General features: G+C 73.0%; 47 protein-coding genes (2 of these 47 cut by a window edge). 19 read left to right on the forward strand and 28 right to left on the reverse strand.

The window, feature by feature from the left end:
- The 3 genes in view from ABZY45_RS01270 to ABZY45_RS01280 are tightly spaced (at most 17 nt apart) and all read right to left on the reverse strand, a layout consistent with a single transcriptional unit that may run on beyond the window.
- Positions 1 to 557, reverse strand: the 5' portion of a protein-coding gene (locus tag ABZY45_RS01270; RefSeq protein WP_356736534.1) for a hydroxymethylglutaryl-CoA lyase. It extends 373 nt beyond the left edge of the window; 557 of the gene's 930 nt are visible here — the first part of the coding sequence; the start codon lies at positions 555 to 557; the stop codon falls past the left edge of the window.
- 17 nt (positions 558 to 574) lie between these two features.
- Positions 575 to 2,626, reverse strand: a complete 2,052-nt coding sequence (locus ABZY45_RS01275) for an acetyl-CoA carboxylase biotin carboxylase subunit (protein ID WP_356734856.1) — start codon at positions 2,624 to 2,626, stop codon at positions 575 to 577.
- A gap of 13 nt (positions 2,627 to 2,639) precedes the next feature.
- On the reverse strand, positions 2,640 to 4,256 hold the full coding sequence (locus tag ABZY45_RS01280) for a carboxyl transferase domain-containing protein (protein ID WP_356734858.1): 1,617 nt from the start codon (positions 4,254 to 4,256) through the stop codon (positions 2,640 to 2,642).
- Between the two features lie 145 nt (positions 4,257 to 4,401).
- On the opposite strand from ABZY45_RS01280, the gene ABZY45_RS01285 reads away from it, so the two are divergent.
- Positions 4,402 to 5,016: a TetR/AcrR family transcriptional regulator gene (locus ABZY45_RS01285; protein ID WP_356734860.1), complete on the forward strand. Its 615-nt coding sequence runs from the start codon at positions 4,402 to 4,404 to the stop codon at positions 5,014 to 5,016.
- A 34-nt stretch (positions 5,017 to 5,050) separates the two neighbouring features.
- On the opposite strand, the gene ABZY45_RS01290 is transcribed toward ABZY45_RS01285, so the two are convergent.
- Positions 5,051 to 5,545, reverse strand: coding sequence for a MarR family transcriptional regulator (locus ABZY45_RS01290; RefSeq protein ID WP_356734862.1), 495 nt, complete (start codon positions 5,543 to 5,545; stop codon positions 5,051 to 5,053).
- Positions 5,546 to 5,639: 94 nt separating this feature from the next.
- On the opposite strand from ABZY45_RS01290, the gene ABZY45_RS01295 reads away from it, so the two are divergent.
- Both ABZY45_RS01295 and ABZY45_RS01300 read left to right on the forward strand, forming a co-directional pair.
- The gene (locus ABZY45_RS01295; RefSeq protein WP_356734864.1) at positions 5,640 to 6,041 is read left to right on the forward strand and encodes an HGxxPAAW family protein; all 402 of its coding nucleotides are present in this window, start codon (positions 5,640 to 5,642) and stop codon (positions 6,039 to 6,041) included.
- 62 nt (positions 6,042 to 6,103) lie between these two features.
- On the forward strand, positions 6,104 to 6,901 hold the full coding sequence (locus ABZY45_RS01300) for a phosphatase (protein WP_356734866.1): 798 nt from the start codon (positions 6,104 to 6,106) through the stop codon (positions 6,899 to 6,901).
- Here ABZY45_RS01300 and ABZY45_RS01305 read toward each other — a convergent pair.
- Positions 6,853 to 7,839 (reverse strand): YafY family protein, encoded by a 987-nt coding sequence (locus ABZY45_RS01305; protein ID WP_356734868.1) that lies wholly within the window; start codon positions 7,837 to 7,839, stop codon positions 6,853 to 6,855. The genes ABZY45_RS01300 and ABZY45_RS01305 overlap by 49 nt on opposite strands.
- A 106-nt stretch (positions 7,840 to 7,945) precedes the next feature.
- Here ABZY45_RS01305 and ABZY45_RS01310 point away from each other — a divergent pair, with 106 nt between their 5' ends.
- Positions 7,946 to 9,103 (forward strand): epoxide hydrolase family protein, encoded by a 1,158-nt coding sequence (locus ABZY45_RS01310; protein ID WP_356734870.1) that lies wholly within the window; start codon positions 7,946 to 7,948, stop codon positions 9,101 to 9,103.
- A 20-nt stretch (positions 9,104 to 9,123) separates the two neighbouring features.
- Here ABZY45_RS01310 and ABZY45_RS01315 read toward each other — a convergent pair whose 3' ends face one another.
- The 4 genes from ABZY45_RS01315 to ABZY45_RS01330 form a co-directional block, all read right to left on the reverse strand.
- Complete coding sequence (locus tag ABZY45_RS01315) at positions 9,124 to 10,350, reverse strand: cytochrome P450 (protein ID WP_356734872.1); 1,227 nt, start codon at positions 10,348 to 10,350, stop codon at positions 9,124 to 9,126.
- 133 nt (positions 10,351 to 10,483) lie between these two features.
- Positions 10,484 to 11,443, reverse strand: coding sequence for a cation diffusion facilitator family transporter (locus ABZY45_RS01320; protein WP_356734874.1), 960 nt, complete (start codon positions 11,441 to 11,443; stop codon positions 10,484 to 10,486).
- A 67-nt stretch (positions 11,444 to 11,510) separates the two neighbouring features.
- Positions 11,511 to 12,386 (reverse strand): acyl-CoA thioesterase II, encoded by an 876-nt coding sequence (locus ABZY45_RS01325; RefSeq protein WP_356734876.1) that lies wholly within the window; start codon positions 12,384 to 12,386, stop codon positions 11,511 to 11,513.
- 20 nt (positions 12,387 to 12,406) lie between these two features.
- On the reverse strand, positions 12,407 to 13,564 hold the full coding sequence (locus ABZY45_RS01330; protein ID WP_356734878.1) for an acyl-CoA dehydrogenase family protein: 1,158 nt from the start codon (positions 13,562 to 13,564) through the stop codon (positions 12,407 to 12,409).
- Positions 13,565 to 13,846: 282 nt separating this feature from the next.
- On the opposite strand from ABZY45_RS01330, the gene ABZY45_RS01335 reads away from it, so the two are divergent.
- Entirely contained in the window at positions 13,847 to 14,275 is a 429-nt protein-coding gene (locus ABZY45_RS01335) for an Asp23/Gls24 family envelope stress response protein (RefSeq protein WP_356734880.1), read from the forward strand.
- 61 nt (positions 14,276 to 14,336) lie between these two features.
- On the opposite strand, the gene ABZY45_RS01340 is transcribed toward ABZY45_RS01335, so the two are convergent.
- The gene (locus tag ABZY45_RS01340; RefSeq protein WP_356734882.1) at positions 14,337 to 14,738 is read right to left on the reverse strand and encodes a peptidase inhibitor family I36 protein; all 402 of its coding nucleotides are present in this window, start codon (positions 14,736 to 14,738) and stop codon (positions 14,337 to 14,339) included.
- A 244-nt stretch (positions 14,739 to 14,982) separates the two neighbouring features.
- Here ABZY45_RS01340 and ABZY45_RS01345 point away from each other — a divergent pair, with 244 nt between their 5' ends.
- Positions 14,983 to 15,324, forward strand: a complete 342-nt coding sequence (locus ABZY45_RS01345) for a DUF5713 family protein (protein ID WP_356734884.1) — start codon at positions 14,983 to 14,985, stop codon at positions 15,322 to 15,324.
- Positions 15,325 to 15,367: 43 nt separating this feature from the next.
- Here the strand turns inward: ABZY45_RS01345 and ABZY45_RS01350 are convergent, their stop codons facing one another.
- Positions 15,368 to 15,520 (reverse strand): DUF397 domain-containing protein, encoded by a 153-nt coding sequence (locus tag ABZY45_RS01350; protein ID WP_356734886.1) that lies wholly within the window; start codon positions 15,518 to 15,520, stop codon positions 15,368 to 15,370.
- A gap of 101 nt (positions 15,521 to 15,621) precedes the next feature.
- Here ABZY45_RS01350 and ABZY45_RS01355 point away from each other — a divergent pair, with 101 nt between their 5' ends.
- Positions 15,622 to 16,047: a hypothetical protein gene (locus ABZY45_RS01355; protein ID WP_356734888.1), complete on the forward strand. Its 426-nt coding sequence runs from the start codon at positions 15,622 to 15,624 to the stop codon at positions 16,045 to 16,047.
- A gap of 51 nt (positions 16,048 to 16,098) precedes the next feature.
- Here ABZY45_RS01355 and ABZY45_RS01360 read toward each other — a convergent pair whose 3' ends face one another.
- Positions 16,099 to 17,652 carry a PucR family transcriptional regulator gene (locus ABZY45_RS01360; protein ID WP_356734890.1) on the reverse strand — a complete coding sequence of 518 codons (1,554 nt, stop codon included), beginning with the start codon at positions 17,650 to 17,652 and terminating at the stop codon, positions 16,099 to 16,101.
- 121 nt (positions 17,653 to 17,773) lie between these two features.
- Here ABZY45_RS01360 and ABZY45_RS01365 point away from each other — a divergent pair, with 121 nt between their 5' ends.
- From ABZY45_RS01365 to ABZY45_RS01375, 3 genes are all read left to right on the forward strand, one after another.
- Positions 17,774 to 19,249, forward strand: a complete 1,476-nt coding sequence (locus tag ABZY45_RS01365; protein WP_356734892.1) for a sodium:solute symporter — start codon at positions 17,774 to 17,776, stop codon at positions 19,247 to 19,249.
- Positions 19,250 to 19,411: 162 nt separating this feature from the next.
- Positions 19,412 to 20,380: an agmatinase gene (speB, locus tag ABZY45_RS01370; RefSeq protein ID WP_356734894.1), complete on the forward strand. Its 969-nt coding sequence runs from the start codon at positions 19,412 to 19,414 to the stop codon at positions 20,378 to 20,380.
- Positions 20,377 to 22,059 (forward strand): thiamine pyrophosphate-binding protein, encoded by a 1,683-nt coding sequence (locus tag ABZY45_RS01375; RefSeq protein WP_356734896.1) that lies wholly within the window; start codon positions 20,377 to 20,379, stop codon positions 22,057 to 22,059. Before speB ends, ABZY45_RS01375 begins: the two co-directional genes overlap by 4 nt.
- 104 nt (positions 22,060 to 22,163) lie before the next feature.
- Here the strand turns inward: ABZY45_RS01375 and ABZY45_RS01380 are convergent, their stop codons facing one another.
- On the reverse strand, positions 22,164 to 22,520 hold the full coding sequence (locus tag ABZY45_RS01380; RefSeq protein WP_356734898.1) for a hypothetical protein: 357 nt from the start codon (positions 22,518 to 22,520) through the stop codon (positions 22,164 to 22,166).
- Positions 22,521 to 22,837: 317 nt separating this feature from the next.
- Here ABZY45_RS01380 and ABZY45_RS01385 point away from each other — a divergent pair, with 317 nt between their 5' ends.
- The 3 genes from ABZY45_RS01385 to ABZY45_RS01395 all read left to right on the forward strand — a co-directional run bounded on the left by ABZY45_RS01385 (position 22,838) and on the right by ABZY45_RS01395 (position 28,633).
- Positions 22,838 to 26,542, forward strand: a complete 3,705-nt coding sequence (locus ABZY45_RS01385; RefSeq protein ID WP_356736536.1) for an ABC transporter ATP-binding protein — start codon at positions 22,838 to 22,840, stop codon at positions 26,540 to 26,542.
- 169 nt (positions 26,543 to 26,711) lie between these two features.
- On the forward strand, positions 26,712 to 27,083 hold the full coding sequence (locus ABZY45_RS01390) for a hypothetical protein (protein WP_356734900.1): 372 nt from the start codon (positions 26,712 to 26,714) through the stop codon (positions 27,081 to 27,083).
- 77 nt (positions 27,084 to 27,160) lie between these two features.
- Positions 27,161 to 28,633 carry a S28 family serine protease gene (locus tag ABZY45_RS01395; protein ID WP_356734902.1) on the forward strand — a complete coding sequence of 491 codons (1,473 nt, stop codon included), beginning with the start codon at positions 27,161 to 27,163 and terminating at the stop codon, positions 28,631 to 28,633.
- 45 nt (positions 28,634 to 28,678) lie between these two features.
- On the opposite strand, the gene ABZY45_RS01400 is transcribed toward ABZY45_RS01395, so the two are convergent.
- From ABZY45_RS01400 to ABZY45_RS01410, 3 genes are all read right to left on the reverse strand, one after another.
- Positions 28,679 to 29,269, reverse strand: coding sequence for a hypothetical protein (locus tag ABZY45_RS01400; protein WP_356734904.1), 591 nt, complete (start codon positions 29,267 to 29,269; stop codon positions 28,679 to 28,681).
- Between the two features lie 111 nt (positions 29,270 to 29,380).
- Entirely contained in the window at positions 29,381 to 31,237 is a 1,857-nt protein-coding gene (locus ABZY45_RS01405; protein WP_356734906.1) for a glycoside hydrolase family 3 protein, read from the reverse strand.
- 98 nt (positions 31,238 to 31,335) lie between these two features.
- A complete protein-coding gene (locus ABZY45_RS01410; RefSeq protein WP_356734908.1) occupies positions 31,336 to 32,244 on the reverse strand; it encodes a LysR family transcriptional regulator in 909 nt (302 codons plus the stop codon).
- A gap of 170 nt (positions 32,245 to 32,414) precedes the next feature.
- On the opposite strand from ABZY45_RS01410, the gene ABZY45_RS01415 reads away from it, so the two are divergent.
- Positions 32,415 to 33,314, forward strand: a complete 900-nt coding sequence (locus tag ABZY45_RS01415) for an EamA family transporter (RefSeq protein WP_356734910.1) — start codon at positions 32,415 to 32,417, stop codon at positions 33,312 to 33,314.
- 1 nt (position 33,315) lies between these two features.
- On the opposite strand, the gene ABZY45_RS01420 is transcribed toward ABZY45_RS01415, so the two are convergent.
- The 7 genes from ABZY45_RS01420 to ABZY45_RS01450 all read right to left on the reverse strand — a co-directional run bounded on the left by ABZY45_RS01420 (position 33,316) and on the right by ABZY45_RS01450 (position 40,951).
- Positions 33,316 to 34,104: a sugar phosphate isomerase/epimerase family protein gene (locus ABZY45_RS01420; protein ID WP_356734912.1), complete on the reverse strand. Its 789-nt coding sequence runs from the start codon at positions 34,102 to 34,104 to the stop codon at positions 33,316 to 33,318.
- 111 nt (positions 34,105 to 34,215) lie between these two features.
- The gene (locus ABZY45_RS01425; RefSeq protein ID WP_356736538.1) at positions 34,216 to 34,788 is read right to left on the reverse strand and encodes a GAF domain-containing protein; all 573 of its coding nucleotides are present in this window, start codon (positions 34,786 to 34,788) and stop codon (positions 34,216 to 34,218) included.
- Positions 34,789 to 34,792: 4 nt separating this feature from the next.
- A complete protein-coding gene (locus tag ABZY45_RS01430) occupies positions 34,793 to 35,674 on the reverse strand; it encodes a S8 family serine peptidase (RefSeq protein ID WP_356734914.1) in 882 nt (293 codons plus the stop codon).
- A gap of 3 nt (positions 35,675 to 35,677) precedes the next feature.
- On the reverse strand, positions 35,678 to 38,806 hold the full coding sequence (locus ABZY45_RS01435; protein WP_356734916.1) for an adenylate/guanylate cyclase domain-containing protein: 3,129 nt from the start codon (positions 38,804 to 38,806) through the stop codon (positions 35,678 to 35,680).
- An 86-nt stretch (positions 38,807 to 38,892) separates the two neighbouring features.
- Positions 38,893 to 39,138 (reverse strand): aroma-sacti cluster domain-containing protein, encoded by a 246-nt coding sequence (locus ABZY45_RS01440; protein ID WP_356734918.1) that lies wholly within the window; start codon positions 39,136 to 39,138, stop codon positions 38,893 to 38,895.
- Positions 39,135 to 39,869, reverse strand: coding sequence for an iron-containing redox enzyme family protein (locus ABZY45_RS01445; RefSeq protein ID WP_356734920.1), 735 nt, complete (start codon positions 39,867 to 39,869; stop codon positions 39,135 to 39,137). The genes ABZY45_RS01440 and ABZY45_RS01445 overlap by 4 nt, the downstream gene beginning before the upstream one ends.
- On the reverse strand, positions 39,866 to 40,951 hold the full coding sequence (locus ABZY45_RS01450; RefSeq protein WP_356734922.1) for a radical SAM protein: 1,086 nt from the start codon (positions 40,949 to 40,951) through the stop codon (positions 39,866 to 39,868). Before ABZY45_RS01450 ends, ABZY45_RS01445 begins: the two co-directional genes overlap by 4 nt.
- A gap of 360 nt (positions 40,952 to 41,311) precedes the next feature.
- On the opposite strand from ABZY45_RS01450, the gene ABZY45_RS01455 reads away from it, so the two are divergent.
- The 3 genes from ABZY45_RS01455 to lanKC all read left to right on the forward strand — a co-directional run bounded on the left by ABZY45_RS01455 (position 41,312) and on the right by lanKC (position 45,677).
- Positions 41,312 to 41,470: a hypothetical protein gene (locus ABZY45_RS01455; protein WP_329037437.1), complete on the forward strand. Its 159-nt coding sequence runs from the start codon at positions 41,312 to 41,314 to the stop codon at positions 41,468 to 41,470.
- Positions 41,471 to 41,644: 174 nt separating this feature from the next.
- Positions 41,645 to 42,964, forward strand: coding sequence for an MFS transporter (locus ABZY45_RS01460; RefSeq protein WP_356734925.1), 1,320 nt, complete (start codon positions 41,645 to 41,647; stop codon positions 42,962 to 42,964).
- A gap of 73 nt (positions 42,965 to 43,037) precedes the next feature.
- The gene (gene lanKC, locus ABZY45_RS01465; protein ID WP_356734927.1) at positions 43,038 to 45,677 is read left to right on the forward strand and encodes a class III lanthionine synthetase LanKC; all 2,640 of its coding nucleotides are present in this window, start codon (positions 43,038 to 43,040) and stop codon (positions 45,675 to 45,677) included.
- Here the strand turns inward: lanKC and ABZY45_RS01470 are convergent.
- The 5 genes from ABZY45_RS01470 to ABZY45_RS01490 all read right to left on the reverse strand — a co-directional run bounded on the left by ABZY45_RS01470 (position 45,664) and on the right by ABZY45_RS01490 (position 55,410).
- Entirely contained in the window at positions 45,664 to 47,547 is a 1,884-nt protein-coding gene (locus ABZY45_RS01470) for a BTAD domain-containing putative transcriptional regulator (protein WP_356734929.1), read from the reverse strand. The genes lanKC and ABZY45_RS01470 overlap by 14 nt on opposite strands.
- A gap of 331 nt (positions 47,548 to 47,878) precedes the next feature.
- Positions 47,879 to 50,791, reverse strand: a complete 2,913-nt coding sequence (locus tag ABZY45_RS01475) for an AAA family ATPase (protein ID WP_356734931.1) — start codon at positions 50,789 to 50,791, stop codon at positions 47,879 to 47,881.
- A 78-nt stretch (positions 50,792 to 50,869) separates the two neighbouring features.
- Positions 50,870 to 51,064: a hypothetical protein gene (locus ABZY45_RS01480; protein WP_356734933.1), complete on the reverse strand. Its 195-nt coding sequence runs from the start codon at positions 51,062 to 51,064 to the stop codon at positions 50,870 to 50,872.
- On the reverse strand, positions 51,061 to 54,228 hold the full coding sequence (locus ABZY45_RS01485) for a type 2 lanthipeptide synthetase LanM family protein (RefSeq protein ID WP_356734935.1): 3,168 nt from the start codon (positions 54,226 to 54,228) through the stop codon (positions 51,061 to 51,063). Before ABZY45_RS01485 ends, ABZY45_RS01480 begins: the two co-directional genes overlap by 4 nt.
- A gap of 117 nt (positions 54,229 to 54,345) precedes the next feature.
- Positions 54,346 to 55,410: a LacI family DNA-binding transcriptional regulator gene (locus ABZY45_RS01490; RefSeq protein WP_356734937.1), complete on the reverse strand. Its 1,065-nt coding sequence runs from the start codon at positions 55,408 to 55,410 to the stop codon at positions 54,346 to 54,348.
- A 110-nt stretch (positions 55,411 to 55,520) separates the two neighbouring features.
- Here ABZY45_RS01490 and ABZY45_RS01495 point away from each other — a divergent pair, with 110 nt between their 5' ends.
- Positions 55,521 to 56,672: a Gfo/Idh/MocA family oxidoreductase gene (locus tag ABZY45_RS01495; protein WP_356734939.1), complete on the forward strand. Its 1,152-nt coding sequence runs from the start codon at positions 55,521 to 55,523 to the stop codon at positions 56,670 to 56,672.
- Positions 56,669 to 57,220 carry the 5' end (the start) of a dihydrodipicolinate synthase family protein gene (locus ABZY45_RS01500; RefSeq protein WP_356734941.1) on the forward strand. The gene runs 591 nt beyond the window's last position, so only the first 552 of its 1,143 coding nucleotides appear in the window; its start codon is at positions 56,669 to 56,671; its stop codon lies beyond the right edge, outside the window. The genes ABZY45_RS01495 and ABZY45_RS01500 overlap by 4 nt, the downstream gene beginning before the upstream one ends.

The raw sequence follows: 57,220 nt of genomic DNA on the forward strand, positions 1-57,220 counted from the left end.
TCGCCGAGGGAGAGCTCGTCGCAGCCGAGGTCCCTCAGGGCCTTCGCGATCCGGACGACCTGGGCGACGGGCACGGCACCCTCCCACGGATCGCCGAAGCACATCGACAGATAGCCCCGCACGTGCACCCCGGCCGCCTTGGCCCTGGCCACGACCGGCTCGAACATCGCGAGCGACTCGTCGACCGTGCGGTTGAGGTTGCGGGCGGCGAACGTCTCGGTCGCCGAACCGAACACGGCGATCCGGCGGGCGCCGAGCGCGAGCGCCCGGTCCAGGCCCCGCTCGTTCGGTACGAGGACGGGCAGTGCCACCTCCCCGGCGTCCGCGATGTCCGAGATCAGCGGGAAGAGCTGCTCGGCGTCGGCCAGTTGGGGCACCCACTTCGGATGTACGAAGCTGGTCGCCTCGATCGTGGACAGCCCGGCCCCGGCGAGCCGGCGGATGAACTCCGCCTTCACCTCGGTCGGTACGACGGACTTCTCGTTCTGCAGACCGTCGCGCGCGCCGACCTCGTGGATAAGGACCCGGGCCGGCAGATCCGCGGCGGGCACCCTCATGGGCAGTCCGGTGCCGGTCACGACTCCTCCTCGGGGGCCACCACGGCCAGGATCTGGTCCATCGCGACCGTGGCACCGGCGGTGACGTCCAGTCCGGTGACGGTGCCGGCGTGCGGGGCGGAGATGACGTGCTCCATCTTCATCGCCTCGACGACCAGCAGGCTCTGCCCGGCCACGACCTGGTCCCCGACGGCCACCTTCACCACCGTGACGGTCCCGGGCATGGGCGCCGCCAGGGTGTCCACACCCGAGCGGGCCGCGCCGCTGAGCGAGGCCTCCACGGGATCGTGGTCCTGGACGTGCCAGCTGTCCCCGTCCCTGCCGAGCCAGATCCCCTCGGACGAGGACGCCCTGCTGAACGCGTGGGTCACGCCGTCGAGTTCGACGACGACGCGCTTCCCGGACACCTCGACGAGCCTGGAGGTCTCCGCGCCGGGCAGCGAGGGCAGGGGGCCGCACGCGTCGGCCTGCTCCGCGCGGTCCCCGGCGTGGCCGAACGTCAGGGCCGCCGTGCCCTCCGCACCCGTACGCAGCCCCACGCGCACCGGGTCGTGGCCCGGCACCCGGAAGTGATGGAAGGTTTCGGCAGGTGTTCCGCCCAGCCGCCAGCCGCCGGGCACCGAGAACGGATCCACCCATCCGGTGGCGGACGGCCGCGGCGGTGGCTGCCGCAGCAGGGCCGCGGCGGCGTAGACCTCCTGGGGTACTCCGTCCGGAACCAGGCTGCCCGCGTCCCGCTCCACGAGCCCGGTGTCCAGCTCGCCCGCCGTCACCGCGGGGTGGGCCAGGAGCCGCCGGAGGAAGCCGGCGTTCGTCGGGACGCCCAGCACCACCGTGTCCGCGAGCGCCGCCCGCAGCCGGCGCAGCGCCGTGGCCCGGTCGGGGCCGTACGCGATGACCTTCGAGAGCATCGGGTCGTACGTGCTGCCGACCGGTACGCCCTCGCTGAGGCCCGAGTCGGTGCGCACCCCGCCGCCCTGCGGCTCGTGGAGTGCGAGCACGGTGCCGCCGGACGGCAGGAAGCCGCGTGCCGGATCCTCCGCGCAGACCCGGGCCTCGACGGCGTGCCCGGTGAGGGTGATGTCCGTCTGGGCGTACGGCAGGGGCTCGCCGGAGGCCACCCGGAGCTGCCACTCCACCAGGTCGAGCCCGGTGATCAGCTCGGTGACGGGGTGCTCGACCTGGAGACGGGTGTTCATCTCCATGAAGTAGTACGAGGAGGGGTCGCTGCCCGGGACGATGAACTCGACCGTCCCCGCCCCCACATAGCCGCAGGACCGGGCCGCCTGCACGGCCGCCTCACCCATCGCGGCCCGGGTCGTCTCGTCGAGCAGGACCGAGGGGGCCTCCTCGATGATCTTCTGGTGGCGCCGCTGGAGCGAGCACTCGCGCTCGCCGAGATGGATCACATCGCCGTGTCCGTCGGCCAGGACCTGGATCTCGATGTGGCGCGGCCGGTCGATCCACCGCTCCACGAGCAACGTGTCGTCGCCGAACGAGGCGCGAGCCTCACGCCGGGCCGCCGCGATCTCGTCGGCGAGCAGCGCCTCCTCGCGCACCAGCCGCATGCCCTTGCCGCCGCCGCCCGCCGACGGCTTCAGCAGGACCGGCATCCCGATCTCCCGGGCCGCCGCCTCCAGTCGCGCGTCGGTGAGCCCGCTCCCCGAGGAGCCGGGCACCACAGGCACCCCGGCCGCCGCGACGGTCTCCTTCGCGCGGATCTTGTCGCCCATCAGTGAGATCGCCGCGGCGGGCGGGCCGATGAAGACCAGGCCCGCCTCCGCGCACGCCTGGGCGAAGCCCGCGTTCTCGGCGAGGAAGCCGTACCCCGGATGGACGGCCTCGGCGCCCGTGCGGCGGGCGGCGTCCAGCAGCCGCTCCACCGACAGATAGCTCTCCGCGGCGGGCGCGGGCCCGATCCGTACCGCGGTGTCCGCCTCCCGGACGTGCCGGGCGTCCGCGTCGGCGTCGCTGAAGACTGCGACCGACCGCACGCCGAGCTCGCGCAGCGTCCGGATGACCCGGACGGCGATCTCGCCGCGGTTGGCGACCAGAACAGTGCTGAACATGGAAGTCCTCACATCACATCCGGAAGACGCCGAAGCTGGGCTCGCCCAGCGGGGCGTTGGCACACGCGGTCAGGGCGAGCCCCAGCACCTGGCGGGTCTCCGTCGGGTCGATCACGCCGTCGTCCCAGAGCCGGGCGGTGGCGTAGTAGGCGCTGCCCTGCTGCTCGTACTGTGCGCGGACCGGGGCCTTGAAGGCCTCTTCCTCCTCGGCGGGCCACTCCTCGCCGCGACCCTCGATCTGATCGCGCTTGACGGTCGCCAGCACCGAGGCGGCCTGCTCGCCGCCCATGACGGAGATCTTGGCGTTCGGCCACATCCACAGGAAGCGCGGGCCGTACGCCCGGCCGCACATGGAGTAGTTCCCCGCGCCGTACGATCCGCCGACCACGACCGTCAGCTTCGGGACCCTCGTGCATGCCACGGCCGTCACCATCTTGGCGCCGTGCTTGGCGATGCCCCCGGCCTCGTAGTCCCGGCCGACCATGAAGCCGGAGATGTTCTGGAGGAACACCAGGGGGATGCCGCGCTGGTCGCACAGCTCGATGAAGTGCGCGCCCTTCTGGGCGGACTCGGAGAACAGGATCCCGTTGTTGGCGACGATGCCGACGGGGTGGCCGTGGATCCGCGCGAAGCCGGTGATCAGCGTCTGGCCGTACTCCGCCTTGAACTCGGCGAAGCGCGAGCCGTCCACCACCCGGGCGATGACCTCCCGCACGTCGTAGGGCGTACGCGAGTCGACGGGCACCGCGCCGTACAGTCCGGCCGGATCGGCCTTCGGCTCCTCGACGGGCTCCACGGACCAGGGCAGCGGGGCCCGGTCAGGGAGCGTGGCGACGATGTTCCGCACGATCCGCAGCGCGTGCGCGTCGTCCTCGGCGAGGTGGTCGGTGACCCCGGAGGTGCGCGAGTGCACCTCGCCGCCGCCCAGCTCCTCGGCCGTCACGACCTCACCCGTGGCGGCCTTCACCAGGGGCGGGCCGCCCAGGAAGATCGTGCCCTGGTTCCGGACGATCACGGCCTCGTCGCTCATGGCCGGGACGTACGCCCCGCCGGCCGTGCAGGAGCCGAGGACCGCCGCGATCTGGGGGATCCCCGCGCCGGACATCCGGGCCTGGTTGTAGAAGATCCGCCCGAAGTGGTCCCGGTCGGGGAACACCTCGTCCTGCATCGGGAGGAAGGCGCCACCCGAGTCCACGAGATACAGGCACGGCAGCCTGTTCTCCAGGGCCACCTCCTGGGCGCGCAGGTGCTTCTTCACCGTCATCGGGTAGTACGTGCCGCCCTTGACGGTCGCGTCGTTGGCGACGATCACGCACTCCCGGCCGCTGACCCGCCCGATTCCGGCGATCACCCCGGCCGCCGGCGCCGCGCCCCCGTACAGCCCCTCGGCCGCGAGAGGTGCGAGCTCCAGGAAGGGCGAGCCAGGATCGAGCAGGGCGTCCACGCGTTCGCGGGGCAGCAGCTTCCCTCGCGCCACATGCCGGGCGCGGGCCTTCTCACCCCCGCCGAGCCGTGCCGTGGCGAGCCGCGTGCGCAGCTCGTCGGCGAGCGCGTGATGCGCCGCCTCGTTGGCCTGCCAGGCCTCCGAGGCGGGATCGGCCGCGCTCACCAGGACCGGTGCCTGCTGCATCCTGTCGAGCCCCCTTGCCCGTACCGCGGTAGTGGGATGAGAGTCGGGCCGGCCGCCCCCGCGTGCGCCGGCCGGGCCTTAACGAGCGTTAACGCATTTCGCTCAGGTTAACGAGCGCTAACCCGCCTGTCTAGAATGAATCCTCATGAGCACCCATGCCGCCGCCCGTGTCGCGGCCCCCACCCGCCGCGAGCAGATCCTGAGAGAGGCCGCCCGCCTCTTCGCCGAGCGCGGCTTCCACGGTGTGGGGGTCGATGAGATAGGGGCGGCGGTCGGCATCAGCGGCCCCGGCCTCTACCGTCACTTCCCCGGCAAGGACGCGATGCTCGCCGAGCTGCTCGTCGGCATCAGCGAACGCCTGCTGGCCGGCGGCAGGCTGCGCGTCACCGAGGACGACGCCGCCGGCGCCAATTCCCCCGAGGCGCTCCTGGACGCCCTCATCGAGGGTCACATCGACTTCGCGCTGGACGACCGGCCCCTGATCACCCTCCACGACCGCGAGCTGGACCGCCTGCGCGACACCGACCGCAAGCGCGTACGCCAGCTCCAGCGGCAGTACGTCGAGGTCTGGGTCGAGGTCGTGCGCGCCCTCTATCCGTCCCTCGCGGAGAGCGAGGCCCGGGTCACCGTCCACGCGGTGTTCGGTCTGCTGAACTCCACCCCCCACCTGACCCGCCCCGAAGCCCTCCCGGACCGTGCCGCCACGGCGGCGCTGCTCCACCGGCTGGCGCGCGGGGCGTTCGCCGCGGCGGCCTCGTAGACCCCGGGGCGGCGGGCCGGCCGCCGCGCGACGCTCAGGTGTCGCCCTCGGTTCCGCCCCTGATCTCCTCCAGTGATTCCTGCATGGCCGCCCGCGCGCGGCTGAACCAGTCGGTCAGTACGGCGATCTCCTCCGGCCCGTAGTCGGCGAACAGCGTGCCCAGGCGGGCGTAGAACGGGCCGTACACCGCCAGGACGCGCGCCTGGGCCGACTCCTCCATCACCACGTGCACCCGGCGCCTGTCGCCCTCGACGGGCCGGCGCCGGGCGTAGCCCGCCTTCTCCAGCCGGTTGAGCACACCGGTCACCGCGCCGGTGGTCAGCCGTGCCCGCTCGGCGAGATCGCCCGCGGTGAGCGTGGCCCCCGTCAGCGCGGCCTCCATCACGAAGCCGAGGCAGGTCAGGTCGGTGGTGTTCAGGCCGAGCCGCCCGGCGATGTCGTGCTGCCCGAACTGCGCGAGCGCGATCATCCGGTCCATCGCCCGCAGCGCCTGGTCAGCCGTCGCCTCCGGACGCTTCTTGCCGTCCACGGAAAATCCCCTTAGTCTCTAAGCTACTTAGTTCGTAAGCTATTGGCGCCGGTGCAGAGCCGGTCGCTGAACTATCACACCCTGAGGAGCCGACGTGAGCGCGCACGGTGACCACGACCTGGGCCACACCGTGGCCGGATGGACCGGTACGGCGATCGGCACCCTGGGCAGCGCGGTGCTGGGCGCCGCGGTCGTCACCGCGTCCGCCGCGCTCCTGTGGCTCGGTGTGGCGATCGTGGTGCTCGCGGCCCTGACCTGCTGGGTCCTGCATCTGGCGGGCTGGGGGAAGGCCACAGGCCCGCGTCCTCCGGGCCACCAGGGCTGGCGGACCCGTGACACCGGCGCCCGCCCCGGGCACCCCGGCTGCCTCGGATGCCGGCTGGCGGGCCGGGGCGGAGCGCGGGCCCTCCCGGCCGTACGCCGCCCGCACGGCCCCGAGGCGCGCGGGGGAGTCACACGGGTGACGCGGCGCGGGGTGGAGCCGGCGCCGCGCTGACGGGGGATTTCGCCGTACGAGACACCGGGCACACAGCGCGTCCCCGACGGCACAATGGGTGCATGCCCATACCCAGCCGCGCCGCCCTCGTCGAGCACCTCGTCCGCACGCGCATCGCGGGCGACGTCGCCACCCCCCGTGACAACAACCTCTCCCACTACCGCCAGCTCGCGAACGGCAACCGCCATTTCTGGCTGGGCCTGGAGCTCGGGAACCGGTGGAGCGACGAGCAGGACGTGCTGGCTGTCATGGCCGAGAGATGCGGTGTCAGCGACGACCCGGAGCACCGCCAGGGGCAGGACACCATCGACCCGGAGCTGACGGTCGACGCCCTCGAGCGTATGGCGGCCCGGCTGCGGAAGGCGGCGGCGGACGGGGAGCGGGTGCTGTTCGCGACCGGGCACCCGGGCGGGCTGCTGGACGTGCACCGGCAGACCGCGAACGCCCTGAGGGCCGCCGGATGCGAGATCGTACGGATCCCCGGCGGCCTGATGGCGGACGAGGGCATGGTCTTCCAGTTCGCCGACGTCGCGGTGCTGGAGCGCGGAGCCACCCTGTGGCACACCCACTCCCCGGTGCCGATGGCCGCGATCCTGGACGCCCTCGAGCGCGAGGGCCGCCCGCTGCCCGACCTGGTGGTCGCCGACCACGGCTGGGCCGGTTGCGCCGGGCAGCGCGGCATCGACTCGATCGGCTACGCGGACTGCAACGACCCCGCACTCTTCCTGGGCGAGGCGGAGGGCACCCTCCAGGTCACCGTCCCCCTGGACGACCACGTCACCGACCCCCGGTTCTACGACCCCATGACGGACTACCTGCTGGACGCGGCCGGGCTGCTCCCCTCGGTGGAGCGTGCGTAACGCGCGGCGAGCTCCCGCAGGTGCGCCACCAGTTCGGGCGGCTCGGTCACGGTGAAGTCGAAGCCCAGCATGCCCAGATGGACGGCGAGGGAGTCCAGTGAGTCGGCTCCGGTGTCCAGGACGCAGGTCTCCGCGTCGACGGTCTCCACCGACCCCACGGCGGGGTTGATCCGCTCCAGGACCGCCGCCGCGGGGGCGTGGACCGTCACCCGGGCGCGATGGCGCCAGGCCGCGGCCGAGACCTGCCCGGCGACGTACGTGGCCGCGTTCCCCTCCGGGTCCTCCCGGGGGGCGAAGCGCGGGCCGGCCGGCAGCCGCGGCGTGAGCCGGTCCACGCGGAAGGTGCGCCAGTCCTCACGGTCCACGTCCCACGCCACGAGGTACCAGCGGCGGCCCCAGTTCACGACGCGCTGGGGCTCGACCAGGCGGCGCGCCGAGGATCCCGAGTGATCGCGGTAGTCCATCCGCAGGCGCTCGTGGTCCCGGCAGGCGGCTGTCAGCGTCATGAGCAGATCGGTGTCGGCGCCGGGTGCGGGCCGGTCGGCGGGGACGGGCACGGCGTACTGCTGGAGGGCCCGTACGCGTCGGCGCAGGCGTGACGGCAGCACCTGTTCCAGTTTGGCCAGGGCGCTGACCGAGGTCTCCTCCGTCCCGGCCAGCGCGCTCCGTGCGACGTTGCGCAGGGCGACCGTGACCGCGACCGCCTCCTCGTCGTCCAGGAGCAGCGGCGGCATCGCGCTGCCCGCCGCCAGCCGGTAGCCGCCGGTCGACCCCCGGGTGGCGTCCACCGGATAGCCGAGGGTGCGGAGCCGCTCGATGTCGTTGCGTACGGTCCGGCCGCTCACGCCCAGCCGCTCGGCGAGTTCGGAGCCCGGCCACTCGCGGGGTGACTGGAGCAGGGACAGGAGCCGCAGCAGTCGTGCGGAGGTCTCCAGCATGGTGCGCGCCCCTGCCCTTACCCGGTGTCGGTCGCCGAGGCCCGGATGCCCGAGCCACCCGCCAATAGGAATGAACCGTGCCTATAGCGATCCTACGATTCCATGCATGGAGAACAGCAGCAAGACCGCAGCCGCAGCCGACGCCTCCGTCCGCCCCTTCCGGATCGACATCCCGCAGGCGGATCTCGACGACCTCCGTGACCGCCTCACCCGGACCCGCTGGAGCGTCGGCGTGCAGGGCGTCGAGGACTGGTCGCGGGGCGTCCCCGCCGGCTACCTCAAGGACCTCGCCGCCTACTGGGCGGACGGCTTCGACTGGCGCAAGGCCGAGGAGCGGCTGAACGCCTTCCCCCAGTACGTGACGGAGATCGACGGGCAGGACATCCACTTCGCACACGTCCGCTCGGACGACGCGAACGCCACGCCTCTGCTGCTGATCCACGACTGGCCGGGCTCGTTGGTCCAGTTCCTCGACGTCATCGCGCCGCTCTCGCGCGACTTCCACCTCGTCATCACGTCCACGCCGGGTGTCGGTTTCTCCGGCCCGCTCACCTCCACGGGCTGGAACACCGGACGCATCGCCAGGGCCTTCACCACGCTCATGTCCCGCCTCGGATACGGCCGTTACGGCGTGCAGGGCAACGGCGGCGGGGCCTGGATCGCGGGCGAGGCGGGCCGGATCGCCCCCGACCGGGTCATCGGCGTCCACGTCAACGGCCTGGTCACCTTCCCCTCCGACGACCCCGCCGACTTCGCCGGGCTCACCGAGGGCGAGCAGGCCCGCCTGGAGAGGCTCCAGCGTTTCCGGGACGACAAGATGGGTTTCAACGCCATCCAGTCGACCCGCCCCGAGACGGTCGCCTACGGGCTGAACGACTCGCCGGCAGGCCAACTTGCCTGGATCGTCGAGAAGTTCAAGGAGTGGACCGATCCCGCGAAGGAACTCCCCGAGGACGCGGTGGACCGCGACACCCTGCTCACCAACGTCAGCCTGTACTGGTTCACCGGCACGGCGGGATCCTCGGCGCACCTCTACTACGAGATGGCCCACGACCCGAGCGCCTGGGCGCCCAGGGAACGCGGCACCGTGCCCACGGCGGTGGCCGTCGCCCTGCCGTCCGACGTCGCGATCCGCCGCTTCGCCGAGCGCGACCACAACGTGGTCCGCTGGACCGAGTTCGGCCGCGGCGGCAACTTCCTCTCCCTGGAGCAGCCCGAACTCCTCGTCGCGGACGTACGGGAGTTCTTCGCCGACCTCGGCTGAGCGGGCCCGCCCGCGCCCGATCAGCCCCGGGGCGGGCGCAACCGCACGGGAAGCGACCGGTGGCCGTTGCTGATCAGGGAGGCCACCGGTCGCATGTCCCCGTCGGCAGGTGCGAGTTCGGCGTCGGGGAAGCGCTCGAAGAACGCTCCCAGCGCGATCTCCCCCTCCATGCGGGCCAGCGCCGCGCCGAGGCAGAAGTGGATGCCGTGCCCGAAGGCGAGGTGTTCCTTGGTGATCCTGGTGACGTCGAAGGCGTCCGGATCGGTGTGCCAGCCGGGGTGGCGGTTGGCCGCCGCGTAGGACGCGAGGATCGCCTCCCCCTCGGCGATGGTCCGCCCGTCGGGCAACGGGATGTCGGCGAGGGCGTACCGCAGGGGAAGGTGTTTGACCGGCGGCGAGTGGCGCAATGTCTCCTCCACGACGTCCGGCCACGTCGCGCGGCCCTCCCGGACATGGGTGAGCTGCTCGGGGTGGGTGAGGAGGGTCGTGACGGCTTGGTCGATCAGGTTGACGGTGGTCTCGTAACCTGCGTTGATCATCAGGAGCAGAGTGTCGCGCAGCTCCTCCTCGGCCAGCGTCTGCCCGTCGGCCTCACCCAGCGCGATCAGCACGGACGCCATGTCCTCACCCGGCTCGGCCCGCTTTGCGGCGATGAGGGCGTCGAGCATCGCGTACAACTGCTCCGCGTTGGCGGCGGCCTCCTCGGGGGTCAGGGTGGTGGCGAACACGTCGTTGACGAGACCGCGGAACTCGGTGGCCCGGTCCTCGGGGACACCCAGCAGCGTCCCGATGACCGCGATGGGCAGCGGATAGGCGAACAGCTCCCGTACGTCGGCGACCTCGCCCGGGGGAGTGGCCTCCAGTCCGTCCAGCAGCCGCTCCACGATGCCCTCGACGGTCGGCTGCAGCGCGGCGATGCGCCGTGCGCTGAACGCCGGGGCGACGATGCGGCGCAGACGCCGGTGGTCCCCGCCGTACGCGGTGAACATGTTCGTCGCGGCCACCCACAGGGCCAGCGGCCAGGTCTGCACGGCTTCGTCGAAGCCGGGCCAGTGCCGGCGCGCGTCCTTGGACACGTCCGGGCTGGTCAGTAACTCCTTCAGCAGGACCGGATCGGTCACCGACCAGGCCTCCACCCCGAGGATGTCGATACGGGCGGCGGACCCCTGGGCACGCAGGAGTGCGTGTTCCGCGTCCGCGTCGCGGGCGGCGGGGTCCAGGACGAAGGGCGGCGGGTGCTGCGTCATGGCCGGGTACTCCTCGGTCGGCGAAGCGGACGGCCGGGTCCTACCCGTCGCGCGGGGCCCGGACCCCGGCCCTTCGCAGCACTCCGCCCGTCCGTTGCGCGACCGGCTCACGCCCGGTCCACCGGCGCCCGTCTCAGCTGTCGGCGCGCGCCTCCGGCCGCTGCGCGCGCCCCGGCGTCGGATCCAGGTACACCCGCTGGACGGCCGGGTAGCGCTCCCGCAACTGCTGTTCCGCCTCCTCGCACGCCCACTCGATCTGCCGGGCGGTCGACGCGTCCCGGAAGTCGACCTTGGCGGCGACCAGCAGCTCCGAGGGACCCTGGATCAGCGTGGTCAGCTCCAGCACCTCGACGATGTGCGGCACCGACAGCAGTTCCTCGCGCACCCCGGCCCGCATCTGCGCCGGGAGCGGCCGGCCGATCAGCAGCTGGGCGTTGGACCGGCAGAGCACCCAGGCCACGTACACCAGCAGGAAGCCGATCAGCACCGACGCGATGCCGTCCCAGACCCCGGAACCGGTCAGCTGCCCGCCGAGCAGGCCGCCGGCCGCCAGCAGCAGTCCGGCCAGGGCCGCCGAGTCCTCCATCACCACCGCCTTGACCGCCGTGTCGGGGGTCCGGCGCAGATAGCGTGGCGCGGGCATCCGGAGCCGGGCGGCGTCGCCGCGCACCTGCCGGACACCCGTGCGCAGCGAGAAGCCCTCCAGCAGGAAGGCCACCGCGAGCACGATGTACGAGACGAGCGGATCGCCCAGCTCCTCGCCCTCGATCAGGGTGTGGATCCCGTCGTACAGGGAGAACACCGCGCCGCCGACGAACGTCGCGACGGCGGCGAGCATCGCCCAGATGTACCGTTCGGGGCCGTAGCCCAGCGGATGGTCCTCGTCGGGGGGCTTCTCGCTGCGCTTGAGCGCGGTGAGCAGCATGGCCTCGGTCACGGTGTCGGCGACCGAGTGCGCGGCCTCCGAGAGCATCGCGCTCGAACCGCTGATCAGCCCCGCCACCAGCTTCGCCACGGCGATGCCGAGATTGGCCGCCGCCGCGACGACGACGGTGAACGTGGACTCGCCACCCTCGGTCTGCTCGTCACCCATGATGGGCAGTATGTCCGAATGTGCGGGTTCGGTCCCTCGGGACGCGGCGCGATGTACGAACGCGGCGTCAGTCCCTCGGGACGCGGACGAGCCCTTCCTGGATGACCGTGATGGCGAGCTTCCCGTCCGCCGTCCAGATCCTCGCCTGCCCGAGACCGCGTCCGCCGGACGCCGAGGGCGACTCCTGGTCGTACAGCAGCCACTCGTCGGCGCGGAACGGGCGGTGGAACCACATCGCGTGATCGAGACTGGCACCCACCACGTCACCGACCGACCAGCCGCCGCGCCCGTGGGCGAGCAGCACGGAGTCGAGCAGCGTCATGTCGGAGACGTACGTCGCCAGGCAGACGTGCAGCAGGGGATCGTCCGCCAGCTTGCCGTGGGTGCGGAACCAGACCTGGGAGCGGGGCTCGCGCGGTGCGCCGGCGGTGGCGAACGGAGGCGCGTCGACGTACCTGAGGTCCACGGCGGCCCGGGCCTCCAGCAGCCGGTCCACCATGCTCGGGTCGGTGAAGCGGTGCGCGTGGCGCGGCAGCATCTCCGCCGTCGTCGGCAGGCTCTCCGGGTCCGGCGCCGAGGGCATGACTGCCTGGTGGTCCAAGCCCTCCTCGTGCACCTGGAAGGACGCCGAGAGGTGGAAGATCGGCTTGCCGTGCTGCACGGCGACGACCCGGCGGGTGGTGAAGGACCGCCCGTCGCGGATCCGGTCGACGCTGTAGACGATGGGCGCGCCTGGGTCACCCGGGCGCAGGAAGTACGCGTGCAGGGAGTGGGCACCCCGGTCGTCGGGGGCCGTGCGCCCGGCGGCGACCAGGGCCTGGGCCGCGACCTGGCCGCCGAAGACGCGGGGCACGACGGCCGAACGGCTCGTGCCCCGGAAGATGTCCTGCTCGATCTGCTCGAGGTCGAGCAGATCGAGCAGGGAGTCGAGTGCTGCGCTCATGGATGAGAACGTAGCCGCTCTCAGAGACCCATGGACTTGGCGATGATCGACTTCATGACCTCGCTGGTGCCGCCGTAGATGCGGTTGACGCGGTTGTCCGTGTAGAGCCGGGCGATCGGGTACTCGTTCATGAAGCCGTAGCCGCCGTGCAGCTGGAGGCAGCGGTCGATCACGCGGTGCGCGACCTCGGTGCAGAACAGCTTCGCCGAAGCGGCCTCGGCGGGGGTGAGCTCACCCGCGTCCAGAGCCTCGATCGCGCGGTCGCAGACGGCCTCGGCGGCGTCCACCTCGGCCTTGCAGGCGGCCAGCTCGAACTTGGTGTTCTGGAAGGACGCGACGCTCTTGCCGAAGACGGTGCGGTCCTGCGTGTACTGCTGGGCGAACCGCACGGCGGCCTTCGCCTGCGCGTACGCGCCGACGGCGATGCCGAGGCGCTCCTGCGGGAGGTTCTGGCCGAGGTAGGAGAAGCCCTTGTTCTCCTCGCCCAGGAGGTCCTCGACGGGCACCTTGACGTCGACGAAGGCCAGTTCGGCGGTGTCGGAGACCTTCAGACCCAGCTTGTCGAGCTTGCGTCCGACCGAGTAGCCCTCGGACTTGGTGTCGACCACCAGGAGCGAGATGCCGTGGCGGCGGTCGTCGGCCTTGGGGGCGTCCGTGCGAGCACAGACGATGACCTTGTCGGCGTGCACACCACCGGTGATGAAGGTCTTGGCGCCGTTGAGGACGTAGTGCGTGCCGTCCTCGGAGAGCTTGGCCGTCGTCTTCATGCCGGCCAGGTCCGAACCGGTGCCCGGCTCGGTCATGGCTATCGCGTACATCGTCTTGCCGGAGACGAAGTCGGGCAGCCAGCGCTTCTTCTGCTCCTCGGTGGCGTACGCCTTGAGGTACGGCAGGCAGAGCAGGACGTGCACACCCGAGCCGCCGAAGGACACGCCGGCGCGGGCGGTCTCCTCGTACAGGACGGCCTCGAACTTGAAGGACTCCTCGCCCGCGCCGCCGTACTCCTCGGGTACCTCGATGCCGAAGATGCCCAGCTCGGCGAGCTTGTAGTAGAAGTCGCGAGGCGCCTGACCCGCCGCGAACCACTCGTCGTAGACGGGGACGACCTCGGCCTCGATGAAGGCGCGGATGGTCTCCCGGAACGCCTCGTGGTCCTCGTTGTAAACCGTACGGCGCACGGGTGCCTCCTGGTGTCAGCTTCAGCGTCAGCTTCGGTCGCGGTGGCTAAGCGCTTGCTCAGTCCTGATTCAAAAGTTACCCGGCGGTCACGGTGGCTGTCCAGGGTGATGCTGAGCACGCGCGACAGCGCACGGCGCTGCCGGGGCGGCCGGTGGCGGAGCGTGTCCGGACGGAGCGCTGTGTGCGCCTCGTTGGCGGGGGAGAGCGGGCAGGCGCACAGTGAAATGAGAACCGGTGAGGACGCGAGCAGCCTCGCCGCATCAATCCCCTGTGAGGCAGTCATGGCTGAATTCGGAACCCCGGGCGGCAATTCGGGTGAGAAGACGCGTGGCAGGACCACCATCGCCGACGGAGTGGTGGCCACCATCGCCGGCATAGCCATTCGCGAGACCGAGGGTGTGCACTCGGTGGGCCGGGGCGCGTCGAAGGCGATAGGCGCCGTGGCGGGACGCGTGGGCGGGTCCTCCGGTGGCGGACGCGGCGTGAAGGTGGAGGTGGGGGAGGAGCAGACCGCTGTGGATGTCGACATCGAGGTCGAGTACGGCGTGGCGATCCACGAACTCGCGGACAGAGTCAGGGGCAACGTGACCGACGCGGTGGAGACGATGACGGGGCTGGAGGTCGTCGAGATCAACATCAACGTCTTCGACGTCCACGTCCCGGGTGATGACGACGAGGACGAGGGCGAGGAGCGCTCCCGCGTGCGGTGAGCGACCCCGCCCGGTCGGCACCGGTCACGGCACCCGCCCCACGGGGCGGGCCCGGCGCGGCCTACTGGGGCCGGAAGGAACGGATCTGGTAGTTCCCCTGGAGGTTGCCGCCCTGCCCGGCGAGTGTGGAGCCGACACGCGAGTTGAAGTTGGTCTGCGTGTAGTACTGCACGCGGTGCTCGGTCTTGTTCCACACCGAGCGGACGTTCTTGCCGGCGCGGATGAAGGAGCAGTTGTCGGCGGTGTTCCGCATCTCGGCGGCCGACCACTGACAGCGTGTCCCCTCGCCGTTCCACCCGTCGAAGGCGCAGAAGTAACCGTGGGTGCAGCGCGTGAACGCGGCGCTCGGAGCGGAGGCGGCGGTGGCTGCCGGCCTGCTCGTGTCCGTGGCCGAGACGGGGCCCGTGCCCAGTCCGAAGGCCAGGACGATCGCGGTGGCGGCGAGTGCGGTGATGCGCTTCACGGAGGGACCTTTCGCTGTTGCGTGCCGGGCGATGCCCGTGATCAACGGCAGCGTGCCACCCCGCTGACCTGCCCGGACAGACCCTGAAAGGGGGGCGCGCGAGGCCTGTTCGACGCGTCGGGGCGCGCCTGCGCGCACCGGCGTGCAGATGGCGTCCGCTGCCTGCGCCCCGTCCGGCCCGGCTCTGTCAGTGGTGTGGTGCACCATCAAGTGGACGGAGCAAGGCGTTGACGGGGGGACGGTTGTGGCGATCACGAACCGGCAGATGGCGGAGCACGCGTTCCTGGGCGGGATGTACGCGGACGAGTACTTCCCGGACCACGTCGTGGACAAGGGGAAGGCCGTCCTGGTGCGGCTCTGCGAACAGATCGAGGCCGAGCGGCCCGACGGCCTGCCGGCGCTCTATGCGCTGACTCACGCGGCGACGGCGGAATTCAACGATCTGGAAGCCGAGTTCGAGGCGGCGGGAAGCGGGATCGAGACCACCGCGCGCGAGGAGATAGGTGAGGACTTCTGGCGCATCGCGACCGCGTACGGCTTCGAGGGGGCGGACGTGGAGGAACTGATCGCCACGCGGGAATGGTGAAAGGAGGCTCGAAGCTGGGCAGCCCTGGCCGCGCATCGCGTCCTCAGACGGAGAAGTGCCCGTTCTCGACGGCGACGTCGAAGGACGACCAGCCGGCCGGGGCGAAGACCAGGACGGGCCCATGGGGCGCCTTCGAGTCGCGGACGGGCACGCCGGAGGGTGACCGTCCAGGACCGGCCGTAGTCCTGGCACGCATGGCCGAGTCGTTGCGCGACGTGCACCGGATCGCGGAGAGCAGGGGGGAACGCCTGGCCGCGACCTCGGCCGGTCTCGCGGCGACCGCTGTACATTGCCGGCATGGGTGATCTGTTCGTGGTGGAACTCGCGTTGGACCTGGGTGCTGCCACGCCGGGCGAGGTCGTGGACGGCCTGAGTTGGCACCTCGGTACCGGCCCGCGCGGCCACGAGGTCGCCACCGCCACCCCCGTGGACCGGCTGGACGAGGCCTGCCCGCTCCTGGCCGACCGCGGGCCGGCCGCCCGTACCGGCGGTCTGCTGGTGGGCGAGCTGATCCCTGCCGAGCAGGGCTGGTCGCTGACCGTGCGGCAGGAGGTGCACGCGGAGTCATTGCCGGACCTGGACCCGCTCCTGGAGCAGTTGGCGCGGCACTCGCGCACCGGGGGCGTCATCGGGCAGATCCGCTTCTACGAGGATCACGTGCCGGAACTGCTGATCAGCGAGGCGGGCACGCTGGTGAGGATGGGCCTCGAGCCCTCCGGGTGACTGCTCTGCCGACGGACGGCCGGACGGCGCGGCGGCGCCCCGGGGGCCGGGTCATCGCAGCGCGAACCACAGCTCCGTCCGTACGTCCATGTCGTCCAGGTCCGCGTCCAGCAGCGCCGCGCACCGGGCGATGCGCTGGCGCACCGTGTTGCGGTGGATGCGCAGGGCCACCGCCGTGCGGTCCCAGCTGCCGTGGAGGCTCAGCCAGCAGCGCAGCGTCTCGGCCAGGGGTTCGGTCAACGGGGCCAGGAGGGCGCGGGCGTGGGCCTCGGCGCGGTCCGGGGGGATGAGGTCGGCCAGACCTCCGATGCCGGGGCGGTGCCGGGTGAGAGCGGCGTGGGTGGCCTCCGCGTGACCCAGTGCGCGGGCCGCCTGGGCATCGGCCGCAGGCAGTGCCGATGCGGAGGTGGGCTCGGAGGCGCCGAGCGTCCAGCCGGGCTGCGGGGCCACGTCGTGGCCGCCGGGCAGGAGGACCCGTACGGTCTCCCGGTCCACGTCGGACAGCGCGGAGCCCAGCCCGGCGGCGAGCGCGCCGGCGGTCAGGGCGTCGGCCGGTGCGCCGTCGGTGCGCCGGGCGTGAACCACCGTCCAGGAGTCGCCGTCGCCCAGCAGCGGGGCCACCTCCTGCGGGGTCGCGCCCAGCAGCAGGCGTACGAGCGCGGCCGAGCGGCCCGCCGCGTCCGCGCCCTGGTGCGGGGCGGTGAGCAGCGAGAGGAGTACGACGGCGATACCGGCGACGGTGTGGTCGCCGGACTCACGCCGAGGCGTCGCCAGGACCAGGGAGAGGCCCTGCGCACCGCCCAGCGCGTACGCGGACAACTGGCTTCCGCCGCGCGTGTCGGTCGCCGAGGAAGGGCTCGGCTTCCGGACGGGCGAGCCGGACGATGCGGGCGAGCCGGGCGAGCCGGGCGAGGTGGGCGAGTCGGACGATGCCGGTGAGCTGGGGGAGACGGAGGAAGCGGACGGGGTGGGGGAGGCGGGCGGTGCGGGGGTCACCACCCGGGCCAGTCGCGCCAGTGCCGCCCGCACGTCCGGTGCCGTACGTCCTCCCGCCGCGTGCAGCACCTCGCCGTCCGCCGTGAGCAGCGCGACCCTGCCCTCCAGCTGCACGGCCAGCTGCCGCAGCACCGCTGGCACCGGGTCGGGCCGGGCCGCGGCCGTCGCCAGGGCCTGCTGGGCCCGGGTCACCCGGCGCAGCTCACGGTGCCGGGCCTCCGCCATGAGCCGCCACACCGCACGCGCGATCGCGGCGAAGCGCGTCTCGGGCGGCACCTCCAGCAGCGGCAGCCCGTGCCGCTCGCACGCCTCCACCAGGGCTTCCGGCACGGTGTCGTGCACCGGTGCCACCCCGAAGCCGAGCGCCGCCGCCCCCGCCTGGACCAGCCGGGCCACGTAGGTGTCGGCGTCGGCGAGCTGGACCCCCGCGGTCAGCACCAGTTCGCCGCCGAGCAGATACGGATACGGATCGGCCATCTCCGAGGTGTGCACCCACAGCAGATCCGCGTGGTCCGGACCGGCGATCCGGTGCAGTCCGAGCTCCTCCCGGGCCAGCAGTCCGGCCAGCGGGATGGGCGGGGAAGGAGGCCCGGCGGGGGAGTCCGGCATGGATGATCCATCTGGTCGGCGAGGTGCGGATGGAGGAAACGTACACTTCAGCGTCGGCTTCCAGCCACCTACCGTCTTGACGACACGTGACCTCGAACGGAAACGAGACGGAGGAAAGCCCATGGCTGTCGACTACGCGGTGATCGTCGTCTATCTGGCCGGCATGCTCGCCATGGGCTGGTGGGGCATGCGCCGCGCCAAGTCCAAGAGTGAGTTCCTGGTCGCCGGGCGCCGGCTCGGCCCCTGGATGTACTCCGGCACCATGGCCGCGATCGTCCTCGGCGGTGCCTCCACCATCGGCGGCGTCGGCCTCGGCTACCAGTACGGGCTCTCCGGCGCCTGGATGGTCTTCACGATCGGCCTCGGGCTGCTGGCCCTGTCCGTGTTCTTCTCCGCCCGCATCGCCCGGCTGAAGGTCTACACCGTCTCCGAGATGCTCGACCTGCGATACGGCGGCCGGGCCGGGATCATCTCGGGCGTCGTCATGTGGGCGTACACGCTGATGCTCGCGGTGACGTCGACCATCGCCTACGCCACGATCTTCGACGTCCTGTTCGACATCGACCGCACCGTCGCGATCATCCTCGGCGGCGCCATCGTCGTCGCGTACTCGACGCTCGGCGGCATGTGGTCGATCACGATCACCGACATGGTGCAGTTCGTCGTCAAGACCATCGGTGTCCTGCTCCTGCTCCTGCCGATCGCCGTGATCAAGGCCGGCGGCTTCAGCGAGATGAAGGCGCAGCTGCCCACGGAGTACTTCGACCCGCTGGGCATCGGCGGCGAGACGATCTTCACGTACGTCCTGATCTACACCTTCGGCATGCTGATCGGCCAGGACATCTGGCAGCGCGTGTTCACCGCGCGCAGCGACAGGACGGCGCGCTGGGGCGGCACCGTCGCCGGCACCTACTGCCTGGTGTACGCGATAGCCGGAGCCGTCATCGGCACGGCCGCCAAGGTGATGTACCCGAAGCTGCCCAGCGCGGACGCGGCCTTCGCGACCATCGTGAAGGACGAGCTGCCGGTCGGCGTGCGCGGGCTCGTGCTGGCCGCCGCGCTCGCTGCGGTGATGTCCACCTCCTCCGGGGCGCTGATCGCCTGCGCCACCGTGGCCAACAACGACATCTGGTCGCGGCTGCGGGGCGTGGTCGCCAGGGACGGCGGCGAGGAACGGGACGAGGTGAAGGGGAACCGGGCGTTCATCCTCATCATGGGCCTCGCCGTGATCGTGATCGCCATCGCGCTCAACGACGTCGTCGAGGCGCTGACCGTCGCCTACAACCTGCTGGTCGGCGGGCTGCTCGTGCCGATCCTGGGCGGTCTGCTGTGGCGCCGGGGCACGGCGGCGGGCGCGCTGGCCGCCGTGGTCGCCGGCGGCGTCGCGGTGATCGGGCTGATGGCCGGGTACGGGATCCTGGCGAACGAGCCGGTCTACTACGGGCTGCTCGCCTCGCTCGCCGTGTACGTCGTCGTCTCGCTGGCGACCGAGCCGACCGACGCCGCCGTGCTGGCCGCATGGCGCGAGCGGCTGGCCGGGCGGGGCGCCGAGGACGGTGCCGAGGACCCGGCAACCCCGGACGCGGTCACCGTCTGACCCACCGTGCCGGAGACGGTCCCTCCCGCACCGCGGGGCCTTCTCCCTCGGGGGCCGACCGGCCCCCACCGCAGGGAGCAGCCCGTGTCCGCCCCCTGAAAGACTGAATACCGTATCAACGCCCACAAGGCGTGCATCGTTGAACGAAAGGCACCCGCACCCATGAGCAGCAACGAAACGCCGCGCGGCCCCGTCGACTCCTCCCGCGTCCCGCGGTACGCCGGACCCGCGACGTTCGCGCGGCTGCCGCGGCTCGACGAGGTCGGCTCCGCCGATGTCGCCGTCGTCGGCGTGCCCTTCGACACCGGTGTCTCCTACCGTCCCGGCGCCCGCTTCGGCGGCAACGCCATCCGCGAGGCCTCCCGGCTCCTGCGCCCGTACAACCCGGCGCAGGACGCCTCCCCGTTCGCACTCGCCCAGGTCGCCGACGCCGGGGACATCGCCGCGAACCCCTTCAACATCAACGAGGCCGTCGAGACCATCGAGGCCGCCGCCGACGACCTCCTCGGTACCGGCGCCCGGCTGATGACGCTCGGTGGCGACCACACCATCGCGCTGCCCCTGCTGCGTTCCGTCGCCAAGAAGCACGGCCCCGTCGCCCTGCTCCACTTCGACGCCCACCTGGACACCTGGGACACCTACTTCGGCGCCGAGTACACCCACGGCACCCCGTTCCGCCGCGCCGTCGAGGAGGGCATCCTCGACACCGAGGCGCTGTCCCACGTCGGCACCCGCGGCCCGCTGTACGGCAAGCAGGACCTCACCGACGACGCCAAGCTGGGCTTCGGCATCGTCACGTCGGCCGACGTCATGCGCCGCGGCGTGGACGAGATCACCGACCAGCTGCGCCAGCGCATCGGTGACCGCCCGCTCTACATCTCCATCGACATCGACGTGCTCGACCCGGCGCACGCCCCCGGCACCGGTACCCCCGAGGCGGGCGGCCTCACCTCGCGCGAGCTCCTGGAGATCGTGCGCGGGCTCTCCTCCTGCCACCTCGTCTCGGCGGACCTGGTCGAGGTCGCCCCGGCGTACGATCACGCGGAGATCACGTCCGTCGCCGCCTCGCACACGGCGTACGAGCTGACGACGATCATGTCCCGCCAGATCGCGGAGGGCCGCACCCAGTGAGTCACGACCACGACGACCGCCCGCAGCTCACCGCCGCACAGGCCGAAGCGGCCCTGAACCCCCCGTCCGGCCGCAACGGCGGCGACCTCGTGGTCGAGACGCTCCAGGGCCTCGGCGCGACCACCGTCTTCGGGCTGCCCGGACAGCACGCGCTCGGCATGTTCGACGCGCTGCGCCGCTCCTCGCTCTCGTACGTCGGGCTGCGCGTCGAGAACAACGCGGGCTTCGCCGCCGACGCCTACGGGCGCATCACCGGCGAGGTGGCCCTCCTGCTGCTCTCCACCGGCCCGGGCGCGCTCACCTCCCTGGCCGCGCTCCAGGAGGCAGCAGCCGCGTCCGCACCCGTGCTCGCGGTCTCCAGCCAGATCCCCACCGCCGGACTCGGCGGTGGGCGCCACGGCTATCTGCACGAGCTCCGCGACCAGAAGGCGTCCTTCCGGGACATCGTGAAGTCCGTGCACACCGTCCGCACGGCGTCACAGATCCCGTCCGCGATCGCCGCCGCCTGGGAGTCCGCGCTCACGGCGCCGCACGGGCCGGTCTGGGTGGAGATCCCGCAGGACGTGCTGCTCGCCGAGACGGTCCTGCCCGTGGTCAGCGCGCTCGACGCCACCCCGCGCGAGCTGTACCCACGACCGGAGCTGACCCTCGCGGCGGCCCACCTGCTGTCGAACGCCGAGCGTCCGGTGATCATCGCGGGCGGCGGGGTCGTACGCTCCGACGCCGCCGGCAAGCTGCGCGCGCTCGCGGAGAAGATCGACGCTCCGGTCGTCACGACCTTCGGCGGCAAGGGCGCCTTCCCCTGGGAGCACCCGCTCTCGCTCAGGTCCTGGCTGGAGGACCGGTACACCACGGACTTCCTGGAGTCGGCGGACGTGCTGCTGGTCGTCGGGTCGGGGCTCGGCGAGCTCTCCTCGAACTACCACACCTTCGCCCCGCGAGGCCGGGTCATCCAGATCGAGGCCGACGCCGGCAAGCTTGAGTCCAACCACCCCGCCCTCGGCATCCACTCCGACGCCCGTGAGGCATTGGCCGACCTCCTGGAGGCGGTGGAGCCCCGCGAGGACGACACCGCCGCCGAGCGCGTCCGGGCGCTGCTGGAGCGGGTCCACGAGCGGATCGCGTCCCAGGACCTCACGCTGGAGCAGCAGGTGCTCGCCTCCGTCCGCGAGGCGCTGCCCGACAGCTCGCCCAGCTTCTGGGACATGACGATCCTCGCCTACTGGGCCTGGTCCGCCTTCGACGCCCGCCACCCGAACACGATGCACTCGGCGCAGGGCGCGGGCGGTCTCGGCTACGGCTTCCCGGCCGCCATCGGCGCGGCCGCCGCCGATCCGACGAAGCCGGTGCTCGCGGTCTCCGGTGACGGCGGCGCGATGTACTCCATCGCCGAACTCGCCACCGTGCGGCAGTACGACCTGCCCGTCACCTGGCTGATCGTCGACGACGGGGGCTACGGCATCCTGCGCGAGTACATGACGGGCGCCTTCGGCGAGGCCACGGCCACCGAGCTCTCCCGCCCGGACTTCGTCGCCCTGGCCGAGTCCTTCGGCGTGCCCGCCGTCCTCACCAGCCCCGAGACCCTGGCCGCCGACCTCGGCAAGGCCCTCGCCGCGCCGGGCCCGTCGGTCGTGGTGCTCCCCGCCCTGCTCAAGATGTTCGAGCCGACGCACCTCTAGGCCGAGGCACCTTCACGCCGACGCACCTTCGGGCCGACGCACCTTCGGGGGAGGGCGGCCGGTCCCCGGGACGGAGCAGCCCCGGGGACCGGCCGCCGATCCGCTCACACGGCTTTCCCGATCGCCGCCTCCTGCGCGGCGCGGCCCTCGTGGAAGCGCTCCTGGAGGGCGCTGTCACGCAGGGAGTCAGGCAGGCCCCTCCCCGAGGGCAGCAGATCGGGCAGGGACCTGAACACCACGGCCGCCGACCTCGCCTGCCCTCTGTTCCTGGCCGCCAGCAGGTACTTCCCGGCCGCGTGGAGGTGCTTGGTCAGGTGCTTGGACGGCTCCAGGGCCAGTTTCCGCACGACGTCCGCCCGGCCGAGCGAATGGTGATCGCCCTCGCCGAGTCTCTCCAGTTCCGCCAGTGCCGCGTACAGCCGACCGCAGAGGTACGCCTCCGCCTTCGGGTCGTTCGTCATCGCCTTCCCCGTTCCTGTGAGCCCTGTGAGCGGGACATCCATACCCCGCTGGTCCTAGGACCACCCCGGGGCACACCTGGGCCCATCGGCCGAGAATTGTTGCGGAAGGATGAAATCCGCCGCCGGCCGCGTTGGGGACATGCGGTAGGTCAGGTGGGGCAACGGGGCGAAATCAGGAGGCACGGGTGGCGGGCGCGGAGAAACAGGGCGTGGCGGAACACGACCCCGCCGAGCAGGGTCCCGCCGGGCAGGCAGCCACCGCGAAGGACGGCGGCGCCGAGCAGCGGGGCGCGGAGCAGCCGGGGTGGGGCCGGAGGCTGACCGGGTACGCGTGGCGCTACCGGCGCAACGTCGTGCTCGCCCTCGGCTCGTCGCTCGCCGGCATGGCCGTGATGGCCCTCGTCCCGCTCATCACCAAGGTGATCATCGACGACGTCGTCGGCAGCCACACCCGCTCCCTCGGCGTGTGGACGGGCCTGCTCATCGGTGCGGCCGTCGTCGTCTACGCCGCCACGTTCGTCCGCCGCTACTACGGCGGCCGGCTCGCCCTCGACGTACAGCACGATCTCCGGACCGAGATGTACGGCACCCTGACCCGGCTCGACGGCAAGCGGCAGGACGAGCTGTCCACCGGGCAGGTCGTCGGGAGGGCCACCAGCGACCTCCAGCTGATCCAGGGGCTCCTGTTCATGCTCCCGATGACCATCGGGAACATCCTGCTCTTCCTCATCTCCCTGGTGATCATGGCGTGGCTCTCGCTGCCCCTGACGCTCATCGCCCTCGCCGTGGCCCCCGCGCTCTGGTTCATCGCCCGCCGCTCCAAGGCCCGGCTCTTCCCCGCCACCTGGTACGCCCAGAGCCAGGCCGCCGCCGTCGCCGGAGTCGTCGACGGGGCCGTCTCCGGCGTCCGGGTCGTCAAGGGCTTCGGACAGGAGGAGCAGGAGACCGGAAAGCTCCGCGAGGTCAGCCGCAAGCTCTTCGCGGGCCGGCTGCGCACCATCCGGCTGAACTCCCGCTACACCCCGGCGCTCCAGGCCGTGCCCGCGCTCGGCCAGGTCGCGATGCTGGCCCTCGGCGGCTGGCTCGCCACCCGGGGCGAGATCACCCTCGGTACGTTCGTCGCCTTCTCCACCTATCTCGCCCAGCTCGTCGGCCCGGTCCGGATGCTCGCCATGGTCCTCACCGTCGGCCAGCAGGCCCGGGCCGGTGTGGAGCGCGTCCTGGAGCTCATCGACACCGAGCCGTCCATGAAGGACGGCACCAAGGAGCTGCCCGCCGACGCCCCCGCGCGCGTCGAGTTCGACGACGTACGGTTCGGCTACGACGACGAGCGCCCGGTCCTCGACGGCTTCTCCCTCACCATCGAGCCGGGCGAGACCGTCGCCGTGGTCGGTGCCTCCGGCAGCGGCAAGTCCACGGTCTCGCTCCTGCTGCCGCGCTTCTACGACGTCTCGCACGGGGCCGTCCTGGTCGGCGGCCACGACGTCCGCGAGCTGACCCAGGAGTCGCTGCGGGCCGCCATCGGGCTCGTGCCCGAGGACAGCTTCCTCTTCTCCGAGTCCGTGGGCGCCAACATCGCGTACGGACACCCCGGCGCCACCCAGGAGCAGATCGAGCGCGCCGCGCGCGCCGCTCAGGCCCACGGCTTCATCTCCGAGCTGCCCGAGGGGTACGACACCAAGGTCGGCGAGCACGGCCTCACACTCTCCGGTGGCCAGCGCCAGCGCGTCGCGCTCGCCCGGGCCATCCTCACCGACCCCCGGCTGCTGCTCCTGGACGACGCGACATCCGCCGTGGACGCCCGGGTCGAGCACGAGATCCACGAGGTGCTGGCGCAGGTCATGGAGGGCCGCACCACCCTGCTGATAGCGCACCGCCGCTCCACCCTCGGCCTCGCCGACCGCATCGCCGTCCTCGACCAGGGGCGGCTCGCCGACATCGGCACGCACGCCGAGCTGGAGCGCCGCTCGGCGCTCTACCGCAGGCTGCTCACCGACCCGGACGAGATGCGGGGCACCTCCCCCGGGCACCGGCCGAAGACGCTCGCGGCGGAGCCGGAGGACGACCGCGCGCTCCTGGAGGAGCTCGACGCGGAGTTCGACGCCGAGCGCGGGGTCACCCCCGGGCTGTGGATCCGCAAGGAGGAGCAGCGCGACACGGCCGCCGCGGGGATGCCCGCCACTCCCGAGCTCCTCGCCCAGGTCGACGCGTTGCCGCCCGCCACCGACACCCCCGGTATCGACGAGGCGAGCGCGGTACGCCCGGAGCAGTCCTACGGCCTGCGCAGGCTGCTGCACGGCTTCGGGGCGGCACTGCTGGTGAGCCTCGGGCTGGTAGCCGTCGACGCGGGCATGGGCCTGCTGCTGCCCGTGCTGATCCGGCACGGCATCGACGACGGTGTCACACAGATGGCGCTCGGCGCGGTCTGGGCGGCGGCGGGGCTCGGCCTGCTCGCCGTCCTCGTGCAGTGGGCGGCCCAGATCGGTGAGACCCGGATGACGGGCCGCACCGGCGAACGCGTGCTCTACTCCCTGCGCCTCAAGATCTTCGCGCAGCTCCAGCGGCTCGGCCTCGACTACTACGAGCGCGAGCTGACCGGCCGGATCATGACCAGGATGACGACGGACGTCGACGCCCTCTCGACGTTCCTGCAGACCGGTCTCGTGACGGCCTTCGTCTCTCTCGTCACCTTCTTCGGCATCACGGTCGTGCTGCTCGTCCTCGACATCCAGCTGGCCCTGGTCGTCTTCGCGACGCTCCCGCTGCTGATCGTCGGCACCTTCTTCTTCCGCCGCAAGAGCGTCAAGGCGTACGAGCTCGCCCGTGAGCGCATCAGTGTCGTCAACGCCGACCTCCAGGAGTCCGTCGCCGGGCTGCGGATCGTGCAGGCGTTCCGCCGCGAGCACGACGGCGCCGAGCGCTTCGCGGAGCGCAGCGACCACTACCGTCAGGCCAGGGTCCGAGGGCAGTGGCTGATCTCGGTCTACTTCCCGTTCGTGCAGCTGCTCGCCTCGGTCGCCGCGGCTGCCGTGCTGATCGTCGGCGCGGGCCGCGTGGACGACGGCACGCTGACCACGGGCGCGCTGGTCGCCTACCTCCTGTACATCGACCTGTTCTTCGCCCCCGTGCAGCAGCTGTCCCAGGTCTTCGACGGCTACCAGCAGGCCAGCGTCTCGCTCGGCCGCATCCAGGAATTGCTGCGGGAGCCGACCTCCACGGCCGATCACGACGAGCCGCTGGAGGTGACCTCGCTGCGCGGCGAGATCGCCTTCGAGGACGTGTCGTTCGCCTACACCGGCGAGGAGGAGGCCCTCACCGGCATCGATCTGCGGATTCCGGCGGGCCAGACGGTGGCCTTCGTCGGCGAGACCGGAGCCGGCAAATCCACGCTGGTCAAGCTCGTCGCCCGCTTCTACGACCCGACGAGCGGCCGGGTCACGGCGGACGGCACCGATCTGCGCCGCCTCGACAGGACCGCGTACCGCCACCGGCTCGGTGTCGTGCCCCAGGAGGCCTACCTCTTCGAGGGAACGGTGCGTGACGCCATCGCGTACGGACTCCCTGACGCCACCGACGCCCAGGTGGAGGCGGCGGCGAGGGCGGTCGGGGCACACGACATGATCGCCACGCTGGAGGACGGTTATCTGCACGAGGTCGCCGAGCGGGGCCGTAACCTCTCGGCCGGCCAGCGCCAGCTGATCGCGCTCGCCCGCGCCGAGCTGGTCGACCCGGACGTCCTGCTGCTCGACGAGGCGACCGCCTCGCTCGACCTGGCCAGCGAGGCCCAGGTCAACCAGGCCACCGACCGTCTCGCGGGGCGGCGCACCACGCTCGTGGTCGCCCACCGGCTGACGACGGCGGCCCGCGCGGACCGGGTCGTGGTGATGGACCGGGGGAGGGTGGCCGAGGACGGCACCCACGACGAGCTGCTGGCCAGGGGAGGCGCGTACGCGCGGCTGTGGCGCACCTTCATAGGGGAGGACATGGACAAGGGCATAGGGAACGCTCCGGCAGGAGTATGAGTCCGGCCCGCAACCTGATGGCCCCCTTCTCGCGTCGTACACCCATGCGTACATGTGTCGGGTGAGGGTCAGAACGTTCGATGGAACGGGTGGGGTGGACGAGGTGGCGAGACCGATGAGGTCGTCGGGACGGCCTGAGCGGCCGGGGTTCCGGGGGGCCGGACGGCGTGTGGCGGTGACGCTCCTCGTCCTGCCGCTGCTGGGATCCCTCGGTCTCGTCCTGGGGCCCACCGGAGCGGCGCCCGCGCAGGCCGCGTCCGGCTGCTCCGGGCGGCTCGCCAAGACGGTGAAGTTCGCCACCGGCACGCTGCGCGTCTACGAGACCCGCTCCTACGCGTGCGCAGTCACGGTGGCCAAGAAGCCGGGCGCGCGCCGTTCGATGAGGGTGTCGATCCAGCCGCGAGGAGGCCGGGCGGTCGTCGACAGTGGCAAGTTCACCCAGCTGGCGGGCCCCGTCAAGGTGCACGCGCTCAACCGCTGTGTCCGCGCCTCCGGTTCCGTCGGCGGCTCCTCCGCCTCCACGGGATGGATCCTGTGCTGAGGTGCAACTGGGTCTGGCGTGGCAGGTGTTACCCCCGCTAGGTTCACGGCGTCTGTCGTGAATCAAGGGGAGGGTGCATGCGCAAGGCGCTCAGGGGCATTCTGTCGCTCGCGGTGCTCATCGGCACAGTGAGTGCGACCGGAGCCTCGGCCGGTGCGGCCACCGCCGCAGAACCGGCCGCGAAGCAGAACAGCGGCTCGACCAGCAACAGCGAGGACATCAAGGACCGCATCCTGGCCATCCCGGGGATGAGCCTGATCCAGGAGAAGCCGTACCCCGGCTACCGCTTCTTCGTCCTCAACTACACCCAGCCGGTGGACCACAGGCACCCGTCCAAGGGCACCTTCCAGCAGCGCATCACCCTGCTGCACAAGGACACGACCCGGCCGACGGTGTTCTTCACCAGCGGCTACAACGTCTCCACCAACCCCAGCCGCAGCGAGCCGACCCAGATCGTCGACGGCAACCAGGTCTCCCTGGAGTACCGTTTCTTCACCCCGTCCCGCCCGGCTCCCGCCGACTGGTCGAAGCTGGACATCTGGCAGGCCGCGAGCGACCAGCACCGCGTCTTCACCGCCCTCAAGAAGATCTACTCCGAGAACTGGCTCAGCACCGGCGGTTCCAAGGGCGGCATGACGGCCACCTACTTCGAGCGCTTCTACCCGAAGGACATGGACGGCGTCGTCGCCTATGTCGCGCCCAACGACGTCAACAACAACGAGGACTCGGCGTACGACCGCTTCTTCGAGAACGTCGGGACGAAGGAGTGCCGCGACCGGCTGAACGGCGTCCAGCGCGAGGCCCTCGTCCGCCGGGAACCGCTGGAGAAGAAGTACGAGGCGTACGCCGCCGAGAACGGCCTCACCTTCAACACGGTCGGCACACTGGACAAGGCGTACGAAGCCGTCGTCATGGACTACGTCTGGGCGTACTGGCAGTACAGCCTGCTCGCCGACTGCGACTCCATCCCGGCCGACGCCCCGAACGCCACCGACCAGGAGATCTGGGACTCGATCGACGGCATCTCGGGCTTCTCCGCCTATGCCGACCAGGGCCTGGGGACCTACACGCCGTACTACTACCAGGCCGGCACCCAGCTCGGATCGCCCGACATCGAGCAGCCCTGGCTCGGCGACCTGAGCCGCTACGGCTACCAGCCGCCGCGCAACTTCGTGCCGCGCTCCATCCCGATGAAGTTCCAGCCGTCGGCGATGCGGGACGTGGACAGCTGGGTCAGGCACAACGCCACGCGCATGCTGTACGTCTACGGCCAGAACGACCCGTGGGGCGCCGAGCCCTTCCGCCTCGGCCGGGGCGCGCGTGACAGCTACGTCTACACCGTGCCGGGCGGCAACCACGGCTCCAAGGTCGCCGGGCTCGTCGCCGACGAGAAGGCCGCCGCCACCGCGGCCATCCTGCGCTGGGCCGGGGTCGCGCCCGCGGCCGTCGTGGCCGATCCCTCGCAGGCGAAGCCGCTCGCGAAGTTCGACGCGCGGCTGGACAAGCGTGACGCTGAACTCCAGCGGAACCAGGGCACGCTGCGGCCGTAATCCCGGCCGCACGTCCCGAAGTGGGCTGGGTCCGCCGGGTGTCGTTCACACCCGGTGGGCACAGCCCACCGGTCTGTCCCCGCCCAGCCGCACGTACAGATCCGTCGTACCGGGACAGAGCGCGCGCCGTGCCACCGCCGAACCGATCTCGAACTCCGCCGGCCGCTCTCCCGATCCGTCGCAGGCGGTCTCCCTGACCTCGCCCGCGTGGAAGCCGTGGACGCAGTCCCCGACGACCGTCAGCGGACCGCCGCCCTGCCCCGGATCGCCCGGGTGCGGAGGCTCCAGGTTGCGCATGCAGGCGTAACCCCGGGGAGCGGCAGGGCCGCCCCCGGAGATGTGCAGGAGGAAGTCGGTCGTGGACGGGCACGCCGGGCCGTCCGGCGGAGCGCCGGTGTGGCGGGCGAGCACCCGCGCCGCCGCCTTCTCGCTCCCGCACGAGACCTCACGGACCACCTCGCCGCGCGTACTGCAGTCGGCGGGTCCCAGGAACTGCCCCCCGTGGCCGGAGGGCGAGGCGCCGCCGCCGGGCGCGCTCGACGGGGTGCCCCCGGACGGCCGGCAGGCGCCCAGCGAGAGCGCCGCCACGACAGGCAGGAGGGCGCACCACACCCGCGCGACACGGCGCTTCTCCATGGACGACCCCCCTGGTTCGTCCCGGAGGACGTGTGCCCAGCGTGACCCGCCGGAGCGGGCACACGCCAGGCGAACGGGGGGCTTTCAGCTCATCGGGTGGTCATCAGGTGGTCATCGGGTGGGTGAGGCCTGCCTCCGGTACGACAGCCCGTAGCCGACGGGGTACAACGCCTGCGCGGGAGCGTCCGCCCGCTGCACCGGCACCGGCAGCCTGCCCTCCGGTTCGGCCCGTCCCGCGATCACCCGTGCGGCCGCCCGGAGTTCGACGTCCGTCCAGGAGTACGAGGCGAGACCGGCCGCGTAGCCGGTTCCGGCCAGCTGCGCGATGTCGTACGGGTTGCGGATCGCGAGCGTGATCACCGGTACGCCGGTCGCCACGAGCGCGCTGACCAGCGTGCGCTGGGTGCTGGTCGCCGAGACGTTGTACGTGCCCACGACCACCGCGTCCTTGCCCTGTGCCGCCGCCACCGCCTCGGCGATCTTCGCCTGGGAGGGGGCCGTGCCGGTGGACAGGGCGGTCGCGGTGTAACCGAGCTCCTCGAACGCCCCGGCGAGCGTGCTCGTCGGGGGCCCGGTCGTGCCGGAGGGCGAGGCGGGATCGGCGCCGACCACCAGGAGGTTGCGGTGGGAACGGCGGGAGAGGGGCAGCAGGGAGCCGGTGTTGGCGAGCAGGGTGGTCGTCCGCTCGGCGATCCGGTCGGCGGCGGCGAGGTGCGCCGCGATGCCGACGGTGCGGTCGACACCCCGGTGGGTGACGTACGGATCGCGGAACAGGCCGAGCTTCGCCTTCAGGCGCAGGATGCGCAGGATCGATTCCTCGATGCGGGCCTCGCTGAGCTCGCCGCTCTTCACCGCGTTCAGCACGGCGTTCCAGGCGACCTTCAGATCCGGCGGGTTCAGCAGTTGGTCCACGCCCGCCAGCAGCGCGAGGACGGGGACGCGGTCGTCGCCGTACTTCGTGCGGACGCCCTCCATGCCCAGCGAGTCGGTGACCACGACACCGTCGTAGCCGAGTTGCTCGCGCAGGATGCCGGTGAGGATCGGGTGGGACAGGGTGGCCGGGTCCTCGGCCGGGTCCAGGGCCGGTACCACGATGTGCGCCGTCATGATCGAGTCGATGCCGGCGGCCACGGCCGCCCGGAACGGCGGCGCGTCCAGCTCCGACCACTGCTCCCGGGTGTGGTGGATGACGGGCAGGCCGGTGTGGCTGTCGGTGCTGGTGTCGCCGTGACCGGGGAAGTGCTTGGCCGTGGCGGCGACACCCGAGCTCTGATAGCCCTTCACCTGCGCGGCGACCAGGCCGGCCACGGACTCCGGGTCGGAGCCGAAGGAGCGTACGCCGATGACGGGGTTGGCCGGGTTGACGTTGACGTCCGCGTCCGGCGCGTAGTTCTGCCTGATCCCGAGGGCCGCCAGCTCCGCCCCGGCGATCCGGCCCGCCGTGCGCGCGTCGGAGCGGGATCCGCCCGCGCCCAGCGCCATCGCGCCCGGCAGCAGTGTCGCCGGCTCCCCGACGCGGCACACGATCCCGTGCTCCTGGTCCGTGGAGATGATGAGCGGCAGCGGGGTGGGCCCGGCGAGCCCGGCCCGCTGGATGCCGTTGGAGAGGTCCGCGATCTGGTGCGGGTCCCGGGTGTTGTGCGCCCAGGCGAAGTAGATGATGCCGCCGACGTGGTACGTGGAGATCAGTTCGGCGGCGTCACGGACTCCGATCTCGGCGAGGTTGGCGTCGATGTCCGCCTGGGCGGGCGCGGTGGCGGAGTGGCCGTACACCCGCATCACGAAGAGCTGGCCGACCTTCTCCTCCAGGCTCATCCGGGCGATGAGCCGCTTGAGAGCGCTGTCGGAGGACGGGCTGGACTCCGCTGCCCGTGCGGCCCCGGGAAGGGCGACGGCGCCGGTCGCCGCGGCTGCGGCGGTTGCTGCGGTGGCGGTGAGGAGGGTGCGTCTGGAGGTGCGGTGGTGCACGTGAGCCCCTTCCGGTGCTGAAAGAAACTTCCAAGAAGGTACGGATATATGGAAAGTAACTACCAGTCAAGAGGATGGTACGAGAAACGCGCGACAGATCAGGAGAGGCCCGCCGCCGTGCCCCGTCCGCGCAGTACGGACACCGCCGCGATGATCGCGGGCCGCCGCGCCGCCTCCTCGCGCCACAGGGCGTACAGCCGTCGCACCGGTACGGGATCCAGGCGCACCGCGACCACGCCGGGCGGCAGCGGCCCCCGGCCCAGACGGGGAATCATGGCCACGCCGAGACCGGCGGCGACCAGGGCCAGCTGGGTGTGGTTCTCCTCCGCCTGGTGCCGGATGTCCGGCTCGTATCCCGCCGCCCGCAGCGTCCGTACGAGCCAGTCGTGGCACACCGTGCCGGGCGGCTGGCACACCCACCGCTCCTTGGCCAGCTCCTCCCGCCGCACCGCGTCCCGGCCGGCGAGCGGGTGCCCCTCCGCCACCAGCAGATCGCAGAGGTCGTCGCCGAGCACCGCCTGGGCCACCCCCTCCGGCGCGGGCAGCGGTGAGATGTCCCAGTCGTGGGCGACCGCGAGATCGACCACGCCCTTGGCCACCAGATCGACCGAGAGGTGCGGATCGACCTCGGTCAGCCGTGCGTCCAGCGTCGGGTACTCCCGCCCCAGCTCGGCCAGCACCCCCGGCAGCAGGCCGCGCGCCGCCGAGGCGAACGCGGCGATCGACAACCGGCCCGTCGGCAGTCCCCGGCGCTGTTCGAGTGTCGTCTCGGCCTGCTCCACGATCGCCAGCAGCTGCTGCGCGGTCGCCGCGAGGTGCAGGGCGTCCTCGGTGAGTGCGACCCCGCGCCCACGCCGTTCGAGAAGCGTCGTGCGGGTCTCGCGCTCCAGCTTGGTGATCTGCTGGGAGACGGCCGAGGCCGTGTAGCCGAGTGCGGCGGCGGCACCCGCGACGGAGCCGTGGACGGAGACGGCGTGCAGGGCGCGCAGCCGGGACAGGTCGAGCACCGGGGACCTCCGGGCGGACGGCGGACGGCGGCAGTGAGCCGGCGGATGAAGGACGGGGCGCGGGGAGCGGGGGCGCAGGGCGCGCGGAGCGGAAGCATTAGCAGCGCTCAATCCAACCATGAAGAAATCCGCGCTGGTGCTACATGGTCCCGGCGTCGGATGCTCGGAGCATGCGTCCCCTCCACATCGCCCTGGCCGCGCTGGTCGCCGCCGTCTGGGGCGTGAACTTCGTCGTCATCGAGCTCGGTCTCGCCCACTTCCCGCCGCTCCTCTTCTCCGCCCTGCGCTTCCTCGTCGCCGCGCTTCCCGCGGTGTTCCTCGTGGGGCGGCCCACCGTCGCGTGGAAGTGGATCATCGCGGTGGGGCTGGTCCTGGGGGTCGCCAAGTTCGGGTTGCTCTTCATCGGGATGGACCGGGGGATGCCCGCCGGGCTCTCCTCCCTCGTCCTCCAGGTCCAGGCCGTCTTCACGGCGCTGTTCGCGGCGGCCGCACTCGGTGAACGGCCGGGCCGGACACGGGTGCTGGGGATGGGGGTCGCCCTGGCCGGCATCGGCGTCGCAGCCGTCGACGAGGGGGCGGGCGGGCCCGTGCTCGCGTTCGTCCTCGTCGTCGCGGCGGCGGCCTGCTGGGGGGTGTCGAACGTCCTGACGCGCAGGGCCGCGCCGCGCGACTCCCTGAACTTCATGGTCTGGGTGTCGACGGTGCCCGTACTCCCGCTCCTCGCCCTGTCCCTGCTCTTCGAGGGCTGGGACCGTGACGCGGAGGCCCTGGCGGCGCTCGACTGGAGCGGGGTGGGCATCATCGTCTACGTCGCGTGGATCACCACGGTCTTCGGCTTCGGGGCCTGGGGCTTCCTCCTGCGCAACCACCCCGCCTCGTCCGTCGCGCCGTTCACCCTGCTCGTGCCCGTCTTCGGGATGTCCTCGGCGGCGCTCTTCCTCGGCGAGTCGATCAGCCCCCTGCGCTGGTGCGCGGCGGCGCTGCTGGTCGGCGGGGTGGCGCTCACCTCCCTGGCCAGGCCCCGCGCGGCCGTGGCGCCGCTGCCGGAAATCCAGGAGGCGCGGACCTGACCTACTGCTTCGGCGCGCCCAGCCGGAGGATGTGCTCCCGGCCCGCCGCCAGCAGCTCCGGGAGTTCGGCGGCCTCCGGATACCACCGCTTCTCGTACTCCCAGCACACCCAGCTGTCCTGGTCCAGCGTGTCGAGGCACGCCTTCAGCGGCAGCACCCCCGCGCCGAGCGCCAGCGGTGTGGTGTCCTCGGCGGAGGCGATGTCCTTCACCTGTACGTATCCGAGGTGCGGCGCCAGCACCGCGTGGGTGGCAGCGATTTCCTCGCCGGCCAGCCAGGTGTGCATGACGTCCCAGATCGCGCCGATCTGCCCGTGCCCGACGGTGCCCACCACCCGCGCGACGTCGGCCCCGGCACGGTGCGAGTCGTGGGTCTCCAGGAGGATCCGTACGCCCAGGTCCGCCGCGTGCGGAGCGGCGGCCCCCAGACGGCGCGCGGCGATCGCGTCGGCCTCGGCCGGGTCCTGGTCGCCGCCCCCGGGGAACACCCGGACGTACGGGGCGCCCAGGTCGCGGGCCAGCTCGACCAGCGCGGCGAGCTCCGCGAGCACCGGCGCGTCCTCGCCCGCGGCGGCGACCCGCACATAACCGGCGACGGTGAGGATCTCGACCCCGCCCCGCTTGAACTCCTCCACCACGGCGGCGCGTTCCAGCGGTCCGAGTCCGGGGTGCACCGGCTCCTCCGGGTGGGCGCGCAGTTCGACCCCCTGGTAACCCTGCCCGGCGGCGAGCCGAACCACGTCCGCGATGGGCATCCCCGGCACTCCGAGGGTCGAGAAAGCGAGCTTCACGATCTGTGTCCTTCCACTGGGGGCCGGCGCGGGACCGGCCCCGGCACTCACCCGGCTCCTGCCCTGCGGAACCGGCCGTCACTCCCGCGCGGCGCCCAGCGTACGGCCCTCTCAGCCCGTGCCCCGCAGCAGCCGCTCCAGGCTGCCGAGCAACTGGAGTGCGTCCTCCCGGCGTTCGCCCTCCAGCGCCCATCCCGGCTCCGCCGCGTGCGGGGCGAGCACCCGGAGCGCCGCCGCGGCCTGCCGGGCGAACATCGCCAGCAGGTCCAGTTCGCGGACGCCCGTCCGGGCCTGCGGGGACGGGTCCAGCACCTCCAGCACCCCGAGGACCCGGGCCTCGCTGATCAGCGGGGCGGCCATCAGGGCGTCAGGGACGTACTCGGTGGACTCCGCCAGCGAGCGGTCGAACGCGGTGTTCCGGCTCAGGTCGTCCACCACCATCGGCTCACCCGAGGTCGCCACCCAGCCGGCGATGCCGCGTCCCGCGGGGAACCTGCGCCCCACCAGGAACTCCTCCCCCTCGCCGGAGACCGCCTGGAAGACCAGCTCGTCCGCCTCCTCGTCCAGCAGGCAGACGGAGCTGGCCGCCGCCCCGAAGATCGCCCGCGCCACGTCGACGACCGACTGGAGCAGCTCGTGCCGGGCGGCGTCACCCGGGGCGTGGAAGGACGGGGAGGGAAGCATGGCGTCAGTTCTCGGAGTCGTCACGGGTGTCTCCTGCCGCTGTGGAAGGACGCGGGTCCGCGTGCACGTTGGCCGCGGAGAGGTAGAGGGCGCTCTTGAGCTGGAAAGCCGTCATCCTGGGATGCCCGGACAGGACGCGGGCACAGAGCCCCGCGACGTACGGGGTGGCGAAGCTGTTCCCGGTGGTGCGGATCGTCCGGCCGCCCAGCCAGGGCACGGACACGTTCTGTCCCGGTCCGAAGAACTCCACCGGGGGCTCCGGGTTGTAGAGGTGCAGCTCGTCGTCCTCCTGGTGGCTGCCCACGGAGATCACCGAGGCGAACCGCCAGGGGAAGCTCTCCACCGGCGTGTTGTGCGCCGAGGCGACAATCACCGTACGGCCGAAGTAGGCACGGTCGGCGAGACCGTGCAGCTCCGGGGCGAAGCGGGTGCGGGTGGTCGAAAGGCTCAGGTTCACCACGTCGAAGCGCTGCTCCACAGCCCAGCGGAGCCCTGCCATCAGGACGTCACCGGTGCCGGAGAACCGCTCGCCCAGGACCCGGACGCTGTGGATCTCGCAGTCGGGAGCCGTGCGGCGGATGATCCCCGCGCAGGCAGTGCCGTGCCCGCAGGTGTCGCCGGTGGTGGTCGGCTCGACGGTGATCGCCCCGCTCTCCGGATCCTTGACCACCACCCACGAACTCTCCACCGGGCCGACCAGCGGATGGTCGAGCTCCACACCGGAGTCCACCACGCACACCCGCACCCCGCGGCCGGTCGCCTGCCGCGCGGGCAGGCCACCGGGCGGCCCCTCGTCGGCGGGGACCGGAACGTCCTCGGGGCCCCGCCCGCGCAGACTCCAGGTGAGTCCCTGCCCCGGTACCGTGCCTGTTCCGACGGTTCCCATCGGTCAGCTCCTCTCCGTCGTGGTGACCATGGCCTCGTCCGGCACACAGCCGGCGGCCCGGCGGGCCCCCGGCAGATGCCCCTTGCTCACGAAGTGCTCCCGCGCCGCGCGCGCCGAGGCCAGCGCCGGAGCGGGCCGCCCCAGCGCGAACAGCGTGCGGGCCCGGTCCAGTTCGGCCGTCGCCCGGACCAGCGGGGAGTCCGTGAGCAGCGACGCCCGCACGGCACGGTCCGCGTGGCCGGCCGCCTCCGCCGGACGCCCGTCACCGGCGGCCAGCCGGCCCCGCAGCCCGTCGAGGTCGACGGCGTCGGCGGGGCTCAGCTCCGAGGGCTCCCCGATGCCCGCGATCCAGGCCGCCGCCCGCCCGAGCCGGCCCTCGTCGACCTCGATCCGGGCCGCGTCCAGCGCCACCGCCGTCCGCAGCCCCGCCGCGTCGGCGCGCCGGGCGGCCTCGTCCGCCGTGGCCAGCAGGTCCAGGGCCGCGCCGCCGTTACCGAGCAACGCCTCCACCGCGGCCCGGAAGACGGGCAGGAACACCTCGGCCTCGGCGAACCGCAGCTTCCCGGCCAGCCGCTGGGCCTCGGAAAGGCAGGCGTGTGCCTCGCGGGGCCGGTCCTGGAGCGCGTACAGCACCGCCAGGGGGCAGTTCAGGGTGAGCCTGACCGTGGGGCGGCCCTCCCCGTGTGCCGCCAGCAGGGCACGGCAGCGGGCCACCGCCTCGGGGGCGGGCACAGGCCCTCGCCACAGGGAGATTCCGATGGCGCCGAGAGCGCCGGCCCGTTCCGGCTCGGCCTCGGCCAGGACGGCCTGCTCCAGGGCGCGTGCCTGGTCGCGCTCCGCCTCCTCGTGCCGGCCGGCGCGCTGGAGGTGCTGGGCGAGCCGCAGATGGGACCTGGCCCGGCCGACCGCGTCGCCCGCCGCCTCGAAGACCGGCAGCACCGCACGCGCCGTCGCCGTCACCCCGGGGCCCGGGCCCGAAGGGTCCAGCACCGCGAGCGCCAGCCTGGCATGCGCGGACTCCACGGAATCCGAGTCCAGTTCGCGCACCTGGCGCAGGAGCCGGGCCCCGCTCTCGGTCTGCCCGAGCGCGACCCGGACCTCACCGAGCCTGCGGACCGAGCCCACGTCGTCCGGGTCCAGCTCGACGGCCCGCTCCAGCAGGTCGCCCGACCGGGCCAGGTCGGACCGCGAAGCCGCCTGGGCCCCGGCCCGGCCCAGCGCGGCGGCGGCACGGCCGCGCAGCCGTGTGGTCAGGTCGTCGAGCAGTCCGAGCTCCGTCCGGTAGCGGCAGGCCCGTTCGAGGTGGCCGCCCACGGCGCCGTCGCCCGCCCGCAGCACCCCGGGCAGCTCGGCCGCCCAGGCGTGACGGTCCGCCTTGGCACGCTTGGACAACGACGCGTACGTCACCTCGTGCACCAGCCCGCTGCTGAAGCGGTAGGCGGACGGCGCCCGGCCGGGCCCCGGCTCCACCAGCCGCCGCCCGGTGAGGGTGACCAGCACCTCCTCGATGCGCCCCAGCGCGTGCGCCCGGTCCGGCGAGGGGAAGTCCACCGCCGCCGGCCCCCGCAGTTCCGCCAGCCGCGCCGACGTCTCCAGCAGCAGTAGTTCGGCCGATGTGAACTCGCGGCCGATCACGGCGGCGAAGCCGACCATGGTCCGCTCGGCCCTGGCGAGCGCCCCGATCCTGGCGCCCAGCAGGGCCTGGAGGGTGGGTGGCAGCCCGGAACCCTCCATACGGCCACCGACCAGGAGCTGTTCCAGGTAGAGCGGATTGCCCTCCGCGCGGGCGAGGAGCCGCTCGTCCACGGCTCCCGCGCCACCGTCCAGCCGGGCCAGCAGGCCCCCCAGCCGCACACTCTCCTCGCGGGTGAGTCCCGCGACCTGGAGGCAGTCCGCGGGGTCGGCCGTGCCGTCCGGGCGGCCCACACAGACGATCAGCACACCCGCGGGCCCCGAACCGTCCGCGAGGCGTTCCAGGGTGCGCGCCAGTAAGGGCGCCGCCTCATGCGTGTCGTCCAGTACGAGCACCAGGGGCCGCTTCCGGGCCACCCGGCCCAGCACCGTCCCCAGCGCGGTGCACATGTCCTCGAACGGGGCGTTCGGAGTGCCGTCGCGCAGCAGACCGGCCGACAGCAGGGTCATCGCGTCGCCGTCCGCCGGGCCGGACGCAGGCGGAATCTCCTGGGGGGCGGCGAGGGCCGGCAGTGCGCGCAGGGCGTCGGCGAGAGGGGTGAGCGTGCCCTGTTCGCCGTGGCCGCGGCACCGGCCGGCGCCGTAGGAGATCTCTCCGGATGCGGACCGCCGAGCCAGCCATTCCCGTACGAGCCGGGTCTTGCCGATGCCCGGCTCGCCGACGACACGCAGCAGTCCTGTCCGCCCTCCGCGCACCGCGTCCGACAGGGCCGCGTCCAGGGCCGCCTGCTCGGAGTGGCGTCCGACGAACGGCACGTCGAAGCGGCGCAGCAGCTCCGGATCGTCCGCCCCGAGGGCCAGCAGCCGGTAGGCCTCCACGGTGTCCTGCTTGCCCTTCAGCCGGAGCGGTCCGGTGGGCTCGGCGGAGACCGTCGGCCCGGCCGCGAGCAGAGTGTCGGGGCCGAGGAGGATCTCGCCGGCCCCGGCGTGCTGTTCCAGGCGCGCCGCGATGTTCACGGTCTCGCCCGACACCAGCGCCTGACGCGCCGTCGCGTCACCGCCCGCCACCACCTGGCCGGTGTTGACACCGACCCGGGTGGCGAGCGTGATGCCGAGGGTGGCGTCCAGCTCCTCGTTGAGCGCGGCCAGCGCCTCCCGCATGCCGAGCGCGGCTGCCAGCGCCCGCCGGGCGTCGTCCTCCCGCACCACCGGCACCCCGAACACCGCCATCACGGCGTCGCCGATGAACTTCTCCGGAGTGCCGCCCCGGGCCACGATCTGCGCGCTCATCGCCTCGAAGTACCGCAGGGTGACCGTGCGCAGGGTCTCCGGGTCGAGCACGCCCGACAGGGCGGTGGACCCGACGAGATCGCAGAACAGCACCGTCACCGGCTTGCGTTCGTCCTCCCCGGGCGTGGCGGAGGCGGCGCAGGGAGTCCCGCAGGACGAGCAGAACCTGGCGTTCTCCGGCAGGTCCTGGCGGCACGTGGTGCAGGTCATGACGTTCCCTTCTCTCCGGGGGTGGGGCCGCGCCGCTGGGCGGGGGCGGGGCCGGCGCACCGGCACCGCCCCCGCCCGGGAACCACTCAGAACAGGGCGCCGCCGGCGATCTCGCCGTGTGCCTGGACCTCGGGTTCCACCGCGTCCAGCCGGCTCTTGATGTCGAGCAGCACGGCGAGCTCCTCCTCCGTGAGTTCGCTGAGCACGAGGCGCTGTTCGTCGGTGAGCAGGTCGACCGGCAGCCCCGCCTCGTACAACGCGGCGGGCAGCGACGGCTGTCCACCGTCTCCGGGCGCCCTCGGGGTGCCGTCGCCTTCGGATGGTCGGGTCATGGGGTGACTCCCGTCGGTGAGGAAGGTCCGGCCCCCCGGGGCGGCGGTGCCGCCGCGGAGCGCCCGAGCCGGACGAACAGCGTGGTGAGGGCGTCGAGGGAGTGCATGGCGCTGACCGTCACGTCCGACTCCTGGTCACGGGTCAGCGGCAGCCGGTCCAGCAGCGCGTACAGCTCGTCCAGGTGGCCCGTGTCCAGCGCCGCGTGTTCCCGTACCGTTCGCAGGGCCGCCTCCGGCAGACCGGTCGCGCGCGCGATGCGTGAGGTCAGGTCCGGGGCGGGCGCGTATCCCTCCAGCACCGCCATGTAGCCCAGCAGCGCCACCGGGTGGTGGTGCTCGACCCAGTAGTACTGGGAACCCGCGAGCGCGGCGACGGCAGGCGACGGCATCGGGCCGAGCGCGTCCCCGGGCGGCGAGCCCGCCGCCTCGACGTCCTCGAGCAGCCAGGCGTCGTGGCCCTCCTCCTCCTGGATGTGCTCGCGGAGGTACGCCGCGAGCGGACCGCCCAGCGGGTCACCCCCTGCGTCCAGCAGCGTGGCCCGCTCCAGGGCGCGTTCCATCAGCGGGACGGAGGCACGCACCACGGCGTGCATGGTGCACAGATAGCGCCGGTAGCGCGGCAGCAGCTCCTCCGCGCGCCACATGTGCTCCATCGCGCCCAGCAGTTCCGCGTCCAGCAGCCGGAGCGTGACCCGCAGCCGCGCCGAGGAACTCGGCCCGTGCGTACTCATCCGGCACCGTCCCCGACGGGAACGCGGGCCAGGACCAGGGGCGCGTACGCGGCGCAGCCGTGGTGCCGTACGACACCCACCGCGCCCTCCGCCGCCCCCCGCCGCGCCGCGACCAGGTCCAGCAGCGCCCCGGCGGCCCCCGACGCCACCGAACGGGCCTCGTCCGCGACCCGGTTCCCGGAGCCCAGGGCCCGGCAGCCGTCACAGTACGAGGCGCCCTCCCGCGACACCCCCGCGCGCGCCGCCAGATGGGCGGGGCCGACCGTGCGGATCATCCGCAGCACCGGTGACTCCAGTGCCCGGCCGCGCACGGTCGCCCAGTCGTCGGTGCCGATGTGCCCGAGGTACAGATGGGCGGGAGCGGGCCGCAGGTCCACGGTGTCCTGGTTGCAGCAGGCGAGCACCGCCCCGTCGAAGGCCACCACCGGCCAGGCGGCCATGGCGCACGGGGAGACCGTGCCGGGCTCGGGGGCGGTACGGGCGGGCGCGGCCCAGGAGGCCGCCCTGCCGAACGGCCGCACCTCGTTGACCAGCGAGGGGACCTGGCCGCCGAACTCCGTGTCGACGGCGCGGGTGACGTCCGCGAGGTAGGGGTCGTCGGCCCCCGTACCGGTCAGGTGGAAGCTCACCGCCACACCCGTCGCCCGGATCCGGTGCACCGCGCGGAACACGTCGGCCCGGGGGATCTCCCGCTCGTGGTGGGCGTCGAGGCTGGCGGAGAAGTGGTCCACGCCCCCGATCGCGTGCAGGACCGGCGGCGGGATCTCCCGGGAGCGGGCGAAGAACATGCCGCTGAGCAGCGCCGTACGCGACCCCGCCGCGCGGGCCCGGGCGCTCAGCTCCTCGACGAGCGCCGGCATCAGCAGCGGTTCGCCACCGGTCAGCATCACCACGTCGGGACGGTTCGCCCGGGTGAACGAGCCCACGAAGCGCACCAAGGCGCCCGCGTCCGGTTCCTCCCGCGCGGTCAGGGACGATCCGGTCGAGCAGTGGGCGCAGCTCAGCGGGCAGCGCCGGGTGAGGCCGAGCAGCAGGCCGGCGGCGGGGAAGGGCCGCCGTCCGACGAGTTCGCCGAGTTCCATGCGGGACCGCCTCCTTCGCGGGGCCGGAGCGTGCGCGCCGTGGGTCCGTGGCTCGTGGACCCACCGGCGTGCGCGGAAGTGCCTCCAGGCTGCGGTGCGGTGGTTCGGCGACGGTCCACAGATGCTTCAGGAGCGGTATGGGCGCAGCTCAGGAGGGGGCCCGCACGCGCCGCGCGGCCCGGGGACGGTACGGGAAGCCGTCCTGAACTGGGCCGATACCGGCGCCATACCGCTGCCGAAGCGTTCGCCAGGCGGTCCCTCCTAACTTTCTCGGCAACGGCAGGCAACGGCCCGCCGCACCGGAACCCGGCATCTCAGGGCCCCCGGAACCAGTGCAGTCACGAGTGGACGGAGACCATCATGGCCGAGAACACCAAGCCCGCCGCCGACGACAACAACGAGGAGACCCCCGAGGTCGAGGCGCACTCCGTACTGGACCTCCAGGAGACGGCCAACAAGGAGATCGAGGCCCCCGGCGGCAGCTGCGTCAGCGTGATCAGCGTCGTCCTGGCGGACTAGCCGGACGCACCGGGCGGCGCCGCGGCGGGCAGCTGCAGGAACTCCCGCCGTGGCGCCCGGCCGGCCGGTGATGTGGGGCGGTTCCGTCGTGACGGAGCCGCCCCGCCGTCGCTTCCGCGGCCCGGACGGGCCCGCACCCCTCGTCACGACCCAGACCGTCCCCGGGAGTTCACGATGACCACGCCGCTGCGCGGCAACAGGGATTTCCGGCTGCTCTGGCTGAGCGGCCTCTTCGCGGTCCTGGGCGGGCAGATGAGTGCCCTCGCCCTTCCGTTGCTGGTGCTCAAGGAGACCGGATCGGCGGTGCAGGCCGGAGCCATCGGGACGGTGTCCGTGGGAGCCGTGCTGATCACGATGCTGCCCGGCGGGGTGATGGCCGACCGTGTCGAACGCCGCCGGCTGATGCGGATCTGCGACGTCGGCAGCCTGATCGTCGTCACCGCGCTCACCGCGGCCGTCTGGTCCGGGCACGTCCCCATGACACTCGTCCTGCTCGCCGCCGCGGCGGGCGCGGTGATCGGCAGCGTCTACGGGCCGGCCGTCTTCGGCCTCATGCGCGCGGTCGTCCCGGCCGACCAGATGGGCACCGCCACCGCGCGGCTCCAGGCACGCACCCAGACCGCCCGGCTCGTGGGGCCCCTCGTCGGGGGAGCGCTGTTCGGCGTCCACCCGGCCCTGCCGTTCGCGGCCGAGGCGCTGGGCCTGCTCCTGTCGACCGTCTGCGTGGCCCTCGTACGCACCCGCTCCCGGGCCAGGGCGAAGGCGGGCGCCGTGTTCAGCCGGCGCGAGCTCCTCGCGGGCCTGACCTTCCTGTGGGGCCTGCCCTATCTCCGTACGGTCCTCCTCGTGTTCGGCCTGGGCATGAACTTCGCGTTCGGGGCACTCACCTTCACCGCCCTGACCGCGTTCTCCGACGGGGGCGCGTCAGGCGTCGGCGGCGGTTTCGTCCTCACCTGTGTCTCAGCCGGGGCGCTGTCCGGGGCACTGCTCGCGCCACGGATCAGCCCCGCCCGGCACTCCCGGATCCTGATCGTCGCCACCTGCTGGACCTGTGTGGCGGCCGCCGGGGTGATGGCCTGGATCAGCCGGCCGCTGGTGGCGGGGCTCATGTGCGCGTTCTGCATGTGCCTGTCGACGATCGCCAGCATCGGATTCCTCTCGAAGCTCCTGGTCGTGACCCCCGAGGAGCGGGTGGGCCGGGTGCAGAGCGCGGCGGGCTTCCTGTCCTCCATGGTCCAGCCGTTCGGGCCGCTGGCCGGGGGCGCCCTGCTGACCGCCTTCGGCGCCCGCTGGGCGTTCGCACTGACCGGCTGCGTGCTGGCCGTCTCCGCCCTCGTGGTCACCTTCGCCCGCTCGGCGCGGACGGAGCCGTCCCCGCACCGGGCTGAGGAGCCCACCCGCCCCCAAGAGCCGGGGAGCGGGACCGGCACCGAGCCCACGGTGGGAGCGGACCACGCGCCCGCGGGCGCGAAACCCTCCGCCACCGGGGACTGATCCGCGAACCGGGGCCCGCCGCCCACCGACACCGTCCGCCGCTCCTGCGGGCTTCGAGAAGAGAGAGCCGAGCGTGCCAGGCATCCAGGAAACCCAGCTGTACTGTGTCGCCGACCGTACGTACTTCGACACCCCGGCCCGGCTGCCCGACGCGGAGTCGCGCTACCGGCTCGACACCGATCCGCCTCCGGCGGGCTGGCGCCGTGAGGCCGTGGGCCTGTGGACCTCGCTGGTGCCCGAGCACGTCGAACCGGCCGAACAGGGCTGGAAGATCCATGTGTCCACCGTCCCCGGTGAGGCCGAGGCCACCCTCCGGGACACCGCACGGATCTGCGTCCGCCACGGTGTGCCCTTCAAATTCCTGCGCAGCGAGAAGGCGTTGCTGCTGGTGGCGGGCAAGTACATGAACCGCAGCGGCGCGGGCAAGTTCATCGCGGCCTACCCGCCCGACGAAAGTGTGTTCCTCGCCCTGGCCGACGAGCTGTCCCGGACACTGGCGGGACGCAGCGGCCCCTACATCCTCAGCGACCTGCGGATCGGTGACGCGCCGGTCTACACACGCTACGGCGCCTACGTCCCCCGCTGGTGCGCCGACGCCGAGGGCCGCCAGGTCCTCGCCCTGCGCGACCCCTCCGGGAAGCTCGTCCCCGACGAGCGCGGCGTGGTCTTCCGGATGCCCTCGTGGATCGAGGTCCCCGCCGCCCTGCGGCCCCACCTCGCGGCGCGCGCCGCCGCCCGCGACGACACCTTCCCCTACACCGTGACCGAGGCCCTCCAGTTCTCCAACGCGGGCGGGATCTACCTCGCCCAGGACCGGGGGACGGGCCGGCGCGTGGTGCTGCGCGAGGCGCGCCCGCACTGCGGTCTCGACGCGACGGGCGACGATGCCGTCACCCGGCTGCACCGCGAGCACCGGGCGCTGACGACGCTGGCCGGACTGGACTGCGTACCCGAGGTGTACGGGGTGCGGACCGTGTGGGAGCACCACTTCCTGATCGAGGAGCACATCGAGGGGAACACGCTGCTGGAGGAGATCGTCGCCCGCTTCGCCCTCGTACGCGGCGCGGACTCGGCGGAGGAACTCGCCCCCTACGTCGCATGGACCGAGTCGGTGACCGGGCAGCTCTCCCGGGCCCTGGAAGCGATCCACGCACGCGGGCTGCGCTTCGGTGACCTGCACCCCTCCAACATCATCGTCCGGCCCGACGGCCGGATCGCGCTCGTCGACTTCGAGTACGCCACCGCCCTCGACGACGCGACGACCCCGCTGGCCGGTGCCCAGGGCCTCCAGGCACCCCAGGGCACCCCCGGGGCGGAGGCCGACGCCTATGCGCTCTGGGCGACCTGGCTCGCCATGCTGATGCCGGTCATGGAGATGGCCGGGCTGGAGAGGGCGAAGGCCCTCACCCTGGAGAGCTGGGCCCGCCGGCGCTACGGTCTGCCGGCCGGAGCGGGCCCCCGTCGGCCCCGGCTGCTCAGCGGCCTGGACGCCTCACGACGGCGCGAGGCCGACGTCGCCGCTCTGTTCGAGGGGCCGGAGGTGGACTGGGCCGGGATACGCGCCGGGCTCCTCGCCGGCATCCACGCCGGAGCCACACCCGGACGTGCGGACCGCCTCTTCCCGGGCGGCCCCGGCCTCTTCGCCACCGGCGGCACCGACCTCGTGAACGGCGCGGCGGGCGTCCTGTACGCCCTGCACCGGGCCGGCGCCCCCGTCCCCGTCGAGTGGACCGACTGGCTCGCGGCGGCGGCGCTGCGCCGGGACCCCGCCGGGGCGGCCGGGCTCTACGACGGGCTGCCCGGCGCCGCGCTGGTGCTCTGCCTCCTCGGCCGCACCGGGCAGGGCCGGGAGGTGTGGGAGCGCGCGACGTCAGCCGGAGCCGCGACCGCGTCGGCCGATCTGTTCACCGGCCGGGCGGGCACCGCGCTCGCAGCCCTCCGCATGGCCCGCCTGGACGGTACGGTTCCCGACCCGCGCCTGGTCGACAGCGCCCTGCGCACGGCCAGGGAGCTGGACCTGCTGGTGCGGGGCGAACACGTGGACGGCCTGCGTGTGCCGGAGTCGGCCGGGCTGCTGCGCGGGCTGAGCGGCGCCGCCCTGCTGTTCCTCGAACTGCACGCGCTGACCGGTGAGGAATGGCTGCGCCGGGCCGCCCGATCCGCCCTCGTACGTGACGCCGGGCATCTCGTCACCATGGACGACGGCTCCCTCCAGGTGAAGGACGGCCGACGCCATCTGCTCTATCTCGGCCAGGGCAGTTCGGGGATCGCGCTGGTCGCCCAGGCGTACACGGCCCGGCAGGAGGACGAGGAGCTGAGCGCCCTGATCCCGGGCGTGGCCCAGGGCTGCGCCATGGAGTTCGTCCGTGAACCGGGACTGTTCACCGGGCGGGCCGGCCTGGCCGCCGCGGCCGGCCAGCTCGACCCCGTGACCCGCACCGGGCCCGGCGTCCTGGCCTCCGTACGCAATCTCGCCTGGCACCTTGTCGCCGACGGGGACCGGCTGCTCGTCCCGGGCGCGACGCTGCGGCGCTTCTCCGCCGACCTCGGCACCGGGGCGGCCGGGCTGCTGATGGCCCTGCACTTCCTGTCCGGAGGCCGCGACGGGGGCGCAGCGGCCTCCCGCGACGGGGGCGCAGCGGGACGTAACCCCGACGTCCAGCAGGCCGGGGAGGCCCTCCCCGGCCTGCTGGACCTGCTCACCCTCGGCTGAGGAGGCGGGAAGCGCCGCTTCCGGGGGCGAGCGCCGGCTGCCGTGCGCCGGCCGCCTCCGGGCCCGCCTCCTCGCGGGCGTACAGACGGAGCAGCCGCGGCACCTCGTACAGCGCGGCGTGCGCGGTGACCTCGCCCGAGGGGGAGGTCACCGCACCGCTGCCGATGAGTGACTCGACCGCGCGTATCGTGCCCCGCTCGTCGCGGTCCAGCGCCGCCATCGCCCGCTCCAGCGTGAATCCGCCGTCCTCCGGAAGCCCGGCGATGCGGACCAGCGCCCCCCGGTCGCCGGTGCCCAGGTCCCGCCAGCACGCGGCCAGCCGGGAGCGTACGGACACGTCTCCGGCCACCAGTTCCTCCAGCGCCCCGGCCGGATCGTCGAGCCGGTCCGCGTACTCCGCCAGGGGGAGGTGGCGCAGCACCGCGAGGCGCATCCCGCTCACCGCCACCGCCAGGGGCAGGCACCCGCACGCCCGCACGACGCGCAACGCTGCGGCCGGGTCCGTCCGCAGACGGTGCCGGCCGATCAGCGTCCCGAGCAGCGCCAGGGCCTCGTCCTCCCCGGGCACGGCGAGCGCTGTCCTGTGCACCGCTTCGAGGCCGGTGAGCTGACTCCGGGAGGTGAGCAGCATCGAACACCGCCCGGACCTGGGCAGCAGCCCACGCACCGACGCCTCGTCCGCCACGTCGTCCAGCACGATCAAGGCCCGGTGCCGCGACAGCCAGTCCTGCCAGGCGGTCTCGGCCTGTGCGGGATCGGGCAGGCCCCGCCCGGCCACCCCGCACAGCCGCCCGAGCTCCTCCAGCACGTCGTTCCGGGCGCGGGCCACGCCGTTCTCCTGACGCGCCCGGACGTGGATCCGCCCGTCGGGGAACCGGTCCGCGAGGAGGTGCGCCGCCCGGACGGCCAGGGCCGACTTGCCCACCCCTGCCGGGCCGGAGACGACCAGCACCGCGCCGTCCGGGTCCCCCGACACGTCCAGCAGGCCCGCGAGTTCGTCCTCCCGGCCCGTGAAGTGCCTGCTGTCCGCGGGGAGCGAGACACCGCCCGCCGCGTTCCGGGGAGCGGAGGCGCGCGCCGCCCGGCCCTCTCCCAGCATGGCCCGGTAGAGGCCCGCCATCGCCGGACTCGGTTCCAGTCCCAGCTCCCGTGCGAGCAGTTGCCGGTAGTCGTCGTACACGGCCAGCGCCTCCGCCTGACGGCCCGTCTGATGCAGGGAGTTCATCCACGCGGCGCGCAGCCGCTCCCGGAAGGGGTGGCGCTCCACCAGGTCCCTGAGTCCGTCCAGCGCGACCCCCGCACGGCCCGTCTCGATCTCGGCCTCTGCCCAGTCCTCGTAGACCGTGAGACATCGGGCCTCCAGACGCTCGGCCTCCTCGGCCACCCCCGCGGAGTCCCGGAGGTCGTGCAGCGGCGGACGTTCCCCCCACAGGTCAAGGGCCTCCCGCAGCAGCCGGGCGGCCGTGCGCAGGTCGCCCCGCTCGCCCGCCGCGCGGCCCGCCCGTGCCAGCGTCCTGAAGCGCAGGGTGTCGAGCTCGCCCTCCTCCACCCGCAGCCGGTAGCCGCCGCAGTCGTGCACCACCCTGCCCCGGTCGTCGCCGTCCACGGCCCCGAACAGCGCACGGGCGGCGCTGACATAGACCTGCAGGTTCTTGCGCGCCGTCCGTGGCGGACCCTCCGGCCACACCACGTCGGTCAGCACGTCGACCGGCACGGGGGTGTTGGGCCGGGACAGCAGGGTGGCCAGCACCAGCCTCTGCTTACGTGGCCCGAGCGGCAGCGGTCTGCCGTCGATCACCGCCGAGAGCGGCCCGAGCAGGGAGAAGTACACCGCGCCGGGCGCGCCGGGGCGGACAGGGGGAAGGGGCATCAGCGGGCCTCCTGGCCGGGGGAGGGGCGACGATCTGCCGTACTCCGCCGATGCTGCCGCGCCACGGAACGGGGCACATCGGTGGGCGTCCCGCATCTTCCGCGTCACGCACCCGACCTCTGCCGCCCGACGCCCCCATGTTGCGGGGCGGCTCCCCCACGTGGACGGGCCTCGCCCCCGTACATGGGGGTCAGAGACGCGTACCAGGGCCGTTGCCCCTACGCCGGCGCCCCAGGCCCGTCCCAGGCACCCGTACACCGGGTTCCGAGGTCCGTCCCAGGCCCTCCGTACGCCGGAGCCCGACGCCCGTCCCCTTGCCCGCGCCGCATGATCAGAGCAGGTCGGCGCACTCCGCGGCGAACTCGCACAGGGCCGAGCGGTTCGCCCTTCCGGTCTTGCTCAGCAGACTGGCCAGGTGCTTCTCCACCGTGCGGGGCGAGATGGACAGCCGCCGGGCGATCTGCTGGTTGCCCGGTCGCTCCGCCAGCAGGACGAACACCTCGTACTCGCGCGGAGTCACCCCGTTCGTACGCAGCGGCGGGGGAATCCGGTCCCGGCCGCCGCGGTGCTGGGCCACGCTCACCCCGGCCTGCCGCAGCGCCGCACGGCAGGCGGCGGCGGCCGGCTGCACTCCGGCCGCGTGGAAGAACTCCTCGGCGGTGCGCAGCCACACGACCGGCTCGCCCCACCCGTCCGCCAGCGCCGCGTCCGCGACCAGCCGCAGGCCCAGATGCCGTGCGACGGGGAAAGCCGTGGACCGGGTGTGGAAGGCCGCCACCCGCCGTGCGGCTCCGGCATGATCACCCTCCCTGCCGAGCAGCACCGCCTCCGCCAGTTCGAGGAACTGCCTGTTCCAGGCCAGGGCGGCACCCGGCGCCCCGGCCACCTCCTCGTACTCCGCGCGCCCCGCGACGCCGGTCAGCACCCGCAGCAGAGGGCGCAGTCCGTAGCGTCCGCTGAGGTAGTAGTAACTGGGGTGGTCCCGCTCCCAGGCCAGGGCGGTGTCCAGTGCCGCGACCGCCCCGGGGCGGTCCTCCTCCAGCAGCGCGCCGAAGGCCCCGCAGAAGCCCAGCCGCAGGGGGGCCAGCGCGGACTGCTCGCCTCCCGCCCGGCGGAACGCGGTGAGGGCGCGCTCCGTCTCCCGGCGGCGGCCCCGGTGAGCCGCTGCCGCCGCCCCGGCCAGCAGCAGGTAACGGTGCGCGCCGTGGTTGCCGATCCTGGCGCTCGCCTCCACCGACCGGGCGGTGATCTCCTCCGCCTCCTCCCACCGGGCGCACATCACGGCGTTCATCGCGAGCAGCCCGTCGACCGTCTGCGCAAGCAGCAGTGAGCCCAGCTCCTCCGCAGCCGCCCGCGCCGAGTGCAGACGGGCCGCGTCTCCGGTGCGCATGAAGGCGTTCACCCCCAGACGCACCAGAGCCTCCACCCGCCAGAGCGGCAGGGAGTGCTCGGTGGACAGGGTGAGCATCCGCTCCAGGCACACCTCGGCGGCGTCGAACCCCCGCTCCCGGTGCAGGAGCGCCAGCAACTGCCAGGCCTGGCACGCCACGACCGGAAGCCCTTCCGCCTCGGCGGTCTCGGCGGCCCGGCGCGCGGCCAGTTCGGCAGCCTCCGGATCGCGCGGGTCCTCACCGGGGAGCAGCGAGAGATGCCCGTCGACCACGGCGAGCGAAGCCCGGCGCGCCGGTGACGGCGACGGGCCGAACAGGGCCCTGGCCATGCCGATCTGACGTGCCGTGTCCTTAGGGCGCTCCGCCATGACGGCTACCCAGGCGATCTTGATGTGGGCGTCCCCGCGCCTGGCCGCCGCCTCCGAGCGCGCGGGCAGCGAAGGCAGGGAGTCGGCCAGGGCCAGGGCCCCGTCCAGGTCGCCGCCCTCGGCCCTGGCCACCGCCAGGGACTCGGTGACGGCGGCGACGTCGGCGTCCGCCGCCAGGGAGCGGGAACGTTCCAGCAGCACCACGGCCGAGCCGTGCGAACCCGCGGCCAGCATCCGCCGTCCCGCCTCGGCGAACTGGCGCGCGGCCCGTTCCCGGTTGCCCGCCGCGAGTTCCAGCGCGGCCACGAGCTGCCGCCGGTCCTCGTCCAGCGGTTCCCCGGACCGTTCGACGGCCGCCGCGGCGCGCCGGGCCAGGGCCGCCCGCTCCGCCGGTGCGAGGGAGGAGACCAGCGCCTCGGCGGTGAGCGTGTGCCGGAAGGCGTAGCGGTCGGGAGCCGCCCCGTCGGGGGCGATCACTCCCGTCTCGACCGCGGACCGCAGATGCGTGAACAGGGCCCGGTCCTCCAGCCCGGTGACGGCCTGGAGGACCGGCACGGAGAACTGGCCGCCCAGGGTGGCCGCCGTCAGCAACAGGTCCCGTACCGGCTCGTCCATCCGGTCGAGCCGGTGCGACCAGCTCCGCAGGATGCGCGACGGGAGCATTCCGTCGGGCTGGTCCGCCGCCTCCCAGCCGTCCCCGGTACGCCGCAGTCTGCCGGTGTCCAGCAGGTCGTCGAGCAGCACCTCGACCAGATAGGGGTTGCCCGCCGCACGCTCGACCAGGCGGCGCTGCACCGCTTCGGGGATCAGCTCGGGCGGCGTCTCCAGACAGGCCCCGGTCAGGGCCCGCACCTGCGCGTCGTCGAGCCCCCGTAACTCCACCACCGTCGCGGTGTGGCGCTGCTCCGCGGAGCGTACGAGGTCCGGGGCGCTGCCGGGCTCCTGGCGCAGGGTGCCCAGCAGCAGCACGGGGAGGTCCGCCAGGTTGTCGACGACGTACTCGACGACGGCGACGGTCTCCGTGTCGCAGTCGTGGAGGTCCTCCAGCAGCATCACGCAGCCGCTCTCCCGGCCCAGGACGGACAGCAGCCTCAGCAGGGCCTCCGCCAGCTCGACCACGGTCTCCGTGTAGCCGGCCGCAGCCCCGCTCCGCCACTCCGGGACCAGCCTGGCCAACGCGGGGTGGTACGGCGTCAGTTCAGGATCGGTCGGCGTGCCCGCCGCACGGAAATGGGACGAGAGGGCCTCCACCAGAGGCCGGAACGGCACGACGAGGCCGGTGGATCCCGCCCGTCCGCGCAGCACCGGCATGCCGAGCCCGTAGGCCCGGTAGGCACACTCACCCACCAGCCGGGACTTGCCGATCCCCGCTTCCCCGACGAGGAACAGCGCGCGCCCCGAACGCCGTCGCGCGGCGTCCAGGGCGCTGCTCAGCAGGCCGATCTCCTCGTCACGTCCGACGACGACCGGCGAATTCGCACGCATGGCCGCAGGCTACTGGAGCCGTACAGAGTGCGGCAGTAGGCACATTCCCGTCATGACGTGCGCAGTTGGCGGGAAACGTTACATCGGGACCGTGAACGTGGTCCACGGCAGGTCGGGGCCGTTGGTGTCCCCGTCCGCGGCGCTGAGGAGTCTGCTGCGCAGACCCAGCCCGCCGTTGTTGCCGAGCGATATCCGGCCCGCGGGGTGCTCGAAGGCGCCCTCGTGCGCCGCGGTGACGTCCACGTATCCGGCCGATTCGCTGATCTGGGTCATGTCTGTCTCTTCTTCCGGTCGTTGGTCAGGATCGTCATGGGCACGTGGGCGCGGTCGGCCCCCGTGGAGTGGCGCATGAGCAGTGCCGGGCCGATCCGGTCGGGGAACCCCGCCCGCAGCAGTCCGTGTCCGATGCCCGACAGACCGGTGAGCAGCCCGGGGTGAGGTACGTGTCCGGGCGTCCCGCAGTGCGGCTGCGCCCGGTCGGCGGCGGCCAGCAGGGTGCCGGCCCGGCGCAGCCAGTGCGGGCGCAGGCGGGGCAGGGCGGCGTGGCCGAGCAGCTCCAGTACGCCCAGTTCGCCGTGGCACAGGCTGTCGTCGCCCTGCGGCGCGGCCCGGGCCACTTCCCCGGCCCGCTCCGCGAGCCAGTCGCGGAGCTCCGGATCGGCCAGCGCCTGCGGGCTGTCGGCGATCGCCAGCGCGACCCCCGACGCACCCTCGCACCAGGCCCGGCCGACGACGGCCCCCCGCACGGCACGGCGCAGGGCGTCCAGCCCGGCGTCCCTGTGGCGCGGGCCGCCCCCCGACCCGGCGAACCGCAGCAGCGACCAGCCGATGCCCGCCGCCCCGTCGGCGAACCCCCCGGTCGCCGCGGGCGCCCCCACCAGCCGTTCGGCGCACCGCTCGGCGCCTCGCCAGGCCTCGGTCCTGCCGGTGGTCCGGTGCACGGCCAGCATCGACACCAGCCCGCCGGCCGCGCCGCCGCGCACCCCGAGCCCCTCCTCGGCCGAACTCGCCGCGCAGGCGAGCCGGACGGCCGGGCCCGCCCAGTCGAGCACCCGGCTGTCATTCAGCAGTGTCCCGACCTCGGCCAAGGCGTAGGCGATGCCGCCCAGGCCGGAGAACGCGCCGGAACCGAGCACCCCGAGATCGTCGCCCCGCAGGTGCAGCGCGTCCAGCAGGCCCGGCAGGGGCGCCAGAGCGGCCAGGGCCGCGTCGGCGTAGCGGGCGGCCCCGGTCAGGGACGCCAGCTGCGCGAGGAACAGGGCGGGCCCGGTGTAGCCTCCCGCCAGGTCCGCCGCGAGCGGGGTGAGCCGCCAGTAGCGTTCGCCGAGCAGCTCCAGACCGATCCAGTTGGTCCGGCCGCCGCCGTGGTACGCGAGCGAGATCAGCTGGTCGCCCACCGATCGCGCGGCGGCCAGCAGGCGCTCCGGTTCCGGTGCGGTGGCCTCGGTCCTCGGCCTCGCCGAGGCGGTCGCGCGGTGCGCGTGCGCGGTGGAGGTGCTCACCATGGCGGTACGGATGATCCGCTCCTGGTCCAGCCGGTCCACGGTGTCCAGGGCGCGGATCTTCGCCTCCACCCGCGCCATCCCGGAGGGTCCGGCGGGCCCGCGCAGCCTGCGCCCGTCACCGCTCCACAGGTCGGTGAGACCCGGGCGCGTGGTGAAGACCGGGACGTCGCCCCGCCACAGCTCCGTGATCTCCTCGTCCTCCAGGCCGGCCAGCGCGGGGGCCCCCAGGGCGCCGGTGCGCAGGAGTGCGAACACCTGCTGGCGCTCGGCCGCGTCCCGCATCAGGTCGGGGTGGGTCGACTCGTGCAGCAGCGTGGCGTACGTCCAGGTCGGCCGGGACACGAAGCGGGTCTCGTCGGCCTCGAAGATCCGCAGCAGGCCCTTGGGCCCCAGCAGTTCGTCACGGGATTCGCCGACGGCGGTGTAGGCGGCGCGGAAACCCTCGCAGAGGGCGTCTGTGTACTGGAACGGATCCGCCAGGACCCCGTCCAGCGTGGGCCGGTTGGCCGACTCGGTGAACCGCCCCGTCCTGCGCACCAGGTGCATGGTGTCGGTGCCCGCCGCGGCCCAGGCGGCGGTCTCCAGTGGTGAGGAGGCCGCCCGGCCGCCGCCGACGGCCGACATGTCGAGGGCGGTGGTGTCCCCGACGAGCAACTGCGGGAGCAGCCCGACCCGGTGCACCGAGCCGTGCAGGGCACGGGTGGCCGGATCGGCGGGCGGGGCCTGGGTCAGGGGCGGATGGAACAGCGTCTCCACATCGACCAGGACGGGATGCGGCCCGTGGGCGACGAGGTTCTCGTGGTGCAGGTCCGTGCCGTCCAGGACGTGCAGCAGGGCCAGCAGCGCGCCCAGCCGGCGGTAGAAGAGCGTGGTCTCCTCCGCCGAGCGGCAGGCGGCGTCCTCGACGAACTCCGCCCAGCCGTACGCTCCCCGGTCCAGGACCCGGGGTATCCGCAGACCTGGCGTACCCGCGAGGGAGTTGAACCAGTGCACCAGAGCGCCGAAGTGCCGGTGCGCGGCGAGCGGGCGTGGCTTGTACACCAGCCGGGCGCCGTCGGCGAACCGCAGGAGCATCACCGACCGGCCTCCGCGGTGGCAGTCGCCCGTACCGCTCTCGACCTCGGTCAGGGCGTGGGGACCGTAGCCGGTGAGCCGTCCCGCGGGCCCGTCCCCGAGCGCCGTGGCGGAGCCGAGGAGGTCCCCGTCGCCGAGCACCGCCCAGGACCCGAGCACCTCCCTGTCCGCCGCGAGCCTGCCGAGCATCTCGGCGAAGGCGTCGGCCGCGTTCATGGCCGTCTGCGCGAGGATCCTGGCCAGGACCGGATAGACGGTGACGAGCGAGGCGAGTCCCGCCCGGCTCGCGGTCAGCCGTACGAAGTCCTGGAAGCGTTCGTGCGGCCCGGAACCGCTCAGACGGCCGTTGATCCGTGCCTCGTGGAGTTCCCACACGAGGGTCCGGGCGGCCAGCAGGGCCAGGCGCCGTTCCAGGTCGCGCCGGAAGCCGTCCAGGACCCCGGGGGCGCAGGAGACCGGGCCCGCCTGTCCGCCGCCGTCCCCGGACGCCGTGCGCGCGGTCCGGCCGGCGGCCAGCGCCGCGAAGGGGGCGACGACCGGGACGAAGCCGGTCAGCTCCGGGTAGGGCCGGTCCGCGATCCGCGCCGTGCGCGGTGCCCGGGCGACGGCCTCCCGGACGAACCGCGCCCAGTCGGGCTCGGCTGCCGGGGGCGGCCCGACGGTGCCGGCGACCCACCAGGGCTCACCCGGCTGCCGGAGACCGAACAGGTCCGCGGCGTCCCGTACGGCGGTGTGGTCCTCGGTGTCCCGCACCGGGAAGTGGTCCTCGGTGTCCCGGCCGAGGGCCTCGCTCCCGGTGCCCGCGCCGTCCGGTGACGCCGCATTGCCGATCGTCTCCTTCTCCACCACCGCGTTCACCTCCCCGGTCCGAGGAGGCCCCGGCGGATCCCCCGTGCACATCCTGGGGGGTGCCGGGGCCCGGCACATGGGGGAGTCGCCCCCATCTTTCGGGGTGCGGGGCCCGCACGTACGGGATCAGCGGGAGGGAGCCGCCGTCGATCCCCGCTCCATGAGCTCCGCGTCGATGGTCGCGATGCCCCCGGGCGGCGGTGTCTCCTTGCCCATCGCCAGCCGCCCCGCCCGTGCCCCCGCCTCGAACAGCGGCAGCCGTACGGTCGTCAGCGCCGGTACGGCGTCCACCGAGAACGGCAGGTCGTCGAATCCGGCCACCGAGACGTCCTCGGGGATACGGAGCCCACGGTCCCGTACCGCCGCGCAGGCACCCAGTGCCACGGTGTCGTTGGCGGCGACGACGGCCGTCACATCGGGTGCGCGGCGCAGCAGTTCGGCCGTGGCGTCGTATCCGGAGCTCCGGTCGTACGGGCCGTGCTCGGTGAGGTTCTCCTCGTCACCCTGCAGCCCGGCCGCCTTCATGGCCTCGCGGTGGCCCTCCAGCCTGTGCCGGGTCGTGGTGCGTTCCAGGGGGCCAGCGACGTAACCGATCCGCCGGTGCCCCAGGGCGATCAGGTGCTCGGTGAGGCGCCTGGCTCCGCCCCGGTTGTCGAAGGCGAGAGCGGCGACGACCGCGTCGGTGTCCGGCAGCGGCGGGCGTCCGCAGAAGACGATCCGGGTGCCGGCGTCCGCGAGCTTCGCCAGCTTCGCGGACATCGCGGCCTGGTGGGCCGGGTCCTCCAGCGCGCCGCCGGTGAGGACGACGGCCGCGGCGCGCTGGCGCTGGAGCAGGGTGAGATAGGTGAGTTCGCGCTCGGGGGAGCCTCCGGTGTTGCAGACGACGGCGAGCTTCTCGCCGCCCGCGCGGCCGGAGCCGTCGCCCGGGCCGCCGATCTCGCTCTGCGCGGCGCCCGCCATGATCCCGAAGAACGGGTCGGCGATGTCGTTGACCAGGATGCCCACCAGGTCGGACGTGGCGGCGGCGAGTGAGCTGGCCGGGCCGTTGAGCACGTAGTCCAGGTCGTCCACCGCGCGCAGGACCCGCTCCCGGGTGGACGATGCCACCGGGTAGTTGCCGTTCAGCACGCGCGACACGGTGGCCGGGGACACCCGGGCGCGGGCCGCGACGTCCGCCAGGGTGACTGTCATGGCTCTCCTCCGAGGAGTTGTGGCGCGGCCCCTCTTGTCCGGGTCGCTGTCGGCAGGCTAGCGTCATACCGCATAGAAAGCGCTTGCTACGGCTGTATGGAGGAACTTTCGTGACACGCAGGACAGTGCGCATCGCCATGAACGGCGTCACGGGACGCATGGGATACCGGCAGCACCTGGTGCGCTCGATCCTCGCGATCCGCGAGCAGGGCGGCCTCGACCTCGGAGATGGCGAGGTGCTGTGGCCGGAACCCGTACTCGTCGGCCGCCGCGCCCACGCGCTGGAGGAACTCGCGGCCCAGCACGGCCTGACCGAGTGGTCGACCGACCTGGACGCGGTGCTCGCCGACGAGTCGATCGACATCTACTTCGACGCCCAGGTCACCTCGGCCCGCGTCGAGGCGATCAAGAAGGCGATCGCGGCGGGCAAGCACATCTACACCGAGAAGCCCACCGCCACGGACCTCGAAGGCGCACTCGACCTGGCCCGTCTCGCCCGGGACGCCGGCATCAAGCACGGCGTCGTCCAGGACAAGATCTTCCTGCCGGGTCTGCTCAAGCTGAAGCGCCTCATCGACGGCGGCTTCTTCGGCGAGATCCTCTCCGTGCGCGGCGAGTTCGGCTACTGGGTCTTCGAAGGCGACTGGCAGGACGCCCAGCGCCCCTCCTGGAACTACCGTGCGGAGGACGGCGGCGGCATCGTCGTCGACATGTTCCCGCACTGGGAGTACGTCCTGCACGAGCTGTTCGGGCAGGTCACGAGCGTCTCCGCGCACGTCCAGACGCACATCCCGCAGCGCTGGGACGAGCACGGCAAGCCTTACGCCGCCACCGCCGACGACGCCGCGTACGGCATCTTCCAGCTGGCGGGCGGCGCCGTCGCCCAGATCAACTCCTCCTGGGCGGTCCGCGTGAACCGCGACGAGCTCGTCGAGTTCCAGGTCGACGGCACCCACGGCTCCGCCGTCGCGGGTCTGCGCAACTGCCGCGTCCAGCACCGCTCGGCGACCCCCAAGCCGGTCTGGAACCCCGACCTCCCCGTCACCGAGTCCTTCCGCGACCAGTGGCAGGAAGTCCCCGACAACGCCGTGTTCGACAACGGCTTCAAGGCCCAGTGGGAGCTCTTCCTGCGCCACATCGTCCTGGACGAGCCCTACACCTGGGACCTGATGGCCGGCGCCCGGGGCGTGCAGCTCGCCGAGCTGGGCCTCAAGTCCTCGGCCGAGGGCCGCCGCTTCGACGTACCGGAGCTGACCCTGTGACCATCCACCTCCCGCAGGGCCCGTACGAACCCCGGGCCACCCCGCTCGACCTGGCGCCGAACGGCGCTGCGCTCGCCTCCCGTACGGTCTTCTCCGCCGCCCACGTCGTCGCCGACCCGTACGCCGACATCAGCCCCGACGACCCCGTCGCCGTCGACTGGGACGCCACCCTCGCCTTCCGCCGCCACCTCTGGTCGCACGGCCTGGGTGTCGCGGAGGCCATGGACACCGCGCAGCGCGGCATGGGCCTGGACTGGGCGGGCGCGGCGGAGCTGATCCGCCGCTCCGCCGCCGAGGCGAAGTCCGTGGGCGGCCGGATCGCCTGCGGTGTGGGCACCGACCAGCTCACCGGCCCCGCCACCCTGCCCGAGGTGCGTGCCGCGTACGAGGAGCAGCTCGCCCTGGTCGAGGAGAGCGGCGCGCAGGCCATCCTGATGGCCTCCCGCGCGCTGGCCGCCGCCGCGAACGGCCCCGAGGACTACCTGGAGATGTACGCCCATCTCCTGCGCCAGGCCTCCGAGCCCGTCGTCCTGCACTGGCTCGGCCCC

It is taken from the genome of Streptomyces sp. NPDC006516 (genome assembly GCF_040611875.1).
GTDB lineage: Bacteria > Actinomycetota > Actinomycetes > Streptomycetales > Streptomycetaceae > Streptomyces.

Coding starts and splice junctions, on each gene's coding strand:
- ABZY45_RS01460 (WP_356734925.1), top strand. CDS start 41,645: ATGACCACGCCGCTGCGCGGCAACAGGGATTTCCGGCTGCTCTGGCTG.
- ABZY45_RS01310 (WP_356734870.1), top strand. CDS start 7,946: ATGGAGAACAGCAGCAAGACCGCAGCCGCAGCCGACGCCTCCGTCCGC.
- ABZY45_RS01395 (WP_356734902.1), top strand. CDS start 27,161: ATGCGCAAGGCGCTCAGGGGCATTCTGTCGCTCGCGGTGCTCATCGGC.
- ABZY45_RS01320 (WP_356734874.1), bottom strand. CDS start 11,443: ATGGGTGACGAGCAGACCGAGGGTGGCGAGTCCACGTTCACCGTCGTC.
- ABZY45_RS01335 (WP_356734880.1), top strand. CDS start 13,847: ATGGCTGAATTCGGAACCCCGGGCGGCAATTCGGGTGAGAAGACGCGT.
- ABZY45_RS01400 (WP_356734904.1), bottom strand. CDS start 29,269: ATGGAGAAGCGCCGTGTCGCGCGGGTGTGGTGCGCCCTCCTGCCTGTC.
- ABZY45_RS01325 (WP_356734876.1), bottom strand. CDS start 12,386: ATGAGCGCAGCACTCGACTCCCTGCTCGATCTGCTCGACCTCGAGCAG.
- ABZY45_RS01470 (WP_356734929.1), bottom strand. CDS start 47,547: ATGCCCCTTCCCCCTGTCCGCCCCGGCGCGCCCGGCGCGGTGTACTTC.
- ABZY45_RS01300 (WP_356734866.1), top strand. CDS start 6,104: ATGCCCATACCCAGCCGCGCCGCCCTCGTCGAGCACCTCGTCCGCACG.
- ABZY45_RS01285 (WP_356734860.1), top strand. CDS start 4,402: ATGAGCACCCATGCCGCCGCCCGTGTCGCGGCCCCCACCCGCCGCGAG.
- ABZY45_RS01350 (WP_356734886.1), bottom strand. CDS start 15,520: ATGCGTGCCAGGACTACGGCCGGTCCTGGACGGTCACCCTCCGGCGTG.
- ABZY45_RS01440 (WP_356734918.1), bottom strand. CDS start 39,138: ATGACCCGACCATCCGAAGGCGACGGCACCCCGAGGGCGCCCGGAGAC.
- ABZY45_RS01450 (WP_356734922.1), bottom strand. CDS start 40,951: ATGGAACTCGGCGAACTCGTCGGACGGCGGCCCTTCCCCGCCGCCGGC.
- ABZY45_RS01480 (WP_356734933.1), bottom strand. CDS start 51,064: ATGACCCAGATCAGCGAATCGGCCGGATACGTGGACGTCACCGCGGCG.
- ABZY45_RS01435 (WP_356734916.1), bottom strand. CDS start 38,806: ATGACCTGCACCACGTGCCGCCAGGACCTGCCGGAGAACGCCAGGTTC.
- ABZY45_RS01445 (WP_356734920.1), bottom strand. CDS start 39,869: ATGAGTACGCACGGGCCGAGTTCCTCGGCGCGGCTGCGGGTCACGCTC.
- ABZY45_RS01490 (WP_356734937.1), bottom strand. CDS start 55,410: ATGACAGTCACCCTGGCGGACGTCGCGGCCCGCGCCCGGGTGTCCCCG.
- ABZY45_RS01425 (WP_356736538.1), bottom strand. CDS start 34,788: ATGCTTCCCTCCCCGTCCTTCCACGCCCCGGGTGACGCCGCCCGGCAC.
- ABZY45_RS01455 (WP_329037437.1), top strand. CDS start 41,312: ATGGCCGAGAACACCAAGCCCGCCGCCGACGACAACAACGAGGAGACC.
- ABZY45_RS01365 (WP_356734892.1), top strand. CDS start 17,774: ATGGCTGTCGACTACGCGGTGATCGTCGTCTATCTGGCCGGCATGCTC.
- ABZY45_RS01355 (WP_356734888.1), top strand. CDS start 15,622: ATGGGTGATCTGTTCGTGGTGGAACTCGCGTTGGACCTGGGTGCTGCC.
- ABZY45_RS01360 (WP_356734890.1), bottom strand. CDS start 17,652: ATGCCGGACTCCCCCGCCGGGCCTCCTTCCCCGCCCATCCCGCTGGCC.
- speB (WP_356734894.1), top strand. CDS start 19,412: ATGAGCAGCAACGAAACGCCGCGCGGCCCCGTCGACTCCTCCCGCGTC.
- ABZY45_RS01430 (WP_356734914.1), bottom strand. CDS start 35,674: ATGGGAACCGTCGGAACAGGCACGGTACCGGGGCAGGGACTCACCTGG.
- ABZY45_RS01315 (WP_356734872.1), bottom strand. CDS start 10,350: ATGACGCAGCACCCGCCGCCCTTCGTCCTGGACCCCGCCGCCCGCGAC.
- ABZY45_RS01305 (WP_356734868.1), bottom strand. CDS start 7,839: ATGCTGGAGACCTCCGCACGACTGCTGCGGCTCCTGTCCCTGCTCCAG.
- ABZY45_RS01280 (WP_356734858.1), bottom strand. CDS start 4,256: ATGCAGCAGGCACCGGTCCTGGTGAGCGCGGCCGATCCCGCCTCGGAG.
- ABZY45_RS01415 (WP_356734910.1), top strand. CDS start 32,415: ATGCGTCCCCTCCACATCGCCCTGGCCGCGCTGGTCGCCGCCGTCTGG.
- ABZY45_RS01380 (WP_356734898.1), bottom strand. CDS start 22,520: ATGACGAACGACCCGAAGGCGGAGGCGTACCTCTGCGGTCGGCTGTAC.
- ABZY45_RS01275 (WP_356734856.1), bottom strand. CDS start 2,626: ATGTTCAGCACTGTTCTGGTCGCCAACCGCGGCGAGATCGCCGTCCGG.
- ABZY45_RS01475 (WP_356734931.1), bottom strand. CDS start 50,791: ATGCGTGCGAATTCGCCGGTCGTCGTCGGACGTGACGAGGAGATCGGC.